This is a genomic window from Streptomyces sp. NPDC058741 (assembly GCF_042746715.1).
Classification (GTDB): Bacteria; Actinomycetota; Actinomycetes; order Streptomycetales; family Streptomycetaceae; genus Streptomyces.
The window spans coordinates 193,881-249,431 of sequence record NZ_JBHYQH010000004.1; the positions used below are offsets into that span (position 1 = coordinate 193,881).

The 55,551-nt window shown below is 73.0% G+C and carries 50 protein-coding genes and 7 pseudogenes (2 of these 57 running past the window's edge); 22 read left to right on the forward strand and 35 right to left on the reverse strand.

Annotated features, from left to right (window positions below):
- Window positions 1–930 (forward strand): annotated as a pseudogene (locus ACFW6P_RS05045) (serine/threonine-protein kinase) (it extends 638 nt beyond the left edge of the window).
- A 4-nt stretch (window positions 931–934) separates the two neighbouring features.
- Here the strand turns inward: ACFW6P_RS05045 and ACFW6P_RS05050 are convergent.
- Window positions 935–1,741: an SGNH/GDSL hydrolase family protein gene (locus ACFW6P_RS05050; protein WP_386422952.1), complete on the reverse strand. Its 807-nt coding sequence runs from the start codon at window positions 1,739–1,741 to the stop codon at window positions 935–937.
- 176 nt (window positions 1,742–1,917) lie between these two features.
- Window positions 1,918–2,520: a tyrosine-type recombinase/integrase gene (locus ACFW6P_RS05055; RefSeq protein ID WP_386422980.1), complete on the reverse strand. Its 603-nt coding sequence runs from the start codon at window positions 2,518–2,520 to the stop codon at window positions 1,918–1,920.
- Between ACFW6P_RS05055 and ACFW6P_RS05060 the strand changes: the two genes are divergently transcribed.
- From ACFW6P_RS05060 to ACFW6P_RS05070, 3 genes are all read left to right on the forward strand, one after another.
- Window positions 2,468–2,626, forward strand: coding sequence for a hypothetical protein (locus ACFW6P_RS05060; protein WP_386422984.1), 159 nt, complete (start codon window positions 2,468–2,470; stop codon window positions 2,624–2,626). The genes ACFW6P_RS05055 and ACFW6P_RS05060 overlap by 53 nt on opposite strands.
- Before the next feature lie 342 nt (window positions 2,627–2,968).
- Window positions 2,969–4,063 (forward strand): DUF5925 domain-containing protein, encoded by a 1,095-nt coding sequence (locus ACFW6P_RS05065; RefSeq protein ID WP_386350525.1) that lies wholly within the window; start codon window positions 2,969–2,971, stop codon window positions 4,061–4,063.
- A gap of 54 nt (window positions 4,064–4,117) precedes the next feature.
- Window positions 4,118–4,918 (forward strand): DUF72 domain-containing protein, encoded by an 801-nt coding sequence (locus ACFW6P_RS05070; RefSeq protein ID WP_386422953.1) that lies wholly within the window; start codon window positions 4,118–4,120, stop codon window positions 4,916–4,918.
- Here the strand turns inward: ACFW6P_RS05070 and ACFW6P_RS05075 are convergent.
- Window positions 4,906–5,274, reverse strand: a complete 369-nt coding sequence (locus tag ACFW6P_RS05075; protein ID WP_386350519.1) for a GntR family transcriptional regulator — start codon at window positions 5,272–5,274, stop codon at window positions 4,906–4,908. The two genes, ACFW6P_RS05070 and ACFW6P_RS05075, sit on opposite strands and share 13 nt — an antisense overlap.
- Window positions 5,275–5,344: 70 nt before the next feature.
- On the opposite strand from ACFW6P_RS05075, the gene ACFW6P_RS05080 reads away from it, so the two are divergent.
- Both ACFW6P_RS05080 and ACFW6P_RS05085 read left to right on the forward strand, forming a co-directional pair.
- Window positions 5,345–6,274: a GNAT family N-acetyltransferase gene (locus ACFW6P_RS05080; protein WP_386350516.1), complete on the forward strand. Its 930-nt coding sequence runs from the start codon at window positions 5,345–5,347 to the stop codon at window positions 6,272–6,274.
- On the forward strand, window positions 6,255–6,755 hold the full coding sequence (locus tag ACFW6P_RS05085; protein ID WP_386350514.1) for a DUF402 domain-containing protein: 501 nt from the start codon (window positions 6,255–6,257) through the stop codon (window positions 6,753–6,755). The genes ACFW6P_RS05080 and ACFW6P_RS05085 overlap by 20 nt, the downstream gene beginning before the upstream one ends.
- Here the strand turns inward: ACFW6P_RS05085 and ACFW6P_RS05090 are convergent.
- Window positions 6,741–7,379 carry a class I SAM-dependent methyltransferase gene (locus tag ACFW6P_RS05090; protein WP_386350511.1) on the reverse strand — a complete coding sequence of 213 codons (639 nt, stop codon included), beginning with the start codon at window positions 7,377–7,379 and terminating at the stop codon, window positions 6,741–6,743. The genes ACFW6P_RS05085 and ACFW6P_RS05090 overlap by 15 nt on opposite strands.
- A 137-nt stretch (window positions 7,380–7,516) precedes the next feature.
- On the opposite strand from ACFW6P_RS05090, the gene ACFW6P_RS05095 reads away from it, so the two are divergent.
- A complete protein-coding gene (locus ACFW6P_RS05095; protein WP_386350508.1) occupies window positions 7,517–7,651 on the forward strand; it encodes a hypothetical protein in 135 nt (44 codons plus the stop codon).
- Between the two features lie 427 nt (window positions 7,652–8,078).
- Here the strand turns inward: ACFW6P_RS05095 and ACFW6P_RS05100 are convergent, their stop codons facing one another.
- On the reverse strand, window positions 8,079–8,219 hold the full coding sequence (locus ACFW6P_RS05100) for a hypothetical protein (RefSeq protein WP_386350779.1): 141 nt from the start codon (window positions 8,217–8,219) through the stop codon (window positions 8,079–8,081).
- Between the two features lie 94 nt (window positions 8,220–8,313).
- Here ACFW6P_RS05100 and ACFW6P_RS05105 point away from each other — a divergent pair.
- Window positions 8,314–8,499: pseudogene (locus tag ACFW6P_RS05105) on the forward strand (RNase J family beta-CASP ribonuclease); the annotation flags it as partial.
- Between the two features lie 3 nt (window positions 8,500–8,502).
- Here ACFW6P_RS05105 and ACFW6P_RS05110 read toward each other — a convergent pair.
- Window positions 8,503–8,662, reverse strand: a pseudogene (locus ACFW6P_RS05110) (MFS transporter); the annotation flags it as partial.
- A 604-nt stretch (window positions 8,663–9,266) separates the two neighbouring features.
- On the opposite strand from ACFW6P_RS05110, the gene ACFW6P_RS05115 reads away from it, so the two are divergent.
- Window positions 9,267–10,316 carry a lytic polysaccharide monooxygenase gene (locus ACFW6P_RS05115; RefSeq protein WP_386350505.1) on the forward strand — a complete coding sequence of 350 codons (1,050 nt, stop codon included), beginning with the start codon at window positions 9,267–9,269 and terminating at the stop codon, window positions 10,314–10,316.
- A 136-nt stretch (window positions 10,317–10,452) separates the two neighbouring features.
- On the opposite strand, the gene ACFW6P_RS05120 is transcribed toward ACFW6P_RS05115, so the two are convergent.
- Window positions 10,453–11,313, reverse strand: a complete 861-nt coding sequence (locus tag ACFW6P_RS05120) for an esterase/lipase family protein (protein ID WP_386350502.1) — start codon at window positions 11,311–11,313, stop codon at window positions 10,453–10,455.
- A 170-nt stretch (window positions 11,314–11,483) separates the two neighbouring features.
- The gene (locus tag ACFW6P_RS05125; RefSeq protein ID WP_386350500.1) at window positions 11,484–11,930 is read right to left on the reverse strand and encodes a MarR family winged helix-turn-helix transcriptional regulator; all 447 of its coding nucleotides are present in this window, start codon (window positions 11,928–11,930) and stop codon (window positions 11,484–11,486) included.
- 81 nt (window positions 11,931–12,011) lie between these two features.
- Between ACFW6P_RS05125 and ACFW6P_RS05130 the strand changes: the two genes are divergently transcribed.
- A complete protein-coding gene (locus tag ACFW6P_RS05130) occupies window positions 12,012–12,386 on the forward strand; it encodes a cupin domain-containing protein (protein WP_386350497.1) in 375 nt (124 codons plus the stop codon).
- 16 nt (window positions 12,387–12,402) lie between these two features.
- Here the strand turns inward: ACFW6P_RS05130 and ACFW6P_RS05135 are convergent, their stop codons facing one another.
- Together ACFW6P_RS05135 and ACFW6P_RS05140 are read right to left on the reverse strand one after the other, a co-directional pair.
- Window positions 12,403–13,386 (reverse strand): hypothetical protein, encoded by a 984-nt coding sequence (locus ACFW6P_RS05135; RefSeq protein ID WP_386350494.1) that lies wholly within the window; start codon window positions 13,384–13,386, stop codon window positions 12,403–12,405.
- Complete coding sequence (locus tag ACFW6P_RS05140; protein ID WP_386350491.1) at window positions 13,383–16,886, reverse strand: DNA polymerase III subunit alpha; 3,504 nt, start codon at window positions 16,884–16,886, stop codon at window positions 13,383–13,385. The genes ACFW6P_RS05135 and ACFW6P_RS05140 overlap by 4 nt, the downstream gene beginning before the upstream one ends.
- Window positions 16,887–17,038: 152 nt before the next feature.
- On the opposite strand from ACFW6P_RS05140, the pseudogene ACFW6P_RS05145 reads away from it, so the two are divergent.
- Window positions 17,039–17,566, forward strand: a pseudogene (locus ACFW6P_RS05145) (DUF3533 domain-containing protein); the annotation flags it as partial.
- A 35-nt stretch (window positions 17,567–17,601) separates the two neighbouring features.
- Here the strand turns inward: ACFW6P_RS05145 and ACFW6P_RS05150 are convergent.
- From ACFW6P_RS05150 to ACFW6P_RS05160, 3 genes and pseudogenes are all read right to left on the reverse strand, one after another.
- Window positions 17,602–17,805 (reverse strand): annotated as a pseudogene (locus ACFW6P_RS05150) (S1 family peptidase); the annotation flags it as partial.
- A gap of 399 nt (window positions 17,806–18,204) precedes the next feature.
- On the reverse strand, window positions 18,205–19,113 hold the full coding sequence (locus ACFW6P_RS05155; RefSeq protein ID WP_386350489.1) for a S1 family peptidase: 909 nt from the start codon (window positions 19,111–19,113) through the stop codon (window positions 18,205–18,207).
- Between the two features lie 407 nt (window positions 19,114–19,520).
- Window positions 19,521–20,738 carry a DUF5685 family protein gene (locus ACFW6P_RS05160; protein WP_386422954.1) on the reverse strand — a complete coding sequence of 406 codons (1,218 nt, stop codon included), beginning with the start codon at window positions 20,736–20,738 and terminating at the stop codon, window positions 19,521–19,523.
- Between the two features lie 290 nt (window positions 20,739–21,028).
- Between ACFW6P_RS05160 and ACFW6P_RS05165 the strand changes: the two genes are divergently transcribed.
- Complete coding sequence (locus ACFW6P_RS05165) at window positions 21,029–21,466, forward strand: cell division protein SepF (protein ID WP_386350486.1); 438 nt, start codon at window positions 21,029–21,031, stop codon at window positions 21,464–21,466.
- A gap of 52 nt (window positions 21,467–21,518) precedes the next feature.
- On the opposite strand, the gene ACFW6P_RS05170 is transcribed toward ACFW6P_RS05165, so the two are convergent.
- A complete protein-coding gene (locus tag ACFW6P_RS05170; RefSeq protein WP_386350483.1) occupies window positions 21,519–22,709 on the reverse strand; it encodes an acyl-CoA dehydrogenase family protein in 1,191 nt (396 codons plus the stop codon).
- A gap of 88 nt (window positions 22,710–22,797) precedes the next feature.
- Complete coding sequence (locus ACFW6P_RS05175) at window positions 22,798–24,399, reverse strand: MFS transporter (RefSeq protein ID WP_386350480.1); 1,602 nt, start codon at window positions 24,397–24,399, stop codon at window positions 22,798–22,800.
- A gap of 265 nt (window positions 24,400–24,664) precedes the next feature.
- Between ACFW6P_RS05175 and ACFW6P_RS05180 the strand changes: the two genes are divergently transcribed.
- Complete coding sequence (locus ACFW6P_RS05180) at window positions 24,665–25,891, forward strand: hypothetical protein (RefSeq protein ID WP_386422955.1); 1,227 nt, start codon at window positions 24,665–24,667, stop codon at window positions 25,889–25,891.
- Between the two features lie 227 nt (window positions 25,892–26,118).
- Window positions 26,119–27,114, forward strand: coding sequence for a phosphatase PAP2 family protein (locus ACFW6P_RS05185; RefSeq protein ID WP_386350475.1), 996 nt, complete (start codon window positions 26,119–26,121; stop codon window positions 27,112–27,114).
- Window positions 27,115–27,188: 74 nt separating this feature from the next.
- Here ACFW6P_RS05185 and ACFW6P_RS05190 read toward each other — a convergent pair whose 3' ends face one another.
- A complete protein-coding gene (locus tag ACFW6P_RS05190) occupies window positions 27,189–27,404 on the reverse strand; it encodes an I78 family peptidase inhibitor (protein ID WP_386350473.1) in 216 nt (71 codons plus the stop codon).
- A 425-nt stretch (window positions 27,405–27,829) separates the two neighbouring features.
- Here ACFW6P_RS05190 and ctaD point away from each other — a divergent pair, with 425 nt between their 5' ends.
- A complete protein-coding gene (gene ctaD, locus ACFW6P_RS05195) occupies window positions 27,830–29,521 on the forward strand; it encodes a cytochrome c oxidase subunit I (protein ID WP_386422957.1) in 1,692 nt (563 codons plus the stop codon).
- Here the strand turns inward: ctaD and ACFW6P_RS05200 are convergent.
- The 3 genes and pseudogenes from ACFW6P_RS05200 to ACFW6P_RS05210 form a co-directional block, all read right to left on the reverse strand.
- Window positions 29,406–30,426: pseudogene (locus tag ACFW6P_RS05200) on the reverse strand (helix-turn-helix transcriptional regulator); the annotation flags it as partial. The gene ctaD and the pseudogene ACFW6P_RS05200 overlap by 116 nt on opposite strands.
- Before the next feature lie 38 nt (window positions 30,427–30,464).
- A complete protein-coding gene (locus ACFW6P_RS05205; protein WP_386350467.1) occupies window positions 30,465–31,754 on the reverse strand; it encodes an ABC transporter substrate-binding protein in 1,290 nt (429 codons plus the stop codon).
- On the reverse strand, window positions 31,729–32,274 hold the full coding sequence (locus ACFW6P_RS05210) for a hypothetical protein (protein WP_386350464.1): 546 nt from the start codon (window positions 32,272–32,274) through the stop codon (window positions 31,729–31,731). The genes ACFW6P_RS05205 and ACFW6P_RS05210 overlap by 26 nt, the downstream gene beginning before the upstream one ends.
- A 145-nt stretch (window positions 32,275–32,419) precedes the next feature.
- Here ACFW6P_RS05210 and ACFW6P_RS05215 point away from each other — a divergent pair, with 145 nt between their 5' ends.
- The 3 genes from ACFW6P_RS05215 to ACFW6P_RS05225 are packed head-to-tail and all read left to right on the forward strand — an operon-like array spanning window position 32,420 to window position 36,581.
- Window positions 32,420–32,896, forward strand: a complete 477-nt coding sequence (locus tag ACFW6P_RS05215) for a hypothetical protein (protein WP_386350762.1) — start codon at window positions 32,420–32,422, stop codon at window positions 32,894–32,896.
- Entirely contained in the window at window positions 32,896–35,946 is a 3,051-nt protein-coding gene (locus tag ACFW6P_RS05220; RefSeq protein WP_386422959.1) for an ATP-binding cassette domain-containing protein, read from the forward strand. The genes ACFW6P_RS05215 and ACFW6P_RS05220 overlap by 1 nt, the downstream gene beginning before the upstream one ends.
- Entirely contained in the window at window positions 35,943–36,581 is a 639-nt protein-coding gene (locus ACFW6P_RS05225) for an ABC transporter ATP-binding protein (protein ID WP_386422961.1), read from the forward strand. The genes ACFW6P_RS05220 and ACFW6P_RS05225 overlap by 4 nt, the downstream gene beginning before the upstream one ends.
- A gap of 71 nt (window positions 36,582–36,652) precedes the next feature.
- Here ACFW6P_RS05225 and ACFW6P_RS05230 read toward each other — a convergent pair.
- Window positions 36,653–37,281 (reverse strand): annotated as a pseudogene (locus ACFW6P_RS05230) (transglycosylase family protein).
- Between the two features lie 550 nt (window positions 37,282–37,831).
- Between ACFW6P_RS05230 and ACFW6P_RS05235 the strand changes: the two are divergent.
- Both ACFW6P_RS05235 and ACFW6P_RS05240 read left to right on the forward strand, forming a co-directional pair.
- Entirely contained in the window at window positions 37,832–38,614 is a 783-nt protein-coding gene (locus ACFW6P_RS05235) for a hypothetical protein (protein ID WP_386422963.1), read from the forward strand.
- Window positions 38,615–38,700: 86 nt separating this feature from the next.
- The gene (locus tag ACFW6P_RS05240; protein ID WP_386422964.1) at window positions 38,701–39,081 is read left to right on the forward strand and encodes a hypothetical protein; all 381 of its coding nucleotides are present in this window, start codon (window positions 38,701–38,703) and stop codon (window positions 39,079–39,081) included.
- A gap of 62 nt (window positions 39,082–39,143) precedes the next feature.
- On the opposite strand, the gene der is transcribed toward ACFW6P_RS05240, so the two are convergent.
- The 5 genes from der to aroH all read right to left on the reverse strand — a co-directional run bounded on the left by der (window position 39,144) and on the right by aroH (window position 43,611).
- Window positions 39,144–40,637: a ribosome biogenesis GTPase Der gene (gene der, locus ACFW6P_RS05245; RefSeq protein ID WP_386422965.1), complete on the reverse strand. Its 1,494-nt coding sequence runs from the start codon at window positions 40,635–40,637 to the stop codon at window positions 39,144–39,146.
- 80 nt (window positions 40,638–40,717) lie between these two features.
- Entirely contained in the window at window positions 40,718–41,365 is a 648-nt protein-coding gene (locus tag ACFW6P_RS05250; protein WP_386350448.1) for a lysophospholipid acyltransferase family protein, read from the reverse strand.
- Window positions 41,362–42,024: a (d)CMP kinase gene (gene cmk, locus ACFW6P_RS05255; protein WP_386350445.1), complete on the reverse strand. Its 663-nt coding sequence runs from the start codon at window positions 42,022–42,024 to the stop codon at window positions 41,362–41,364. The genes ACFW6P_RS05250 and cmk overlap by 4 nt, the downstream gene beginning before the upstream one ends.
- A gap of 136 nt (window positions 42,025–42,160) precedes the next feature.
- Window positions 42,161–43,246, reverse strand: a complete 1,086-nt coding sequence (locus ACFW6P_RS05260) for a prephenate dehydrogenase (RefSeq protein ID WP_386350442.1) — start codon at window positions 43,244–43,246, stop codon at window positions 42,161–42,163.
- Entirely contained in the window at window positions 43,243–43,611 is a 369-nt protein-coding gene (aroH, locus tag ACFW6P_RS05265; RefSeq protein WP_386350439.1) for a chorismate mutase, read from the reverse strand. The genes ACFW6P_RS05260 and aroH overlap by 4 nt, the downstream gene beginning before the upstream one ends.
- Before the next feature lie 178 nt (window positions 43,612–43,789).
- On the opposite strand from aroH, the gene ACFW6P_RS05270 reads away from it, so the two are divergent.
- Both ACFW6P_RS05270 and ACFW6P_RS05275 read left to right on the forward strand, forming a co-directional pair.
- A complete protein-coding gene (locus tag ACFW6P_RS05270) occupies window positions 43,790–44,191 on the forward strand; it encodes a Rieske (2Fe-2S) protein (protein ID WP_386350436.1) in 402 nt (133 codons plus the stop codon).
- 23 nt (window positions 44,192–44,214) lie between these two features.
- Entirely contained in the window at window positions 44,215–44,958 is a 744-nt protein-coding gene (locus tag ACFW6P_RS05275; protein WP_386422967.1) for a DNA polymerase beta superfamily protein, read from the forward strand.
- Here ACFW6P_RS05275 and ACFW6P_RS05280 read toward each other — a convergent pair.
- From ACFW6P_RS05280 to ACFW6P_RS05325, 10 genes are all read right to left on the reverse strand, one after another.
- Window positions 44,884–45,636 (reverse strand): DNA polymerase beta superfamily protein, encoded by a 753-nt coding sequence (locus ACFW6P_RS05280; RefSeq protein ID WP_386422969.1) that lies wholly within the window; start codon window positions 45,634–45,636, stop codon window positions 44,884–44,886. The genes ACFW6P_RS05275 and ACFW6P_RS05280 overlap by 75 nt on opposite strands.
- A gap of 3 nt (window positions 45,637–45,639) precedes the next feature.
- On the reverse strand, window positions 45,640–46,659 hold the full coding sequence (locus tag ACFW6P_RS05285) for an ADP-ribosylglycohydrolase family protein (protein WP_386350427.1): 1,020 nt from the start codon (window positions 46,657–46,659) through the stop codon (window positions 45,640–45,642).
- Complete coding sequence (locus ACFW6P_RS05290; RefSeq protein WP_386350425.1) at window positions 46,656–47,375, reverse strand: NUDIX domain-containing protein; 720 nt, start codon at window positions 47,373–47,375, stop codon at window positions 46,656–46,658. Before ACFW6P_RS05290 ends, ACFW6P_RS05285 begins: the two co-directional genes overlap by 4 nt.
- Before the next feature lie 80 nt (window positions 47,376–47,455).
- Window positions 47,456–48,517 carry a pseudouridine synthase gene (locus ACFW6P_RS05295; RefSeq protein WP_386350422.1) on the reverse strand — a complete coding sequence of 354 codons (1,062 nt, stop codon included), beginning with the start codon at window positions 48,515–48,517 and terminating at the stop codon, window positions 47,456–47,458.
- Window positions 48,517–49,203 carry an SMC-Scp complex subunit ScpB gene (gene scpB / locus ACFW6P_RS05300; protein WP_386422970.1) on the reverse strand — a complete coding sequence of 229 codons (687 nt, stop codon included), beginning with the start codon at window positions 49,201–49,203 and terminating at the stop codon, window positions 48,517–48,519. Before scpB ends, ACFW6P_RS05295 begins: the two co-directional genes overlap by 1 nt.
- Window positions 49,200–50,393, reverse strand: a complete 1,194-nt coding sequence (locus ACFW6P_RS05305) for a segregation and condensation protein A (RefSeq protein ID WP_386350416.1) — start codon at window positions 50,391–50,393, stop codon at window positions 49,200–49,202. The genes scpB and ACFW6P_RS05305 overlap by 4 nt, the downstream gene beginning before the upstream one ends.
- Window positions 50,394–50,411: 18 nt before the next feature.
- Window positions 50,412–50,981, reverse strand: a complete 570-nt coding sequence (locus tag ACFW6P_RS05310) for a hypothetical protein (protein WP_386350413.1) — start codon at window positions 50,979–50,981, stop codon at window positions 50,412–50,414.
- A complete protein-coding gene (locus ACFW6P_RS05315) occupies window positions 50,966–52,093 on the reverse strand; it encodes a ParA family protein (RefSeq protein ID WP_386350411.1) in 1,128 nt (375 codons plus the stop codon). The genes ACFW6P_RS05310 and ACFW6P_RS05315 overlap by 16 nt, the downstream gene beginning before the upstream one ends.
- A gap of 387 nt (window positions 52,094–52,480) precedes the next feature.
- Entirely contained in the window at window positions 52,481–53,605 is a 1,125-nt protein-coding gene (gene ald / locus ACFW6P_RS05320; protein ID WP_386350409.1) for an alanine dehydrogenase, read from the reverse strand.
- Between the two features lie 139 nt (window positions 53,606–53,744).
- Window positions 53,745–55,551: the 3' portion of a tetratricopeptide repeat protein gene (locus ACFW6P_RS05325; RefSeq protein ID WP_386422971.1), read on the reverse strand. It continues 233 nt past the right edge of the window; only the last 1,807 of its 2,040 coding nucleotides appear in the window; the start codon falls outside the window, past its right edge; it ends in the stop codon at window positions 53,745–53,747.

The following is a 55,551-nucleotide window of genomic DNA, read 5'->3' on the forward strand; positions in this document are numbered from 1 at the left end:
TGCCGCCGCCGCGCCGGGCCGGTCCGCTCGCCCCGGTCATCGAGGGGCTGCTGCGCAAGGACCCGGAGCAGCGGCTGCCGGCCGAACGGGCCGAGCGGGAGCTGCGGGTCGTGGCCGCCGGCGGCTCGCCGCGCAGGGACACCGTACGGGCGGTGCCGTTCGCGCCGGCGACGGCGGGCCGCGCGGAGCCCGCGCCGAGGTCCCCAAATGCCCTTCCCGGGGCGGACGGCCGCGTCCGGTGCGACGGCCGGGACCCCGGAGGCTCGCGAGGGCGACCGCCGGACCGGCGGGGTGCTGGTCGCGGGCGTGGTGGTACTGGCGCTCGCGGTGGGCGGGCTGACGTACGCGCTGCTGGACGAGGGGGGCGGCGACGCGGGCGACCGGGGCGCGGGGGCGAGTACGCCGGCCGGGACCGGGGACCCGACGCGGAACACGGGGAGCGGCAGGGCCAGTCCGTCGCCGACGCCGAGCGAGAGCAAGAGCGAGGAGAGCAGCCCGCCGCCGCAGTCGGTGCGGGTGGCGCTGGAGGCTACGCGCACCGACTACTCGGGTCCGTGTCCGCCGCCGGCCCGGGAGGCGCCACGGTTCACGGCGACGATCACGCTGGGACGGCTGCCGGCCGAGGTGCGCCACCGCTGGGTGACCGAGGACGGCTCGGTGCTGGACGGGGGCTGGAAGACGCTGTCGTTCCCGGCAGGGGGCGGCCACTCGAAGCAGGACGCGGTCGGTGTGACGGCCCGTGAGGGCTCCGGGACCGTCGCGAACGAGATCAGCTTCGAGGTGCGGGAGCCGGTGCGCGCCTCGTCGGAGTCGGTGCCGTTCTCGCTGAGCTGTGAGACGGAGACCCCGACGGGCGGGGCCTCCCCTTCTCCTTCGCGCACGGACGGGAACCCCGACTCCGGGTCGGACTCCGGGTCGGGGTCGGGCTGAGCCGTCAGTCGTTGGCGTTGAACACGGGCAGGTAGCCGCCGGACTGGCCGGGGGCCTTCGGGTGGTACGACTCGCCGATGTTGAGCCAGTTGACGCTGTGCAGCCAGGAGGAGCCGGAGCAGATCTCGTGGCCGGTGAAGGCTCCGCGCACGTCACCGAAGGCGAAGCCGTGGTTCGCGGCGCGTTTGCCGATGGTGCTGTTCAGCTGGTCGGAGGCGTCGTTGATGGCCTTGCGCTTGGTCTCGGACAGGCCGAGGCAGGTCGTGCCGAGCTTGTAGAAGCGGGGGTAGCCGAGCACGACGACCCGGGCGTTGGGGGCCTTGGAGCGGATGGCCGAGTAGACGCTGTCGAGCTTGCCGGGGAGCGTGGAGTCGACGTAGGCGCGGGCGGTGTTGACGCGGGACAGGCAGGTGCTGTCGGACTGGGTCACACAGGTCGTCATGACGTCGGCGAACCCGGCGTCGTTGCCTCCGACGCTGATGGAGACGAGGGTGGTGGCGCTGCTCAGCGGGCCGAGCTGTCCGGACAGAACATCACCCGTTCGGGCGCCGGAACAGGCCGTGAAGTCGAACCTCGAGGGTGAGTTGGCGGCGGCCCAGAGGTAGGGGTACGCCTTCGTGCTGCGCTTGCAGTCGCCGCTGGATCCGATGTAGCTGCCCGCGCCGACTCCCGAGGAGTAGGAGTCACCGAGCGCTGCGTACGGGCCGGTTGCGGCGAGGCCGGACGCCTGTGCCGTGGCCGCGCCGGTGAGGGCGGTGCCAACGGCGAGGAGCAGCGAGCTCACCAAGACGACGAGCGGGGAACGTCTCATGGAACCTCCCTTTAGCAGGATCTCTGCGACAACCGTGGTATCAGCTACGCGTGTTGATTGGGAAGTGTTCATGACAGGCCTTTTCGGCCCTCTTCACGGCAAGTGGCGCGTTCACAGCGCCTCGCGGGACCTTTCCGGCCTCATTTGTCGCGCGTTCATGTCAAATTTGTCGACTGTCACTCAGATCTCTTGCTCCACGCCCGTGGAGGGCCGACCCTCCACTCCGGCCGGAAGCGGAACGCGACGCTCGCGGTCCGTGTGCGCGAGCACGCGCACACCCCCGTTATGTTCTTCGCGGTCCTGCAAGAGGGCCGCTGGCCTCCGGGCCCGGCATGGCTGTTGCCCCCTGTCGAACGGATGACCGGGGGGTTGGTGTCACCGGGCCCGGGAGGTGCCGTCGGAGACGCTGATGAGAGGTCCGGCCACCGCCCGGTCCGGCGCAATGCCGGACAGCTCGTGGACCTGCTGTTCCAGCTCGGTGACCCGGCGGGTGAGCGTTTCGACGTCTGCCGGGGCGCCGAGGCCAGAGGCTTCCCAGGCCGCCTGTGGTAGACCTGCGAGCTGGACGGGTTGGCATGGCCGAGCAGGTCGGCGATCTCGTCCAGGACGGCGCCGGCATCGGCGGCATTGCTGGTGAATGCGTGTCGCAGGGCGTGGGGGTGGACGCCCTCGGGCAGCCACGCGCGACGCGACAACCGGCCGAACAGGCGTACCCCGGCGAGCACGGTGTTGATCCGGCGCGGCCCGCGGACCGGCTCGCTGCCGGGCCCGGCCACCACCTCGCTGTCGTCCCCGGGCGAGCGCCGCAGCCAGAACATGAAGCTGCCCAGGCGGCCCGCGGCCGTCGTCCAGTCCCGTCCGGTGCACCGGCACCAGGTCAGGTAGAGCGCGACCGCCCCGGCGTACGTCCGCGTCGTCGACTCCGCCTGATCGCGGCCGAACCGCACGTGCCGCAAGAACTCATCCGCCGCCGGTACGGGCTCCAGGCAGTCCTCGTCCAGCACGGTCCAGTACCGCTGACCCGACGGCATGACCACACGAAAGGGCCGGAGACTTCCGGAGAGCTCATGAGTCACGTGCCTTCAACGACAACAACGACGTGCACGACGCGGCGACGTGAAGCGTCGTACACGGCGTCCCGCCTACAGGTGATGCGACAGTGCTCGGCGCTGTCACGAACCAGAGAGAACGCGTGCGCGCGGCGGTCTCGTGCCGGATCATGGCGGCATGTCTGGAAACCCGCACGAGGCGCTGCCGATCCGGCTCAACGTCGACGACTCCGACTCCCCGTCAGACGTCGTCGACGCGCTGTTCCTCGGCCGTTTCGCGACGGGCGAGCAGCCGTGCTCCCACGCGGCGAACATCGACCGCGTCCGCTCCGGGGCGACGCTGATGCCGCCGGGCGCGCGGGTGCTGCGCGTCGCCCGCGACGACGACCGCAGCGCGACGCTCGCCGAGGGCGACGGCTGGACGGTGCTGATCTCCCGCTGGAACCGGGGCGCCGACGTCACGGTCACGGCGACCAGCGCCGAGCTGGCGCGGAAGGTCCTCGACCAGGCCACGGACGGCGCGGCGGACGAACCCGAACCGCAGCCGGAGAACGTCACGATGGGCTTCTGGTACGTCTCCCCCCGTCGCGGCCCGCACCGCACGACCCGCCAGATCGCGGCGGGCACGTGGGAGGAGGTCCGGCCCAACTACACCGCGCCCGTGGCGGACGCCATGGACCGGCTGATGAAGACGACCCCGGAGGACATCGCGGGCCGTCTCCTGCTGCTGCACGGCCCGCCCGGCACGGGAAAGACGTCGGCGCTGCGCACCCTGGCCCGGTCCTGGCGCGACTGGTGCCAGGTGGACTGCGTGCTGGACCCGGAGCGCCTCTTCGGCGACGTCGGCTACCTGATGGACATCGCGATCGGCGAGGAGGACGCCGCGGGCAAGGGCCGCTGGCGGCTGCTGCTCCTGGAGGACTGCGACGAGCTGATCCGCGGCGAGGCCAAGCACACGGCGGGCCAGGCGCTGTCGCGGCTGCTGAACCTGACGGACGGACTGCTCGGCCAGGGCCGGAACGTGCTGGTCGGCGTCACCACCAACGAGGACCTGGAGCGCCTGCACCCCGCCGTCGTCCGCCCCGGCCGCTGCCTGGCCCGTATCGAGGTGGGGCCGCTGACCCGCGCGGAGGCGGTGGGCTGGCTGGGCCGCGAGGACGGCGTCGGCCGCGAGGGCGCGACCCTGGCGGAGCTGTACGCGCTGCGGCGGGGCACGTCCCCGACGGCGCTGCCGGAGCCGCGCGGCGGGGTCGACGCGGGGCTGTACCTGTAGAGACCGGCGGGAGATCGGTGGGAGCTCCCGGCCCGGCGGTGTTTTGATGGGTCTATGGCCCTGTTCGTCGGCACGTCCGGATGGCAGTACAAGGACTGGCGTGACGTCCTGTATCCGTCGGGGCTGCCGGTGCGGCTCTGGCTGGAGGAGTACGCCCGGCACTTCGCGACCGTCGAGATCAACAACGCCTTCTACCGGCTGCCGGCCCGGGAGACCTTCGAGGGCTGGCGCGGACGCGTGCCCGAGGGCTTCGTCGTCGCGGTCAAGGCGAGCCGGTACCTGACCCACATCAAGCGGCTCAAGGACCCCCAGGAGCCGGTGCACCGGCTGATGAGCCACGCCGCGGGCCTCGGCGACCGCCTCGGCCCGGTCCTCCTCCAGCTCCCGCCCACACTGCGCGCCGACGCCGCCCTGCTGGACGCCTGCCTGACCTGCTTCCCGGCCTCGGTCAGGGTCGCCGTCGAGCCCCGCCACACCTCCTGGTGGACGCCGGAGGTCCGCGGCGTCCTGGAGGCGCGGCGCGCCGCCCTGTGCTGGGCCGACGTCCTGGGCCGCCCGGCGACACCGCTGTGGCGCACCGCCGACTGGGGCTACGTCCGCTTCCACCAGGGCCGCGCGCAGCCGTGGCCCCGCTACGGCCGCCGCTCCCTGACCACCTGGCTCGACCGCATCGCCACGACCTGGCCGCAGGGGGAGGACGTGTACGCGTACTTCAACAACGACGCCGGGGGCGCGGCGGTGGAGGACGCGCGGGTGTTCGCACGGGTGGGGCGGACGGCCGGCCTGGACATCACCCGCACACCGGAGCACCTGGTCCGGGACATGGCGGCCCGTCCCGGCGCCTACTCCCCGTAGGCCGCCCGCAGGGCGTCCCGGACCGCCGCCAGCGCGTCCGCCTCGGTGAGCCCGAGCCGCCGCGCCCGCTCCGCGTAGGCCGCTGCCGCGGACGCCGCCTCCCGTTCCGCCGCCGAGCCCGCGGCGGCCACGAAGGTGCCGTTGCGTCCGCGCGTCTCGATCACGCCGTCGGCCTCCAGTGCCCGGTACGCCTTCGCCACCGTGTTCGCCGCGAGCCCCAGCGACTCGGCCAGTCCCCGCACGGTCGGCAGCCGATAGCCCACCGGCAGCTCCCCCGACCGCGCCTGCTCGGAGATCCGCGCCCGCACCTGCTCGTACGGCGGAGCACTGTCGTCGATGTCGATCTTCAAGGTCACCGCCCGATTGTCGCGCACCGGACGGAAAAGGGGAGGCACCCGGAGCGCGCCCCGCGTAACCTGCGCCCCCATGACCGTGATCGTGCGCGACCTGCGCCCCGGCGTCCGGGCCGACGCCGAGGGGTTGTCCCGGACCCGCCGCCTGGCCCTGCCCTCCCTGCTGTCCACTCCCGAGTCCGTGGTGCACACCCTGACCCACGCCCACCCGGAGGCCCGCTTCTCCCAGCTGGTGGCCGAGGAGGACGGCGAGATCATCGGCACGGCCCAGGTGAGTGTCGCCCACGACAGCCCGGAGCCCGGCCAGGGCTCGGCCAACGTCTACGTACGCCCAGGCCGCAGGAACCGCGGCGCCGGTTCGCTGCTGCTGCGCACCGCGGAGGAGCGCCTGGCCGTCCTGGGCGTCACCCGGCTGTTCTCCTGGGTGCTGGACGAGCCGGAGAACCGCTCCTTCGCCGAGCGGAGGGGCTTCACGCCCGGCCGTTCCGCGTACTTCCTGCGCCTGGACCTCGCGGCAGGCCCACTGCCGCCCCGCCAGGACCCGCCGCCGGGTGTCGAGCTCCGCACGGCGGCCGACTTCGCGGACGACCCGCGTCCGCTGTTCGAACTGGACGCGGCGACGACGTCGGACGAACCGGGCGACATCGACGTCGAGTTCACGGACTACGGGGCCTGGGTGGAGGAGAGCTGGAAGCACCCACTGCTCAACCGGGAGCTGACCACGGTCGCCGTCGTCGACGGCCGTCCCGCCGCCTTCACCGTGGCCCACACCGACGACGACCGCCGCTACGGCACCGCCATGACCGGCACGGCCCGCGCGTTCCGCGGCCGGGGTCTGGCGAAGCTGGCCAAGAACGCCTCCCTGCACCGCGCCCGCGCGGCGGGGTACACGGAGGCGTTCACCGGCAACGACACGGGCAACGAACCGATGATCGCCGTCAACAGGTGGTTCGGCTACGAGATCTGCGCGACGGAGGTGCGCCATGTCCGCGAACTCGGCTGACGGACCGGAGCGGCTGGACGTCGTCCTCGTCAAGGCGGGCCGTACGAAGATCCGTTACCCCGCGGAGCTCCTGGCGGACGACGGCACGCGCATCGCGGTCCGGGCCCCCTGGGCCGGCTCGGGGGTGCGGGACTTCGGCTTCGTGCGCTTCGAGGCCGGGGACGTGTTCACCGAGTACTACTGGCGCGACCGCTGGTACGCGGTCAAGGAGGTCCGCTCCGCCGCGGGCGCGCTCAAGGGCTGGTACTGCGACGTCACGCGCCCGGCGGTCCGCTCGGGTTCCGACCTGACCGTCGAGGACCTCGACCTGGACCTGTGGGTCTCCGGGGACGGCTCGGACGTGCGGCGCCTGGACGAGGACGAGTTCGCGGCCAGTGGCCTCGCGGACACCGACCCGGAGGCGGCGTCGGCCGCGCTGTCGGCCCTCGACGACCTGGAGACCCTCGCCCGCGGGGGCGCCCTGCCCTCACTCCTGACCTGATGCTCCCCGGGTCGCGACCACCGCGTACCGCTCGTCCGTCACCTCCCTGCCCCACAGCAGCGGATCGCCGGAGAGCCGCTCCACACGCGACGGCCCGGCGATCGGGACGCGCAGGGCGGTCACCCGCGCCGCCGGTATCCCGACCGGCTCGGGCCCGCCCCACATCCCCTCGACGAGCACGAGCCGTCCTGAGGGCCGCAGCAGCCCGTACCAGTGGCGCAGGGCGCGGCCGGGGTCGGGCAGGGCCCACAGCACGTGCCGGACGAGCACGGCGTCGAAGCGCTGCTCGCCGACGGGGGGTGCCGCGGCGTCACCGAGGAGGAACACGGCGTCACGCCCGGCCAGCTTCTCCCGGGCGCGCGTCACCATCGCGGGCGAGAGGTCCACGCCGGTCACCCGGTGCCCCTGCTCGGACGCGAGGAGCGACAGGCTGCCGGTGCCGCAGCCGGGGTCCAGGACGTCGCCCGGACGCCCGGGCAGCCAGTCGCGCAGCCGGCCGGACCAGGCCCGCCGCACCGCGGGGTCGCGCAGACCGTGGTCCGGTTCCTCGTCGAAGGAGGCCGCCAGGGCGTCCCAGTCCACGTCCGGGCGGGCCGGGGCGGCGCCGTCGCTGTGATCCGTCACGGGCCCAGCGTGACACCCGCCACTGACAGTCGAAGGTGACCGCCGCCACAGACAAACCAGGAGCGATGAGGAACTCTCCCCCGAAAGGTCTACCTCCGCGAGAACGCGGAACCCGGTGGACCCTGAAGGAGGCAGCGATGCGCCGTACGACCGTGCAGAAGCCCCTCAAGAAGCCTGGCCTCCGCCGGATCCGCGAGGAGGCCGACGAGCGCCCCGGCAGGCGCCCGGAGGTCCGCAAGGACATCGCCCGCATCTGGTGGCCCGAGGTCTGAGCGGCTGGATCCCTCCGGCTCTCCCCCCCATCAGCGCGTGCGTGATCCCGGCCTCGGCCGGCCCCGGGGCGCGCCGGCCGAGGTCGCGCAGGTCCTCGGGTCGACCCCGGTCGATGCGCGGGAGTGGTGGCGGATGACCAGGGACAGCGGGGCTGCGACCGCGCGGTCGGCACCCGGTCAGAGCCAGACCGGGTCGTGGCTGCCGAAGGTGTCGCGGGCCACGCCTCCGAGGAAGGAGGCCGACACGGCACCATCTGGTGTGCCGCGTCGGTCCAGCCGCAGACGATGGCGCTGCCGTCTCCGTGGAAGGTCCGGCACAGGGCGGTGACCGGTGGCAGGGTCGCCAGGTCGAGCAGGCCGAAGGCGACCACGAGGGCCGGCACGGGCGCGCTGACGGTGGCGGTCATCATCAGTGGCAGGCTCACCATCAGCACGCCCCGCAGGATAGGCAGCCGGCCAGGAGCCGCCGGGCGTCCATGCGGCCGGTGAGCCGTCCGGAGGCGATCGTGCCCACCACGTTGAAGACGCCGATGAACGCCGGCAAGGCCGAGGCCGTGGTGACCGGCATGCCGGGGTCATTGGGCGGCCGGGGTGAAGTGGGTCCACATGACGCCGTTGGTGGATGCGCCGCAGATGGCGAACGCACCGGCGAACGGCCAGAACGGACGGCCAACCGCGACCACATGATCCGCATCGGCAAGGACGACACCGTCCTGCTGGCCAGCTCCCTGATTCCCGGCAACGAGAACGCCGTCTACCGGGTGATCAACGGGCTCACCCGGTGGGGCGCCCACGTGGTCCACAAGGGCAACTCCAAGGTGCGCGTCTCCGGGCACGCCAGCGCCGGAAGGGGACGGTCCGTGTGGCGTGGCGCAGCACGGTCAGGGTGCGGCGGGCAGCGCCCCGGACGGGTTCGGGCCGCGGGACGAAGGTGTCGCTGCCGTAGGGGCGCCGGCCCGGGTCGGCGGGGTGGTCGCGCAGTACCAGGCAGACCAGTGGCGTGATCGCCAGGCGGTCTCGGGCTCGTCGGGGCGGCGGTAGCCGGTGAGGAAGCCGACGATCTCGCCGTCCACGGTCGCGATCAGCGAACCGTCGGCGAGATCGCGGAACCACAGCGTGTAGTGGCAGATGCTGTTGGAGTCCAGGCCGGGGGTGTTCTCGACCGGTTTCCACACGGCCGGGCCGTCCTCGGGCACCGGCGCACGGAAGAGCGCCTGCTCGTTCGCGACGGTGGTCCGGTCTGCGCAGGCTGCGGGGGCAGCGTTGATCGTCATGGTCAGACCGCCTCGGTCTCCGTCAGCAGCGGGTGGGCCGTCATGGCGGGGATCCCTTCTCCATCGGGGGTACGCGGCACGGTCATGCCGTTTCGAGGACGGCGCCCTGCAGGATGCGACCGGGTCCCGCCCCGCGGCGCCCCGGACCGATCGCCGCGCGTACGGCGAGCACCCCTACCTGATGCCAGTCTGAGCACTCCCTTAACGGGGCCATAAGGATCACCTCCACCCGCCCTCAGCAGGCGATGTCGCGGTGCGCCGGGGTTAGCGTCGGATCACCTCACGGGATTCGGCCCACCGGTCCGGGCCCGGCCCCACGCACCGTTTCGAGGAGTTCCCGCATGCCCGCACGCCGTACGGCAGCCACCGTCGCCACCCTCGGCGCCCTCCCGCTCGCCCTGACCGCGCTGGCCGCCGCGCCCGCTGCCGCGCACGGTTCGATGGGAGGCCCGGTCAGCCGGGTCTCGCGGTGCTACGCCGAGGGCCCCGAGAGCCCGGAGTCGGCCGCCTGCACGGCGGCGGTCGCGGCGGGCGGCACCCAGGCCCTCTACGACTGGAACGGCGTCCGCATCGGTGACGCCGGCGGACACCACCAGCAGCTCATCCCGGACGGCAGGCTCTGCAGCGCGAACAACGCGGAGTTCAAGGGCCTCGACCTGGCCCGCGCCGACTGGCCCGCGACCGCGGTGAGCAGCGGGACCCACACCTTCAAGTACCGCGTGACGGCCCCTCACGAGGGCACTTTCACGGTGTACATCACCAAGCCCGGCTACGACCCTGCCGAGCCGCTCGCCTGGAGCGACCTGGACCTCGCGAACCCGGTCGCGACGGCCACCGACCCGGCCGCCACGGGCGGCTTCTACACCTTCTCCGGCCGGCTGCCCGAGCGTTCCGGCACGCACCTGCTGTACGCGGTCTGGCAGCGGTCGGACAGCTCCGAGGCCTTCTACTCCTGCTCGGACGTCCGCTTCGGCGGCGGCACCGCCCCGACGGGGGGCGGCGCGGCCCCGGCCCCGTCGGCTTCGGCCCCCACCGAGCAGCAGGTCGGGGACGGCAGCGACAAGTCGACGATCGAGCACCACGGGCACGGTGACGACGACCCGAGCACGTCGGCAAAGGCGGTAACCGCAGCGGACGGCGGCACGGACGGCAGTGTGGACGACGGCTCGAAGGAAGCCGCGGCGGACGCCTCGGGCGACCGGCCGAAGGCCGCCGCCGCGCCCGACCGGCCCGCGGCGGCCGGGGCCACCGGCGACCTCGCCGAGACGGGCGGGGACGGCAGCACCCCGTACATCGCGCTCGGCGGCGCGGCGGCCCTGGCGCTCGGCGCCTCGGCCCTGTTCCTCTCGGCGCGGCGCAGGGCGGTGAGCGGCGGCCGGCAGGGTCGCTGACCTCCTCCCACCGCCCCTGGACCGGGGCCTGTCCGGCGGCTCAGGCCGGACAGGCCCCGCAACGCTGCTCCGGCACGAACGCGCACGCGGCCCGTCCGCCGGCCCGCCGGTGGCATGAGTCGGCGGACGATACGTGTCAGCTAAACGCGGACGCGCAGGTGGTCGGTGTGGCGCGCCCCGGGTCGAGGGAGTTGGCCACCTCGTGGAAGACGACCCGGTCGAGCAGCGCGATGGTCACGTGCTCGGACAGGTCGACCGGACACAGGTCCTGCAGCAGGACGTTGCGCACGCCCGGCCCGCTCAGGTACTGGCTGCGCCAGGGCGTGACCACCTCGTCGTAGCGGGTGGCGATGACGGTGTAGCGCACGCCGGGCACGGTGTCGCCGCCCGCGTTCAGCCGCTGGAGGAAGTCGGACCCGACGACCTGGTCGGTGAGGGCGGGGGTGTTCTTCGACAGCAGGTCGGCCGCGCCCGGGAAGTACGGCAGCAGCTTGGTGAAGCCGTTCACGTTGGTGCCGTGGTTGCTGGGGGCGATGCCGACGAGCGCGTTCACCTTGGCGGCGCCGCCGAGGAACCGCAGGTACCAGCGGGGCATCATGCCGCCCTGCGAGTGCCCGACGATATCGGTCTCGGCGGCTCCGGTGGCGGCGAGCACCTTGTCGACGAAGTCCCGCAGCTGCGCGGCCGACTTCTCGACGGGTCCGAGGCCGTGGAAGAAGGGGACGCCTTGGATCTGTCCGTAGTCGAGGGAGAAGACGCAGTAGCCGCGGACCTTCAAGTAGGGGGCGAGACCCAGCCAGTTGTCGACGGAGTTGCCGAGCGTGCCGTGGACGAGGACGACGGGGCGGGGATGGGCGGCGGACGGCTTGCAGGAGTAGTCGTTCCAGCCGGAGCTCGGGGCGCCGGAGGCCTGGGCGGACGCGGCGGGGACAGTGACGGCGGCGGCCGTCAGCAGCAGCGCGGCCAGGGGTCTGAGCACTTTTTTCCAGGGCAGCATCGAGTGAACTCCTCGCGATGGTGGGGGAATGCGGCGTCACGATGCCCTGTGATCCGGATCACGGGATGCTGTTCACTCGTCAAGTTACGGGTGAGTAGCCGAAGTGGGAAGTTACGCGTCGGTAAAAACTTTTTACGTTCACCGGCGACGGCGGTGAAGGTGACGCCGCCTCACCAAACGGGCCGGATCGGCCCCTGCGGCGCGATCCGCAGCAACCGTGCGCTCAGCGCACGCAGTTCCCCCTCACCAAGGACCGCTTCCCACTCCCGTACGACCTCCGCGGCCGCCTCTTCCGCGGCCCGGGTGCACTCCCACCCCCGCCCGGTCAGCACGATCAGACGGGCCCGCGCGTCCCCGGGGTGCGGCCGGCGCTCGGCGTACCCCTTGCGGACGATCTCGTCGACGAGCTGACTGGCGGCCTGCTTGGTCACCCCGAGGTGGACGGCGAGGTCGGTGACCGTCGCGCCGTCCGGAGCGAGCCGGGCGAAGGCGAAGCCGTGCGCGGGCCGCATCCCCTCGAAGCCGCGGGCGAGCACCCCCTCGTTGATGCGCTGCGTGAGCCCGCCGGCGACGGCGAGCAGGGCGGCGGACAGGGCCATGGCCTCGGAGTTCTGCACGCATGCATTGAAACACCCTTGACATACAGGTCAAGCTGCTTGACTATGTAGTCAAGGAGATTGACCATATGGAGGTACACCATGCCCGTCGTCCGTTCGTCCGAGGCCGTCACCCACGAGATCCACGGCGCACGTTTCGTCTCGTACGCCACCCCGCGCAGCGGCAGCGAGGAGCTGTGCGCGTGGCGCGGGGAGATGCCGCCCGGTCTCAAGGCACCGGCGCACACCGTCAGCCGGGAGGAGATCCTCCATCTGCTCGACGGCGAACTGCTGATCACCCTCGACGGCCGCACCGAGCGGATCGCGGCGGGCGACACCGTGATCATCCACTCCGGCGCCACGCTGGCCGTCGAGAACCCCACCGACCGGACGGCGTACTCCTGGGTCACCACGTCCGTCGGCCTGGAGGCGGAGCTGGCCGACGGCACCCGCCTCGTGCCGCCGTGGGCCAACTGACGTCAGGCGGGCGGGTCTACGCCACCGCGCCTCCCAGTCCCCCCGGCATCACCGCCCGCGGCCCGAACTTCGCTCGCGCGCGGTCAGCGACCTCCTCGACGCGGCGGACCTTCTCGTCCACGGGGTCGAAGGTCAGCTGGTGGGAGGCCTGGTCGGCGGGGTCGAGCCCCTCGACGCGCAGAGCGATCGCCCGCACCCGGGCGCGCTGCAGCCCGAGTGCCTCGTACATGCCGTAGGCGGCCCTGGTCAGTTCCGGTGAGTGCGCGGTCGGTTCGGTCAGGGTGCGGCTGCGGACGGTGGCGGACCGGTCGGCGTAGCGCACGGTGAGGGTGAGCGTGCGGCAGACCTTCTCCAGGGCGCGCAGCCGGGCGCCGATCTCCTCGGCGGCCGACAGCAGCGCCCGGCGGTGCCGGCCGGGGTCCAGTTCGTCGCGGCCGAAGGGGCGTTCCGCGGCGAGGGACCGGGAGACGGCGTTCGGCACCACCCGGCCGCGGTCGACGCCGTTCGCCTTCTCGTGCAGCTCGCGCCCGGCCTTGGCGCCGACCAGCCGCTGCAGCGTGGGCAGGGGCGCGGCGGCGACCCGGCCGAGGGTGTCGAGGCCGTAGTCGGCCAGGATGCGGGAGGTCGCGGCGCCGACGCCGGGCAGCACCCCGACGGGCTTGTCGGCGAGGAACTCCGCGACGGCGTCCCGCCGCTCGGGCACCGCGCAGGTCACTCCGGGCCCCGCGTAGCGCAGCGCCACGCGGGCGGTCATCGGCCCGGGCCCGGCGCCGATCACGCAGGCGACGCCGTACAGCGCGAGCGCGCGTACCCGGATCACCGAGGCCAGTTCGACGGCGTCCCGCCCGAAGTACCGCTCGGCGCCCCGCAGGTCGGCCAGCGCCCCGTCGGGTGGCAGGGCCTGGACGACGGGGGTGAACTCCTCGAGCATCCCGAGCAGCTGGGGCAGGTCGGCCTCGCGGGCCGGTGGCAGCTGGAAACGTACGCAGAGGATGGTCATCCCGCACTCCCCGGACTCCGGTGCCACAACTTCCTTCCCACCGCGGGTCCTTCACCCGCGGGACGCAGATCGGCCCAGGGGTGCATCTCGTACCCCGTGGCCATGCGGATCCTCCGCCGCTCCATAGGGTTCCGGGCCGCCGAGCCGGCCGGCGCGGGCGCCCTCTCGGAGCCGGCGAGCCTGCGGCGCGCGGCCCCCTCGGCGTCGTCGCCGGAACCGTCCGGCTCACCGGGACCGCCGGCACCGGCCAGCCGGGCCGCGACGCCCTCCAGGCCCTCCTCCCGGCGCACCTCCAGCAGGTCCGCGAGGTTCCAGGCGGCGGCGCCCACCACGCTGAGGCTGCGCGGGCCGCGCCGCTGCACCACCCCGCGCACCAGCAGCAGCCAGGAGTGGAAGACGGTGTGGGCGCAGGCGTCGTGGGAGTCGTCGAAGAAGGCGAGGTCGACCAGGCCCGTGCCGTCGTCCAGGGTGGAGAAGATGACGCGCCTGCCGGACCGGATGGGCGGGGTCTGGGTGGCCGCCTTGGCGCCCGCGACCAGCACCGTCTCCCCGTGCCGGGCCTCGCGCAGCCGCCGCGCCGACATCACGCCCAGCTCGTCGAGGAACTGCCGGTGGTCGTCCATGAGGTTCCGTGAGGCGTCCATGGACAGCACGCCCAGCTCGGCGCTGAGCCGCTCCGAGGAGGTGAGGTCGGGCAGTCCGGCCGGTGCGGTCTTCCGCCCGCCGGCCAGCGGCAGCTGGCCGCCGCCCGCGCCCCGGGCGCCCCGGTGCAGCTCGGTCAGGTGCAGCTGCAGATCACGGCGGTTGGCGCCGAACGCGTCGAGCGCGCCCACCTGCGCGAGCCGCTGGGCCACGGGACGGCTGGGCCGGGCCCGTTCCCAGAAGTCGACCAGCGAGGTGTACGGCTGTCCCTCGGCGATCCGCGCCGCCTCGGCCTCGCCGATGCCGTGCACATCGGCAAGGGCCAGCCGCAACCCCTCTTTACCGGACACCAGTTCGATACGGTGGGCGACGCCCGACTTGTTCACGTCCAGCGGCAGCACGGGCACCCCGCGCCGCCGGGCGTCCGCGAGCAGCAGCCGCTTGGGGTACATGCCGGGGTCGTGCGTGAGCAACCCCGCGTAGAAGGCGGCCGGGTGATGCGCCTTCAGCCACGCCGACTGGTACGTCGGCACGGCGAAGGCGACCGCGTGCGCCTTGCAGAAGCCGTAGCTGCCGAAGGCCTCGACGATCTCCCAGGTCCGCTGAATCGTTTCCGCGTCGTAGCCCTTCGCCGCCGCGTGCTGTGCGAACCACACCTTGATCCGCGCCTGCGACTCCGGGTCCGACAGCCCGCGCCGCACCCGGTCGGCCTCGCCGCGCCCGCACCCGGTCATGATGTCGACGATGTCGATGATCTGCTCGTGGAAGACGACGACCCCGTACGTCTCCTTCAGCGGTCCCTCCAGGTCCGGGTGCGGGTACCGGATCGGCGCCCGCCCGTGCCGCGCCTCGATGAACGGCCGCACCATGTCGGCGGCGACCGGCCCGGGCCGGAACAGCGAGATGTCGACGACGAGATCATGGAAGGTCGCCGGCTGGAGCCGCCCGACCAGGTCCCGCTGCCCCGGGGACTCGATCTGGAAGCAGCCGAGCGTCTCAGTGGACCGGATCAGCCGGTACGTCTGCGGATCCCCCTCCGGCAGGGCGTCCAGATCGATCCGGGTCCCCGTCGCCCGCTCCACCTCCCCCACGGCGTGCGCCATCGCCGACTGCATCCGCACACCGAGCACGTCCAGCTTGAGCAGCCCGAGGTCCTCGACGTCGTCCTTGTCGAACTGCGCCATCGGGAAGCCCTCGCCGCTGGTCGGCATCACCGGCGTGCGCGCGAGCAGTGAGGCGTCGGACAGCAGCACCCCGCACGGGTGCATGGCCACCCCGCGCGGCAGGGCGTCCAGTGCCTCCACCAGCTCCCACAGCCTGCCGTACCTCTCCTTCTCTCCCGCCAGCGCGCGCAGCTCGGGCAGTTCCTCCAGCGCGGCGCGGGCGTCCCGGGCCCGGATGTGCGGGAAGGACTTGGCGATGCGGTCGATCTCGGCCGGATCCATGGACAGGGCGGCGCCCACGTCCCGGATGGCGTGCCGGACGCGGTACGTCTCCGGCATCGCGACCGTGGCCACCCGCCCGGTGCCGAACCGGCCGATGATCGCGCGGTAGACCTCCAGCCGGCGCGCGGACTCCACGTCGATGTCGATGTCGGGCAGCACGACCCGCTCCTTCGACAGGAACCGTTCCATCAGCAGCCGGTGCTCGATCGGATCGGCGTGCGCGATCCCGAGCAGGTGGTTGACGAGCGACCCGGCCCCCGAGCCCCGCGCAGCGACCCGGATGCCCAAGTTCCTTACGTCGTCGACCACTTGGGCGACGGTCAGGAAGTAGGATGCGAACCCGTGGTGGGCGATGATGTCCAGCTCGTGGTGCATCCGCTCCCAGTACGCGCGCCGCCGGCCGTATCCGCGCCGCACCATCCCGGCCGCCGCCCGAGAGGCCAGCGTCCGCTGGGCGGTACGGCGCCCGGCGCCGACGAGATGCGGCTCGGGGAAGTGGACGGTGCCCATTCCGAGATCGTCCTGGGGGTCGACCCGGCAGGCGGCGGCCGTGGCCTCGGTCTGCTCCACCAGCCGGCGGGCGGCCTCCCGCCGGAAGCCCGCCGCCTCGACGATCCGCCCGGCGGCGTGCGCCATGGCCTCGGGCCCCTTGAGCCAGGCCTCGCCGGAGTCGAGCTCCTTGGCCGGGTCGACGGGCACCAGCCGCCGCGCGGCGTCCAGCACGTCGGCGACGGGGCCCAGCCCGGGGTCGGCGTAGCGCACGGCGTTGGTGAGCACGGGGCGGATCCTCTGCTCGGCGGCGAATCCGACGGTACGGGCGGCCAGCCGCAGCGACCCGGGCCCGGTACCCGTCCGGCCGTGCCAGACGGCCTCCAGCCGCAGATCGTCGCCGTAGACCTCACGCCAGGGCAGCAGCAGCCTCGCGGCCCGGTCGGGACGCCCGGCGGCCAGGGCGCGCCCCACATCGGACGCGGGCCCGAGCAGTACGGTCAGCCCTTCCGCGCCGTCCTGGCGCTCCCAGGGCAGCAGCGGCGCCCTCTCCCCTTCATGGGCGGCCGAGACGAGCCGGCACAGCGCTCCCCAGCCCCGGGCACCGTCCCGGGCGAGGAAGACGGCGCGGGGAGCCGATTCGTCGACGAAGGCGCCGCCCCGCACCGGAGTGCGCCGCCGGACCCGCCTCCCGGAGTCCGGTTCGCCCGCCGCCACGGCGAGATCGACTCCGAACAGCGGCCGGACCCCGGCCTTGGCGCAGGCCTTCGCGAACCGGACGGCACCGGCGACCGTGTCGCGGTCGGTCAGGGCCAGGGCCTCCATGCCCCGCTCGGCGGCACGCTCGGCCAGCCGCTCCGGGTGCGAGGCGCCGTGGCGCAACGAGAATCCGGAGACGGTGTGCAGATGCGTGAATCCCGGCACACGCACCTCCCGCACTCGTGAGCGAACCCGCTCTCGAACATCTGTTCCCAGCTCCCCATCCCACCATAAACCAATTATCGAATAGACGTACGACATCCGTTCGGCCCCGTCCCACCTGCGGAAACACCCTTCCGCCCCCGACCGTGGAGGCGGGCGGCTACCTGGGTGCGGCGGCCCTGGCGATCAGCGCCGGGGCCAAGCCCTCCAACCCCGGCCGCGCGGCGATCCGCCTGGCGGTCATGGTCGTGGTCGCCCTTCTCGGCGGTCTCGGCGGAGCGCTCATCGTGGGCCCGGTCCTGGACGCCCTGCCCGGCAGCACGGCGGCCCTCTGGGGCCTGGGCACCCTGATCATCTTCGCCGTGGGCGCGGCCACCCTCGCCCTCCAGGGCGTCTTCGGCACGATCGGCATCGGCCTGGTCATCCTGCTGGTGGTCGTTCTCGGCAACCCGAGCGCGGGCGGCGCGCTGCCCCCGCCCCTGCTCCCGCCCTTCTGGAAGGCGATCGGCCCGGCGCTGCCCCCGGGCGCCGGCACCTGGTCGGCCCGCTCGATCGCCTACTTCGACGACAACGCGATGACCGGGCCCCTGCTGGTGCTGGCGGCCTGGGCGGTGGCGGGCACCGCGATCACCCTGGCGGCGGCCGCGCTCCGAGGTCGGGCGAACGCGACCGGGACGCCGTGATCACGACGGGCCCGCACCCGCCCCACGGCGATCCGGGTCCCGGCCGCGTCGCCGCCCAGGTCCTGGGCCAGCGTCGAGGCGAGCTTTCCGGCCGTCGCGACCGACAGGGTCCTGGGCGCGGAGACCTCGGGAGACTCGCTCGCGTTCGCGGACTGCAAGGTCACTCCCGCGGCGACCAGCGCGGTGGTGCCCGCGCCCGCCACGGCTGCACGCCGCCTCGGTATGCGTCGGTGCTTCAACTTCTGTCCTCCTGCGGGGGGACGGTCCGGGAGGTTGTGGGGACCTCGCGGACCGGAAGGCCTCGTTGACGAGGATCAACTATTCCGACGCCAACAGGAAGCACACAACGGTGAGTTCGAGACGCGCGTAGACAGCGCTTCGTGTGCGCACCCTTCTCACCGTCCATGGTCACATCGGATGCGGCCAACTCCCTTTCCCGCTGCAAACATTACGGGTGAGTAATGTGTCGGCACCCTGCGAGGTCCGCCCCTGGCTTGTTCTGATTCCTCCGGCGTCCGGTTCCGACGGTGCGTCAGGAAGGGCGATTGCGACAGAAGAAGCCCCCGCACGCCGGAGCGTACGGGGGCGAAGGTGGTGCGAGGTGAGGACCGGCAGACAGACCGGCAGACCGTTGAGGCCTAGTAGACGCTGACGCCGTAGGCGCTCAGGGCCTCCGTCACCGGCTGGAAGAACGTCGTGCCGCCGGAGGTGCAGTTGCCGCTGCCGCCGGAGGTCAGACCGTACGCGGTGCCGTTGCTGCCGTACAGCGCACCGCCGGAGTCGCCGGGCTCGGCGCAGACGGTGGTCTGGATCAGGCCGTAGACGATGTCGCCGCCGCCGTAGTTGACGGTCGCGTTGAGGGCGGTGACCCGGCCGCTGTGCGTACCGGTCGTGGAGCCGTCGCGGATGACGGTGGTGCCCACGCTCGGGGTGGCCGCGCGCGTGATGTCCACGCCGTTGGCCGTACCGGGCTTGCTGACCGAGGAGTTCGTGTACCGGACGATGCCGTAGTCGTTGCCCGGGAAGCTGGACCCGGCGGTCGAACCGAGCACCGTGGTACGGCCCGAGTTGGAGTACCAGGTGCCCGCGCCGTCGGTGCAGTGACCGGCGGTCAGGAAGTACTGGGTGCCGTTGCTGGCACGGACGTTGAAGCCGAGGGAGCAGCGCCCGACATTCGAGTAGATGGCGTCGCCGCCCTGGATGAGCTTGTTGAACTTGCCGGGGGTGCGCTTGATCGTGAGCGCGTCGGCGTTGGCGCCGGCCTGCTGCTTGATCTTCGCGATCTCGGCCCGGGTGACCGTGCTGTCGACGGTGACGAGCACCCGGTTGGTCTTGCTGTCGACGGCCCAGGCGGTGCCCGGGATGTCGGCCTTCAGCACGGAGCCGCTGGCGCTCTTGAGCTCGGTCGAGCTGAAGGCGGTGGGGGCGTCGGACGCGTTCGCGCTGGGGACCGCGATCGCGGCAGCGGCGACGAGGCCGGTGGAAACGGCGATCAGCCGGGTCCGTCTCGAGATGCCGCTACGAGGGGTGGTGCGCTTGATCCTCACTTTTCGTTCCTCCACAAAGGAAGTCGGGGGCCCTCGTGGGGTTGCGGGCCCGTGAGGCGCAGTCAGGTGACAGGCCGTCCGCATTCCGAACATGCCGTGCCCCTGACAAGCGCTGAACGGGAGTATTCGGCCGAACGACCGGTCGGCGCAAGGGTGCCTTTCGGCCTTCAACCTTTGACGATCTTCACGGCGGATTACCGAACGGACCCGCGGCGCGAGGACGCGGAAGAAGGGGCCGGCAAAGGACCGAGGCCGTGGCAGTACGCGCTTGCGGGCTCGGACGCGGCACCCCCGGCACACCGGGTGCCGGTCGCGGGGCGGACCCCGCGACCACCGAGAGATGGCCGGAATTCGATCCTCCGGATAGCCCTCGGCAGCGAGGGCTCCCCGGTCGCGCCGTCACAGCGTCAGCAGTCGCAGGGGCAGCAGCAGTCGCACCCGCCGCAGTCGCATTCCCGGCAGCACCCCTCGCGCTTCTTCCGGGACCAGGGTCCCTCGTACTCCTTGGCGCAGCACAGCTTGCAGGTGCAGCACAGCAGCCAGAACATGCCGCAGCCGGCCCAGAACCCGCGCGGCTGCGGCGGCTGGGGCACCGGCGCGCCCCCACCGAACCCACCGCCGCCGTACGCCCCTCCCCCGCCGGCGTACGGATGCCCGCCACCGCCCGCGTACGGGTTCTGCTGCGAGCCGTACGACCCCTGCCGCCCGTACGGCCCTTGCGGGGGGCGCTGCCCGTACGGACCGCCGCCCTGGTGGGAGGCGCACACCGGCACGGTGCCGAACGCCCGGTCCACCGAGCGCCGTACTTCGTGCACGAGCAGCAGGTGCACGAGCTTGGCGTCGGTGAACTCGACGTCGTTCAGCGCGAGGCGCACGCCGTGCACCGCGTCGTCGGCGAGCCGGCGCACCTCCGGCAGGGGCGTGCCCGTCGCGGCGATCGGGTTCCAGGCGCCTGACGCGGCGTCGGCGTGCAGGTCCTCCACGGCGTCCAGCAGGTGCGCGAGGCGGCCGAAGAGCCGTCCGGCCTCGGCGAGCGGACGCGCGTTGTGCGGCCGGCCGGCCAGGACCGCCGTGTGCGCGAAGGCGGCGGCGGTCGCGCTCTCGGTCGGTTCGGTGACCGTCAGGAGCGGCGTCCCGGGTCCGGCGAGCGCCTCGATGCCGGTCTGCCGGTCCACGGCGTCGACCAGGAGGGCGGTGTCGAACCCCACGGCGGTACCGGTCCGGGCCGCAGCCGCGTCCCAGCTCGCGGCCACCCGGCGCGCGGCCCGCGCCACCGGCCTGCGGGCCAGCAGCCCGTCGCCGTCGCCGATGTGGTCGCGCACCTTCGCCGAGGCCAGCACCAGGGACACGGCCGCCGCCAGCCGGGCCCCCTCGCCGTGCGCGACGGAGGCGGTGCGCATGCCGCGCAGCGGGCACGGGCCGGCCGTACGCCTCCCGGCGTCACCGGGCTGCGCCTGAGCCTCCGTCAAAGCGGAGACGAGAAGCCCGTCGTAGTTCGTCACCAGGCGGGCGAGCTGCCCGTGATCACCGCGCAGTGCGAGGCACAGCCCGCACAAATGCGCCATCCACTGACCGGCGAGCTTCTCCCCGAGCCGGTGTCTGCACGGCCTGACGATTCCGAACACGACGTTCCCCCGAGCCTGGTTCCGATGCTGAGCCGCGGCATCGTATCGGCCCGCGCATTCACCCGTACGCCCCGGCCGTCACCCGTACGCCGAGAAGAATCATATTTCACTCACAGTCAGCAGCCGTTTGAGAAAGAACCCTTGGGACACACGGACTCTCGACGGATTCGCTGTGCACCAGTACCGTCACAAACCCCCCGCGCGGCGTCTATCCACTTGGCGCGCCATCCGCATCATGGACGACCATAGGGATGCGGAAAGCAGAATGACCGCTGTGAGAGGAGGCGTCCATGGGATCGGTACGCAAGGCAAGTGCCTGGCTTGGCCTCGTCGACGACAAGGAAGACGAGCGTTACTACGACGACGACTACTCCGACGGGCCCGAGACCGGGGAGGCCTGGGTCACCGATCCGAGAGTCAAGGTGGCCTCGGACGTCGCCGAGGAGAAGGGCCGCCGGATCGGCACGGTGACCCCGGACAGCTTCCGGGACGCCCGCGTCATCGGCGAGCTGTTCCGCGACGGCGTGCCGGTCATCATGAACCTCACGGCCATGGAGGCCGCCGACGCCAAGCGCGTGGTCGACTTCGCGGCCGGGCTGATCTTCGGTCTGCGCGGTTCGATCGAGCGGGTGTCGACCCGCGTGTTCCTGCTGACCCCGGCGCACACGGAGATCGTCAACGGCGACCCGGCCGCGCACCGGGCGGACGGCTTCTTCAACCAGAGCTGAGGCAGGGCCGCTCACCGGCCCGCCCCGCGCGCAGGGTGGCGACCGGACAGGACTACCGGAAGGCGTCGAGCCCGGTGAGCGCCTTGCCCAGCACGAGCTGGTGCATCTCGACGGTGCCCTCGTAGGTGAGCACCGACTCGAGGTTGGTGGCGTGCCGCATGACGGGGTACTCGAGGGAGATCCCGTTGGCGCCGAGGACGGTCCGGGCCGTGCGGCAGATCTCGATCGCCTCCCGCACGTTGTTGAGCTTGCCGAAGCTGACCTGCTCGGGACGCAGGCGGCCTGCGTCCATGCGCCGCCCCAGATGGTGGGCGAGCAGGATCCCCTTGTGCAGTTCGACCGCCATGTCGGCGAGTTTGGCCTGGGTGAGCTGGAAGCCGCCGATGGGCCGCCCGAACTGCTCCCGCGACCTGGCGTAGTCGACGGCGGCCTCGAAGGAACTGCGGGCCGCGCCCATGGCTCCCCAGACGATCCCGTACCGGGCGTGCGACAGACAGCTGAGCGGTCCGCGCAGGCCGGTGACCTCCGGCAGTACGGCGTCGGCGGGCAGCCGGACGTCGTCGAGGACGAGTTCGCTGGTGACGGAGGCGCGCAGGGACCACTTGTGCTTGATCTCGGGGGCGGAGAAACCGGCGCTGTCGGTGGGCACGGCGAACCCGCGGATCCCGTCCTCGGTCTGCGCCCACACCACGGCGACACCGGCCACGGACCCGTTGGTGATCCACATCTTGCGGCCGTTGAGGATCCAGTCCGAGCCGTCGCGCCTGGCGTAGGTGCGCATGGATGCGGGGTCGGACCCGTGGTCCGGCTCGGTGAGACCGAAGCATCCGATGACCTCGCCGGCGGCCATACCGGGCAGCCAGCGCCGCTTCTGCTCCTCGCTGCCGAAGCGGTGGACGGCGTACATGGCGAGGGAGCCCTGCACGGAGACGAGGGAGCGGATGCCGGAGTCGGCGGCCTCCAGTTCCAGGCAGGCGAGCCCGTACTGCACGGCGGAGGCGCCGGCGCAGCCGTACCCCTCCAGGGACATGCCGAGGGCCCCGATCCCCCCGAGCTCCCGGGCCAGCTCCCGGACGACCGGCAGCTCGCCCTTCTCGTACCAGTCGGCGACGTACGGCAGGACCCGGTCGGCGGCCCAGGCCCGCACGGTGTCCCGGATCCCCAGGTCCTCCGGCTCCAGCAGGTCGTCGAGGCCGAGGGGGTCAGCCGGGTCGAAGGGGGGCAGCTTGGACGAGGCGGACATGACGGGCACCCTCCGGGACTCTTCAACTAGCACCGCTAACCAAGACGCTACGGGCTCGCCCCGCCCCGCACCACCCCCGGCGGGCGGCTCACACCGAGACGCGCGAGTCCTCGGACCTCCGCTGCGCGGGCATCTCCACCGGCGCCGGCTCGCACTGCATCACCCGCGGCAGCCGCAACGCCATCGCCGCGCCCAGCAGCAGCAGGCCCGCGCTCACCAGCAGGGTCACGTGGAGCCCGTGCACGAAGGCGTCCCCGGCCGCGTGCCGCAGAGCGGCCCCGGCACTCCCGCCCAGCTGCGCGGCGACCCCGTACGCCTCCCCCAGCGAATGCCCCGCCGAGGAGGTCGCCGACTCCGGCACGCCGGGCACGCCCGACAGTCCGGGGGCGTACGCCGCGTTCATCACGCTGCCCAGCAGGGCGATCCCGATGCCCGCGCCCAGTTGGTACGACGTCTCGCCGATCGCCGCCGCTCCGCCGGCCTGTTCCGGCGGCGCCTCGCTCAGCATCGACTCGTAGGCCCCGAAGAGGGTCGTCTCCAGGCCGAAGCCCAGCAGCACGAAGCCGCTCAGCATCAGCGCGCAGTCGTCCGTCCGCCCCAGGGCCGTCAGCAGCACCACCGCGAAGGCGGTCAGACAGAACCCGGCGCACACCGTCCGCCGCGGCCCGAACCGCCGCAGCATGCGCGCCCCGGCCAGCCCGGCGGCCATCGCGGCGAAGGTCAGCGGCAGCAGCCGCAGCCCGGTCTCCAGCGGGGACAGCCCGAGCACCAGCTGCAGGTACTGCGCCGCGATCAGCTCCAGGCCCACGAGGGCGAGCATCGCCAGCACGATGCACCCGACGGATGTGCTGAACGCCGGCCGCGCGAACATCGACAGGTCCACCAGCGGGCGGGCCCGCCGCCGCTGCCGTCGCACGAAGGCGGCCAGCAGGGCCGTGCCCACCACCAGCGGCAGCAGCGTGAGCAGGCTCGCTACCGGCTCTCCGCCGCCGAGGCGCTTGACGCCCAGCACGACACCGAACAGCCCGGCCGCGGCCATCAGCGCCCCGACCACGTCCCACGGCCCGTCGCGCTCCCCCTTCGACTCGGGCAGCAGCAGACGCCCGACCGGAAGGCTGACCAGCATCAACGGGATGTTGACGAGGAAGACCGAGCCCCACCAGAAGTGCTCCAGCAGGAAACCGCCGAGCAGGGGCCCGACCGCGGCGCCCACCGCGGCCACGGCGCTCCAGATACCGATGGCGAGCGCCCGCTCGCGGCGGTCGGGGAAGACCTGCCGCAGGAGGGACAGCGTCGCGGGCATGATCATCGCGCCGCCCACCCCGAGCAGCGCCCGCGCCGCGATGAGCACCGGGGCGTTGTCCGCCAGCGCCGCCAGGCCGGAGGCGACCCCGAACAGCGCGTACCCGAGGAGCAGCACCCTCCTGCGGCCCACCCGGTCACCCAGCGTGCCGAAGAGGATCAGCAGCGAGGCGCAGACCAGCGGGTAGACGTCGACGATCCAGAGCAGTTCCATCCCGCCGGGCCTGAGGTCCTCGGTGACGGCGGGGACCGCCACGTGCAGCACGGTGGCGTCGACGGCGACCAGCAGCAGGCTGACGCAGAGGACGACGAGAACCACCCAGCGGTTGGCACCGGCCCCGGCCGTCCGACGGCGCAACCCGGCGGCGGCCGTGGTCGTCCCGGACATGTACGTACCTCCCAGAAGTTCCCTCGCGATCGGCGGGCTCGCGGGGTGGGGGACGCCCCCGCGACTCGGCCGGGGAGGAGCGGTGGGGTCCCCGGCCCGCGCAAACGAAAAGCGAGTGACACGTCAGAGTACGCGAGTTCACGCCGATGCCCAGTGGCGGACCTCTCACACGTCCGGCCGAAAGGTGTGGCGTACGCCACTGCCTTGTGCGTCGGCCACGCCCCGTCCGGCCGGGCGGTTCCCCGTCCGGCCGATAATCGGGCGCGTGACCGACCTCGAGACGTGCGCGGCCCCGTCCCGCGCCGGGACGCTGCGCCGGGCGGCCCCCGCGCTCCTCGGGTACGCGGCCGTCCGCGCCCTGGGCCTGCTCGTGCTGGTCCTGTGGAGCGCGGCGCGGGACAAGAGCGCGTACACGCTGCTGACCGCCCGCTGGGACGCGCTCTGGTACGTCCGGGTCGCCGAACTCGGCTACGGCTACGAGGTGCGCCTGCCGAACGGGGACGTGCACTCCAACCTGGCGTTCTTCCCGTTGCTGCCCTGGCTGGAGCGCACGGTGGCGGCCGTGACGCCGCTGTCCTACGCGGACGGTGGCTTCCTGGTCGCCCTGGTCGCCTCGCTCGCCGCCGCCTGGGGGATCTTCGCGGTGGCGGACCTGGTGTACGGCCGCCGGGCCGGGGTGTGCGCGGTGCTGCTGTGGGCCGTCCTGCCGGTGGGGATCGTGCAGTCGATGGCCTACAGCGAGTCGCTGTTCACGGCTCTCGCCGCGTGGTCGCTGTACGCGGTGCTGACCGGCCGCTGGGTGACGGCGGGCTCCCTGGCCCTGCTGGCGGGGCTGACCCGTCCGGTGGGGATCGCGGTGGCAGCGGCCGTGTGGGCGGGGGCCGTGTCCTCTTCCGTGCGCACCGGACGCGCGGGAGGTCCGGGCGGCGCGCCCACCCCGGCACGCGCCCTCCCCCGGGCCGGCGCCACCCTCCGCACGCCTCTGGGCACCGTCGGCGCACGCCGCGCCCTCGGCGTCCTCCTCGCCCCGCTGGGCACCGCGGGGTACGTGCTCTGGGTCGGCCGTCGCACCGGCCGGGGCCCGCTCGGTTACCTCGAGGTGCAGGCGGGCTGGCGCAACGGCTTCGACGGCGGGTACGCCTTCGCCCGGTTCGTCGCCGACAAGTTCACGGCGCTCCCGTCGGCCCTGGCCGGTATGGGGCTGATCGTGGGAGTCGCGTCAGTCGTCTGGCTGTACGTGCTCGGAGTACGTCGCCGCCAGCCCCTTCCGCTGCTGGTCTACACCGGCGTCGTCACCGCGCTCGCCCTGTGCGCGTCGAGCTACTTCGGCTCGAAACCGCGCCTGCTGATGCCCGCCTTCCCGCTGCTGCTGCCCCTCGCGACGGCCCTGGCGGAGTGGAGTAGGCGCAGGTCAGCCTGGGCGGTGGGGGCGATGGCGAGCGCCTCGGCGTTGTACGGGGCGTTCTGGCTCAACGGGTCCGGTCCGCCTTGACCGGCTGTGAGCGAGCGGCGAATTCCGCACCATCCCCCGGTGAACGAATTCAAAAGGGGGAGAAAACCCGCCTCCGGAATGATCAAAGGAATTGAAGGCCACAGGGCCCGGTGATTGCAGATTCACTGGAAATAAACCCCCTGTTGAGAGGAATCCCACATCACATCGTCATCACAAAGCCGTTGATTCGCCGGGGATCCGAGCTCACTCGCTGTAACGTCGATTGGGTGCGTACCGAACCGAAGCTCACCCGTCTGGACCGGGTGTTCGCCCGGCTGGACCGTGAGCCGGAACGACCGGCCCACATCGACGTGCCGAAGATGAGCAGGCACCGCGTCGTCCTCTTCGCTGCGACCCTGGCGTTCTACGGCGCGATCGTGTGGGCCGTGGTGATCACGTCCTGGCTGGTGCGGCTCGACTGGCAGGTGATGTTCTTCCGGCCGTACCAGCAGTGGTCCCAGATCCACTGGTTCGTCGACTACTACGTGGTGCTCGGCCAGCGCGGCCCGACCGCCGTGATGGTCGCGGCGTGGCTGGGATGGCGCTCCTGGCGGCAGCACACGCTGCGTCCACTGCTCGCCCTCGGGGTCTCACTGCTCCTGCTGAACGTCACGGTCGGCGCCGCCAAGTACGGCATGGGCCGTCTGGGCCCCCACTACGCGACCGTGATCGGCTCGAACGAGATGTGGCGCGGCGGCGATATATTTCCGAGCGGTCACACCGCCAACGCCGTGGTGACCTGGGGGATCCTGGCCTATCTGGCCTCCACCCCGAGAGCGCGCCGCTGGCTGTCCGCCGTCTCCGCCGTGACCTCGCTCGGCGTGGGGATGGCCACCGTCTACCTCGGTACGCACTGGCTGAGCGACGTCCTGCTCGGCTGGACGGCGGGCCTGCTGATCCTGCTGGCCCTGCCGTGGTTCGAACCCCTGATCGCCCGCGCCGAGGCCCGGATCTTCGCGCTGCGCGACCGCCTGCTGGACCGCGGCGGCCGTACCGCGGTGGCGCCGGCCGGCCCGCCCCCGGTGGTGGTCACGCCGCTGCCCGCCGACCGGGAGGACGTCGCGGCCCGCCCGCCCCGCGCCCCGGCCTACCTGGCGCCGGGCCCGCACACGTCCCGCTCGGAGCGCACCCCGATCACCCCGGTCGGCAGCCGCCGCCCGCCCCAGCCGGAGCGGCACCCACGAGGCTCGGCCTCCTCGGCCCGTTCCGTGGGGGGCGGCTGACCACGTGGCGGCGCGCACCCCGTCCGGACAGCGCGAAGACCCCGGTTCCCAGGAACGGGGGCCTTCGCCGTGTGTCAGCCCTTCCAGGCCCGCGCCACCCGGCCGTCCCTGACCTCGAAGTTCAGCCGGCCCACGCGGTACTCCATCGTGATGATCGCCCCCGGCGGCAGCGCGCGCACCGTCGGCCAGCCACGCTCACGCGCGAGGTGCTCGGCCCGGCCGGCCTCCAGACCGACGTAGGTGTCCGGGCTGTCGTCGGGTTCCGCGGAAGGTGTCGGAGTGGGTGCCATGCCGCCACGCTATGTCCTGCCGGGCGACGGCGGAAGTGCGGGCCGGCTTCGTCACCGTCCGCTTCCGGTCACGCTTCTGTCACAAGATCACGACAGGCGTTTCGGATCGTCGCGGTCACACGGACGAGCGGTTCCCTAGGCCTTCCGCGGGCATTCGATCGTCCTTCCCGCGGGGCACATGAGCTCATGGAAAAGCACGGCGGAATGAGCGGGCGGAAGTGCGTGCCCGGAGCCTCGCCGCATTCCGCGACCGGGCGGCCGGGCGGTTCCGGCGCCGCGCGCGAAATGCGCGGTTCCGGCCCGCGGAGGCCGGTACGCCCCCTGTGGAGCGCACGGTGACGCGAGCATCATGGCGTGAGCTCGCGGGTGCCTGCGGCGGGGGCTTCGGCGCCGGGCCCGGTACGCGAGGAGTGAAGGGGCGAGTGATGGGGACGCAGACCGTACAGCCGCCGGCGCGGCCCGTGCCGCGGAGGAGGCACGGACGCCTGGTGATCGACTGGGTCACGACGACCGACCACAAGAAGATCGGCCACCTGTACCTGATCACGTCGTTCGCGTTCTTCCTGGCCGCCGGTGTGATGGCGCTGCTGATGCGGGCCGAGCTGGCCCGCCCCGGTCTGCAGATCATGACCAACACCGAGTACAACCAGCTGTTCACGCTGCACGGCACGATCATGCTGCTGCTGTTCGCGACGCCGGCCTTCGCGGGCTTCGCCAACGAGCTGATGCCGTTGCAGATCGGCGCCCCGGACGTGGCCTTCCCGCGGCTCAACATGCTCTCGTACTGGCTGTTCCTGTTCGGCGGGCTGATCGTGCTCGGCTCGCTGGTGGTGCCGTCCGGGCCGGCCGACTTCGGCTGGTTCGCCTACGCCCCGCTGAACAGCGCGGAGCGCACGCCCGGCCTCGGTGCCGATCTGTGGATCATGGGCCTGGCGCTGTCCGGCTTCGGCACGATCCTCGGCGCGGTCAACTTCATCACGACGATCATCGGGATGCGTGCCCCCGGCATGACGATGTTCCGGATGCCGATCTTCACCTGGAACACGCTGTTCACGTCGATCCTGATCCTGATGGCGTTCCCGGTGCTGGCGGCGGCGCTGCTGGTGCTGGAGGCCGACCGGCGGTTCGGCGCGCAGGTCTTCGACGCGGCCAACGGCGGGGCGATCCTGTGGCAGCACCTGTTCTGGTTCTTCGGCCATCCCGAGGTGTACATCATCGCGCTGCCGTTCTTCGGGATCGTCACGGAGATCATCCCGGTCTTCAGCCGTAAGCCGATGTTCGGCTACCTGACCCTGGTCGGGGCGACCATGGCGATCACCGGCCTGTCGGTGATCGTGTGGGCGCACCACATGTTCGCCACGGGCGCGGTGCTGCTGCCGTTCTTCTCCTTCATGAGCTTCCTGATCGCCGTGCCCACGGGCGTGAAGTTCTTCAACTGGACCGGAACCATGCTCAAGGGCTCGCTGTCCTTCGAGACGCCGATGCTGTGGGCGACGGGCTTCCTGGTGACCTTCCTGTTCGGCGGGCTGACCGGGGTGATCCTTGCGTCGCCGCCGATGGACTTCCACGTCACGGACTCGTACTTCGTGGTGGCGCACTTCCACTACGTCGTCTTCGGCACCGTCGTCTTCGCGGTCTTCGCCGGCTTCCACTTCTGGTGGCCCAAGTTCACCGGGAAGATGCTCGACGAGCGGCTCGGCAAGATCCAGTTCTGGACGCTCTTCGTCGGCTTCCACACCACGTTCCTGGTGCAGCACTGGCTGGGCGCCGAGGGGATGCCCCGCCGGTACGCCGACTACCTCGCCGCCGACGGCTTCACCGCGCTGAACACGGTGTCGTCGATCGGCGCGTTCCTGCTCGGCATGTCGACGCTGCCGTTCCTCTACAACGTGTGGAAGACGGCCCTGTACGGCGAGAAGGTCGAGGCCGACGACCCCTGGGGCTGGGGCCGCTCCCTGGAGTGGGCGACGTCCTGTCCGCCGCCCCGGCACAACTTCACGACGCTGCCCCGGATCCGCTCCGAGTCCCCGGCGTTCGACCTGCACCATCCGCAGTACGCGGAGGTGACGCCGCAGCCCGAGCCAGGGCCGCATCAAGCCGGTCGCGAGTCCTCCTGACCGCGTCGAGGAGGCCGTCCGGTTCCAGTACCTCGAAGGGGAAGCCCAGCATGACGACGTGGATGACCATCACGTCGAGGCTGGCGGCGCCGCAGCGCAGCAGGCAGGTGTCCGGGCCCTCGGCCTGCAGCACGCCGGCCGAGGGCGAGATGCGGGCGGCGGCGTCCTCCAGGGGCGCCGGGATCCGTACGGTGGCGTGGGTGGCGTAGACACGGGTGGAGACGCCCTGGGAGACGTAGGCGGCCAGGTCCTCGGCGGGCGGGTCGCGCGGGACGAAGCGGGGGCCGTGCGGTGGCCGGGGCGTGACGCGGTCCACGCGGAAGGTGCGCCAGTCCTCGCGGTCGAGGTCCCAGGCGACCGGGTACCAGCGGCGCTCGGTGCACACCAGGCGGTGCGGCTCGACGCTGCGGCGGGTGAGGGTGCCGTCGTGTCCCTGGTAGTCGAAGCGCAGCCGCTCGGCGTCCCGGCACAGGTGGGCCAGTTCGGTCAGCACGACCGGGTCGACCGGGGAGGGCGGCGTGCCGCGCAGCATCGGCACGGTGAAGGCGTTGAGGGCGCCCACCCGGCGGCGCGGCCGGTCCGGCAGCACCTGTTCGAGCGTGGCGAGGGCGCGTACGGAGGTCTCGCCGATGCCCTCGATGCCCTGCCCGGCGGCCGTGCGCAGCCTGACCACGACGGCGACGGCCTCGTCGTCGTCCAGGAGCAGCGGCGGGAGCCGGGCGCCGGCGCCGAGTCGGTAGCCGCCGCCGGTGCCGGGGCTGGCGTTGACCGGGTAGCCGGTCGGCGTCCCGGCGCAGGGTGCGGGCGCTGACCCCGAGCCGGCCGGCCAGGTCGGAGCCGGACCAGTCACGGTGGTCCTGGAGCAGGGACAGCAGACGCAGCAGGCGCGCCGAGGTCTCCACCATGGGACGAGTCTGCCCGTCATCGCGGACAGATTCTGTCCTCAAGGGGTGTAGGCCAGGAGCGGGACGGTGAAGCAGGTGCGGTTCATGTCCCCCTGGCCGACCCAGCCCGTGCCGTCCCGCCAGCGGGCCACCGAGAGGCAGGTCCTGCTGGTCCTGGGCGGTTGGGGCAGGCGGGCGAACTCGACGGGGATCAGCAGCCCGCCGGCGGTGTAGCCCTGGCTCCGGTTCATCCAGGCGTCGACGCACGCGCGGGTGATGCCGGTGGGCGCGCAGGCCCTGGCGGCGTCCGTGAACCACCGGGCGGCCGCCCAGCCCTCCAGCTGCCACTGGGAGTGCGTCCGCAGGTCCTTCGTGGCCTCCCGGAACTCCCGTACGGCCGGGTCGCCAGTGTCGTCGAAGTTGCGGCTGGAACCGGTGGCCCACAGGGCGTTGCGGCAGCGCGGGGCGTCCTTGTAGGCGTCGGGGACGTCGGACGTCCAGTTCTGCACGTTGGTCACCTTGGCGGTGACGTGGGCGCCGACGTCGTCCATGGCCCGGCAGAGCCGGGCGTTGCCGTGCTCGTCGATGGCGTCGAACACCAGGTCGGCACCCTGTTCCTTCAGGTCGGCCGCGGCGGCGCGGAAGTTGGGCAGGGCGAAGTCGACCTGCTCGGTGACGACCTTGTAGCCCTCGGCGCGCAGGCCCCGCTCGACGAGCCGGGCGTAGGCGGCGGAGGCGGACTGGTTGTAGGAGACGACGGCGGCGGTGCGGGCGCCGTGCTCGCGTTTGAAGTAGCGGTAGACCTCGGTGCCGCCGTACAGCTTGCCGTCCCAGCCGGTGGTGCCGTCGCGGGGCGCGGAGCTGCCGTGGATGCCGTAGAGGTGCGGGTAGGTGTCGTAGGCGGCGCCGATGGGCTGGCCTCCGATGTCGGGCACGCCCGCCTGCGAGACCCGCGCGGCACCGGCGTAGTCCAGGGCGGTGGTGGCGACCAGCGCGACGACGTGGTCCCCCTCCACCAGCTTGCGCACGCAGTCGCTGTTGCCCACGCCGCTGCCGCCGTCGTCGCAGGTGCGCACCTCCACCCGGCGGCCGTCGACGCCGCCGCGCGCGTTGAGCCGGTCGAACCAGGCCTTCGCGCCGTCGCGCGGGCCGGTGAAGACGCTGCCGCCGACGGGGCTGGTGGCGCTGCTGATGATGCCGACCCGCAGGGGCGCGGCCCCGGACGGCGGCACGGAGGTGCGGTCGCCGTGCTGGAAGTCGCTCTCCGGGAGCCGGCTGCCGCAGGCCGCGCTCAGGGCGAGCAGCAGCACCGCGGCGACGACTTCAGCAACCCGGGACCTGCGACGCATTGCCGCTCATCTGCACCAGGGCGCACAGCGTCTTGGCGGAGATCTTCCAGGTGCCGTCCTGCTCGACGGAGGTGCCGGAGGCGTTCGGCAGGACGGTGGCGCCCTTCAGGGTGAGCGTGTACGTCACGTTCGCCTCGGTCGCCGAGGTGAACTCGACGTTGGTGACCTGGGACTGGACCTGGTTGGCGCGGGCGTCACCGCTGAAGGCCTCCAGCACCGGGGCCAGCCGGTCGCCGTTCTCCAGCAGGGCCTGCCTCTCCTGCGTCGAGGTGTTCGGGTCGAAGAACTTCTGCCAGTTCTGCTTGATCTCCTTCTCCGCCGCGGCCCGGTCCGCCGGCACGGTGGCCGGGGCGCTCGTGGCCGGGGTGCTCTGACTGCCACCGCCGTAGCCGCCGTCGCTGCAGGCCGCGAGAGCCGGGGCGACGGCCAGGGCCAGGGCGGCCGCGACCGCCGTGCCCCGTCCCGCTGCCCGTCGGCCCCCTGTCGCGTTCCCCCGCCTGAGGTCGCTGCCGAGAACCATCTGGCTCACCACCGAGTGTCGGTCCGGGACTGGGGCGCTTGGTGCTTTCAGGGTCAGCTTCCACAGGGCATCGTGCAAACGATCGGCGGACCGGGACAGGCGGCCAGGCACGTGCACAGCGCCGACCGACGTGTGGGAGCCAATGATGCGGACCAGCCGGCTGCGGACCGTGCATCCCCTTCTCTGGGCGGGCTGGGCGGCGCTGGCGGCGGGCGCGGTGCTGTGCGTCGTCGGCTGGTACGGAATCTCCGGCGAGCGTTACGCCGAACGGCAGCTCCCCTATCTCGCCTCCTGCACGGTCCCGGGCGCCGCGCTGATCATCTCCGGGGCGGTGCTGCTGGCCCACGGCCGCGGTGCCCTCGCCGCCGCGCGCGTGGAGGAGCTGTACGGCCTGCTGGTGGCGGCCGTGCCGGCCGACACGGACGAGACGGGCCAGGCCGCGACCGCGCCGCTCGCGGTCAGCGGCGAGCTGGTGATGGTGCCGGGCGGCACGCTCCGGCACCGCGCCGACTGCCCGCTGGTCGCCGGGAAGGCGGAGGCGGTCCCGGTGGACGCCGCCCTGCCGGCCGGCGGTGAGCTGGGCCCGTGCCCGATCTGCGAACCGGCCGAAGAGTCCGGCTGATGTCCTCGCTGACGTACGACCTCACCCTGGCCGGCCTGTCGGTCGGCAGTGCGGCGGCGCTGACCGGGGTCGGCCTGATCGTGACGTACCGGGCGACCGGGGTGCTGAACTTCGCGCACGGCGCGATCGCGATGGTGTGCGCGTACGCGCTGCGGCAGTGCGTGGTCGCGTGGAGCTGGCCGCTGTGGCTCGGGGCCGCGGTGACGCTGCTGGTGCTGGCGCCCGGGCTGGGCGTCGTACTGGAGCGGTTCGTGTTCCGGCCCCTGTCGGTCCTCGGACTGGGCCCGGCGCAGACGCTGGTGGCGTCGATCGGGGTGTTCGTGCTCCTGGTGGGGGCGGCGGCGCTGCTGTGGGGGCAGGGGGCGCGGGACGACGCGCCGGAGCTGGTGCCGGACGAGCCGTGGGGGCAGCTGGCGGTGGTGCTGGTGCTGGCCACCGGGGTCGCGGCGGTGGTGCGCTGGACGCGGTTCGGGCGGGAGCTGCGGGCCGTGGTCGACGACCGGCAGCTCGCCGTGCTGGGCGGCATCGACGCGGACCGGGTCGCCGCGGCGGGCTGGGCGTTCGGCTCGTTCACGGCGGGGCTGACGGGCGTGCTGCTCGCGCCGTACGTACGGCTCGACCCGTACGGGCTGCCGCTGCTGGTGATGGAGGTGGTGGCCGTCGCGGTGGCCGCGCGGATGCGGAGCCTGACGGTCGCCGTGGTGGTGGCGCTGGGCATCGGGGTGGCGCAGAGCCAGCTGACACGGCTGCACCCCTCGGGCTGGGCCGAGCCGCTGCTCCAGGCGGCCGCGACGAACCTGTTCGTCGTGGCGTTGCTCGTCTCGGCGCTGGTGCTGCCCGGCATCGGGGAGCGGGACGCGCTGCCGCGTACGGCGACGGCCCGGGTGGCGACGTCGCCCGGCGCGTGGATCGTGGCGGGTGTGCTGTTGCTGCTCCCACTGGGCCTGGCGGGCCGGGACCTGCACACCGCGGTCCAGGTGCCGGCCCTGGCCGTGATCCTGCTGTCCCTGGTGGTGGTGACCGGGCGCGGCGGACAGATCTCGCTGGGCCAGGCGGCCTACGCGGGACTGGGCGCGCTGTTCACGGCGCTGCTGGCGGCGGGCCGCTTCCCGGGGCTGCCGCGCCTGCCGGAGCTGGCCGCCCTCGCGGTGGCGGTGGTCCTGGTGGCGCCCCTCGGCCTGCTGACGGGCTGGCCGGCGATCGGCCGCCGGGGGCTGGCGCTGGCGCTGGCGACCTTCGCGGTCGGCGTGGGGGTGAGCCGGTTCGTCTTCGACCAGCCGTACGCCACGGCTGGTCTGACGCTGGGCCGCCCGGCGGGCTTCGACGGGGACCGGGCCTACTACGTCCTGGAGCTGCTCCTGCTGGCGGTCGCGCTGCTGGCGGTGCACGCCCTGCGCCGGGGGCGGACGGGCCGGGCCCTGGCGGCCATGCGCGATCACGAGCGGGGCGCGCAGGCGGCGGGCGTGCGGGTGCCGTCCCTGAAGCTGCTGGCCTTCGTCGCGGGCGCCGCGCTGGGCGCGCTGGGCGGCGGACTGCTGGGCATGGGCCTGCGCGCCTTCGACGCCGCCGCGTACGACCCGGTGCGCGGACTGCTGTGGTTCGCCGCGGTGGTGGTGCTGGGCGCCGACAGCGCCCCCGGCGCCCTCGTCGCGGCGGCCCTCCTGGTCGGCCTGGACGCGGGCGCGCGCGGAGGTGTGGCGGCGGCGCTCATCGGCGTGCTGGCGATCCTCGTGGGCCGCTTCCCCGGCGGCCCGTACGAAGCCCTGCGCACGACGGCGGAACGCCTGCGCCCGCACCGCACCCCGGACCTGACCCCGGCGGGGGCCGGAGCACGCGAACTGCTGCGCCCGGCAAGGCCGCGGGGCCCCCGTCCCACACCGGTGCCGGCCGGGGCGACGGGGGTGGCGGGGGGCGGTGGAGGCGCGAGGGGCGGACCCGGGGGGCGAGGGGGACGAGGGGAGCGCGGGTACGCAGGCGGCGTCGGAGGGGTGGGGACGGGGCGCACGGGGGCAAGGCGGACTGAGGCGGGGCAGGCACGGGCGGGGCAGACTGAGGCGGGGCAGGCACGGGCCGGTGCGACGGGAGCCCGACGCGCGGGGACCGGACCGGCAGCAACCGGACCGACGGAACCCGAACCCGCAACAACCCAGCCGGCGGAGACCGAACCCCCGGAGACCGGCCCCACAACACCCCGACCAGCGGAAACCGAACCCGCAACAACCCAGCCGGCGGAATCCGAACGCCCGGCGGCCGAACCGGCAGCAACCGAACCGACGGAGACCGGACTCCCCACGCCGCACCACCCGGCGACCCCCCGCCCGCGCACCACACCGCCTCCGCCTCCCCCGACCGCAGCCCCCGTCCTGACCGCCCGGCACCTCCACGCCCGCTACGGCGGCTTCACCGCCCTCGACGGTGTCGGCCTCGACCTCTTCCCCGGACGGATCACCGCCGTGGTCGGGCCCAACGGTGCCGGGAAAAGCACTCTGTTCCACTGTCTGGCCGGGACCCTGCGGCCCGCGCGCGGGGTGGTGCGGCTCGACGGGCGGGACATCACCGGACTGCCCGCCCACTCCCGCGCCCGGCTCGGAGTCGCACAGACTTTCCAGCAACTGGCCGTGTTCCCCTCGCTGACCGTGGCCGAGAACGTCCGGGTCGGCGCCGAGCAGGGCCGGGTGGACGATCCGGGCGCCGTGGAGCGGACGCTCAGGCTCCTCGGGCTGGACGGGCCGGTACGCGCGCTGCCCGCAGCCGGACTGCCGACCGGGACGCTGCGCCGCGTCGAACTCGCCCGGGTCCTCGCGGGCGGACCGCGCGTGCTGCTGCTCGACGAGCCCTCGGCGGGTCTGGACACCGCCGAGGTGACCGCCCTGGCCCGCGTCCTGAAGGCCCTGGCCGCCGACGGCACGGCACTGCTGGTCGTCGAGCACGATCTGGATCTCGTCGCCGGTCTCGCCGACGTCGCGCAGGTGATGGCCGCAGGCCGGATCGTCGCCTCGGGCCCGCCCGAGCGCGTCCTGGACGCACCGGAGTCGGCGGCCGGCCGATGACCACCGTCTCCCTTCGCCACGCGCGCGTGCGCTACGGCCCCCTGGAGGCGCTGCACGGCGTCACCCTCGCCGCCGGCCCGGGCGTCACCGTGCTGCTCGGCCGCAACGGCTCCGGACGCACCACCGTCCTGCGCGCCCTCGCCGGGACCGTGCCGCTGTCGGCCGGCGCGGTCGTGTGGGACGGGGCCGACGTGACGGGGGTACCGGCGTACGAACGGGCCCGGCGCGGACTGTGCCTGGTTCCCGAGCGGCAGGCGGTGTTCGGCTCGCTGACCGTGCGCGAGAACCTCGGCCTCGCCGCCCTGGACCCGGAACCGGCCCTCGACGCCTACCCGCAGCTGCGTCCCCTGCTGGAGCGCCGCGCCGGGACCCTGTCCGGCGGGGAGCAGCGCATGCTCGGCCTCTCCCGTGCCCTGCTGGCACGCGCGCGCGTGGTGCTCGTCGACGAACCGGCCCAGGGCATGTCGCCCTCGGTCGCGGCCCGGACGTACGAGCTGCTGGGCGCGCTCGACGCGTGCGTGGTGGTCGCCGAGCAGCGTCTGCCGCCCGCCCTGCGCGACCGGCCCGCCGTCGTCTACGAACTGCGCCGCGGGTCCGTCGTGTTCGCCGGGGAGTCGGGCGAGCTCGCGCGCTGAGGCCGGACGCCGGGGCCCCGCCCGGTCGGAGGACCGGACGGGGCCCGCGACCCGGCAAGGGGAGCAGCGCCTCAGAGTGCGAGGCGCAGGCCGGGAACGAGCATGCCGGGATCACCGCCGATGGTGGCCTCGTTGACGGCGTAGAGGTGCTGCCGGGTGGTCCCGTGCAGGGCGGCGATACGGCTCGGCGTGTCGCCCTCGCGGACGGTGTGGCCGCCGCGCGAGGAGCCGCGGTCCACGTGTTCCGGGGAACGCGGCGGCGCCTCCGAGGGCTTGGCCGGGGCGGACCGGGTGGAGGTCACCGGGTCGGCGGCGGGTGCGCTTCCGCCCGCCCCGGCGCGTGCCGAGCAGACGGGCCAGGCGCCCCATCCCTGGGCCTGCTGGACCGTGGTGGCGACGGCGATCTGCTGGGACCTGCTCGCCCGGTCCGCGGTGGCCGCGTGGGCCGTGCCGCGGTAGGCCAGGTGGAGGCGGCGAACTGGAGTCCGCCGTAGTAGCCGTTGCCGGTGTTGATGTGCCAGTCGCCGCCGCTCTCGCACCGGGCGACGCGGTCCCACACTCCGCTGTCCGCCGCCGCGGCGTTTCCGGTCGCGGCCAGCAGTCCGAGGGGCGCGGGCAGTGCCGCCCCGGCGAGGACCGCCGTCGTACGCACCCGGTTCTTCCGGACGTTGTCGCGAGCGCTATGGGCACATTCGGACATGTGGTTCCCTCTCGAAGCACCCGGGATCCCCCAAGGCGGGACGAGGGCCCGGCACCATGGGGCGCGGGGGCCGTGTCCGCCCCGTCCGCCGGCGGTGGTGGTGCCCCGCCCGGTCCCGAAGGGAGCCGTGCGGCCGGCGGACGTACCCGAGCGGTGCTCGGTGCACACGGCGGAGGAATACAAGGAAGGCGACGGGTCGGCATCGACCAACGGGTCGTCACGGCGGGCCAGTTCACCAGTACCTCAGGTAACGGCGTTTTCCGGACACCCACTTCATTCGTGGATTTCCTGATTTGTCGACCAACCGGACCAGCGCCGCGTGACCCACTCCACCCACCCAACAGTCCTTGCGACAAACACAGTTGACGTTGAGTGTCCGGTTCCGCGCGGAACGTGACCCTGCGCGCCGGTTGGTTCGATTCCGTTCGCTTCGGGGCGTGACTCCCGCCACAGATCACCCGTTGTCTTCTGCATGAGCCGGGACCTACCCGGACCGCGGGCCGGGAGCCACCCGGCTTCGCCCCGCACCGCATCCCCGAGGGAGCCACCCGTGCCGCGCATGCTCGACGTCAGCGACGAGGTACGCGCCGAGATCGGCGACGAAGAAGCCGACCGTCTTCTCACCGGAGAGACGGCCCCGGGCGGTTACGACTGCACGTCCTGCCGCACTCCGGGCGACTCCGAGCAGGAGCGCACCAGCACCGTGCTGTTCATCGGGGACGAGACCGCCGTCCTCGCCTTCGCCCACGCCGGGTGCCTGCCCTCTCAGGTCGTCCAGGTCACCGAGGAGCAGCTCCGGGGCGCCGTGAAGTCCATCACCGGCGACACCGTCGGCCTGGAGCGCGACAAGGTCGTGCCCGAGCAGGCGGTGCTCGGCGTGACCAGCGGCCTGGTGCTGATCGGCGGGGATCTGCATCCGGCCCTGGTGGTGGAGCCGAACGCGCCCATCGCCCGGCCCGGTGCGCTCGGCGCCGGCGACGACTTCCTGCCGCTGCTGATCGAGCAGGGGTTCATGCCGCTGACGGAGCTGTCCGCCGTACCGCCGGTGCTGCACGGCTGGTCGGTGCTGCTCGCGGTGGGCCGGCTGCACGCGGTGCTCCAGCCGGGGAGAGACGGCGGCCGGCCGGTGGCCTGGTGGCAGGCCCACCAGCCGCTGCAGGTGACCGAGGGCTGGCGCGCGGCCGCCAACAAGCACCAGAAGGTGCTGATGCTCGCCACGTCCGTCGGCTCGATCGGCCGGCAGCCCCGTGAGGACCTGCTGCGGGACGCCCTGGACAAGGCGGCGGCGAACGGGAAGCTGGTCGGCGCGGCGCTGCCGCTGGCCGGCACCTGAGCCGCGCGTCACCTTCGCGGACCGTGACCCTGCGAAAGCCGTAATCCGGGCCGCATCCCTTGACCCGCGGGGTCGTTTGGACATACGTGCACGCATACGAAGTTCCCCGCCGCCAGTCCTTCTGGCAGATCCCCTCAGCGCGGTCGGCTCAGGACGCCCAGGGCGGCCCCTCGGCCACGCCGATCTACGACGCGCTCTACTCCGAGTACGTCAAGTCCTTCCGCGCCCTGCCCGGTGACCGCAGCGGCGAGGAGAAACTGGGCTTCACCGCCTTCGGGAACATCCCGCACAGTACGGGCTCGTACGGCAGTGCGCACGGCAGCTCCTACAGCGCGGGGGCCCAGAGCGCCCGTCACAGCACCGGGCAGCAGCCGCAGTGGCAGCGCGTCGGGACCATCGGCTCGCAGGCCACGCAGACGCACCATGTGCCGGCCGCGCTGCCGCCGGGGCGGCGCGGCGACGACTGAGCGGGCACCTCCACGCACGGAGGGGCGGCCCCGAGTCGGGCCGCCCCTCCGTGCGTGTCGGGCTACTTCTTCTTCCCGCGCTTCTCGCGGACCCGCACCGAGATGTGGATCGGCGTGCCCTCGAAGGCGAACTCCTCGCGCAGCCTGCGCTCGATGAAGCGCCGGTAGCCCGCCTCGATGAAGCCGGAGGCGAAGAGCACGAACCGCGGCGGCTTGGTGCCCGCCTGGGTGCCGAACAGGATGCGCGGCTGCTTGCCGCCGCGGACCGGGTGCGGGTGGGCGGCGACCAGCTCACCGAGGAAGGCGTTCAGCCGTCCCGTCGGGACCCGGGTCTCCCAGCCCGCCAGGGCCGTCTCGATCGCCGGGACGAGCTTCTCCATGTGCCGGCCGGTGCGGGCCGACACGTTCACCCGCGGAGCCCAGGCGACCTGGCCGAGCTCGGTCTCGATCTCCCGCTCCAGGTAGTAGCGGCGCTCCTCGTCGAGGGTGTCCCACTTGTTGAAGGCCAGGACGATCGCGCGGCCCGCCTCGACGGCCATGGTGACGATCCGCTGGTCCTGCACCGAGATGTTCTCGGAGGCGTCGATCAGGATGACCGCGACCTCCGCCTTCTCGACGGCGGCGGCGGTGCGCAGCGAGGCGTAGTAGTCGGCGCCCTGCTGGAGGTGGACGCGCTTGCGGATACCGGCGGTGTCGACGAACTTCCAGGTGACGCCGCCGAGCTCGATCAGCTCGTCGACCGGGTCGCGGGTGGTGCCCGCCAGCTCGTTGACGACGACGCGCTCCTCGCCCGCCACCTTGTTCAGCAGGGAGGACTTGCCGACGTTCGGGCGGCCGATCAGGGCGATGCGGCGCGGGCCGCCGATCCCGGTGCCGCCGAAGGTCTGCTCCGGCGCCTCCGGAAGCGCCTCCAGGACGGCGTCCAGCATGTCACCGGTGCCGCGGCCGTGCAGGGCCGAGACCGGGTGCGGCTCGCCGAGGCCGAGGGACCACAGGTAGGCGGCGTCCGCCTCGCCGCTGGGCCCGTCGACCTTGTTGGCGCACAGCACGACCGGCTTGCCGGCCTTGCGCAGCAGCCGGACGACGGCCGCGTCGGTGTCGGTGGCGCCGACCTTGGCGTCCACGACGAACACCACCGCGTCGGAGGCCTCGATCGCGTACTCGGCCTGGGCGGCCACGGAGGCGTCGATCCCGAGGACGTCCTGCTCCCAGCCGCCGGTGTCGACGACCTTGAAGCGGCGGCCCGCCCACTCGGCCTCGTAGGTCACGCGGTCGCGGGTGACGCCGGGCTTGTCCTCGACGACGGCCTCGCGGCGCCCGATGATCCGGTTCACCAGGGTCGACTTGCCGACATTGGGGCGGCCGACGACGGCGAGCACCGGCAGTGGGCCGTGGCCCGCCGCCTCGATCGCGCCCTCGACGTCCTCGAGGTCGAAGCCCTCCTCCGCGGCGAGCTCCATGAACTCCGCGAACTCGGCGTCGCCGAGCGCCCCGTGCTCGTGCTCGGGCGCGCCCCCGTACGCGTCCGAGCCGTCGGGCTGGATGTGGTCGTTCATGAAGTCCGTACCTCGTCGTTCATTCGTGGTGGTCGGTGGACGTGCCGCTGTCGCACGGCTGGTCCACTACTCAGTGTCGCCTAGCGCCCGGTCAGGCGCCGGGCGTTCTCCAGGTGGGCTGCGAGCTGCTTCTGTATGCGCCCGGTCGCCTCGTCCAACGCCTTGCGCGTACGGCGTCCGCTGCCGTCGCCCGCCTCGAAGGGCTCGCCGAAGACGACGTCGACGCGCGAGCGCAGCGGAGGCAGCCCCTTTATCAAGCGTCCGCGCCGCTCGGAACTTCCCAGGACGGCGACCGGAACGATCGGGGCGCCGCCGCGCACCGCGAAGTACGCGAGCCCGGCGCGCAGCGAGGCGAAGTCGCCCTCGCCCCGGCTGCCTTCCGGGAAGATGCCCAGTACGCCGCCGTTGTCCAGGGTGCCGAGCGCCCGGGTGATCGCCGTGCGGTCGGTGGTGTCGCGGTCCACCTTCAGCTGGCCTATCCCGGTCAGGAACGGGTCCAGCGGGCCGACGAACGCCTCCTTCTTGATCAGGAAGTGCGTCGGCCGGGGCGCCACGCCCATGACCATGGGGCCGTCGATGTTGTGCGTGTGGTTGACCGCGAGGATCACCGGGCCGTGCGTGGGCACCCGCCAGGCGCCGAGCACGCGCGGCCTCCACAGCCCGTACATCAGGCCGACGCCGATGCGCCGCCCGACCTCGGCGCCCCGCGCCGAAGGCAGCTCGGTCACTTCCCGGCCCGCTTCTCCTCGACGAGGGTGACGACGCACTCGATGACCTGGGCCAGCGTGAGCTCGGTGGTGTCCACCTCGACGGCGTCGTCCGCCTTGGCGAGCGGAGAGGTCTTGCGGCTGGAGTCGGCGGCGTCCCGCTTGATCAGGGCCTCGCGGGTGGAGTGCACGTCGGCGCCCTTCAGCTCACCGCTGCGGCGGGCGGCGCGGGCCTCCGGGGAGGCGGTGAGGAAGATCTTCAGGTCGGCGTCGGGCAGCACGGTCGTGCCGATGTCGCGGCCCTCGACCACGATGCCCTGCTCCGCGGACGCGGCGATCGAGCGCTGCAGCTCGGTGATCCTGGCCCGCACCTCGGGCACCGCGCTCACGGCGCTGACCTTGGAGGTGACCTCCTGGGTGCGGATCGGGCCGGCCACGTCGACGCCGTCGACGGTGATGGTCGGGCCCTCGGGGTCGGTGCCGGAGACGATCTCGGGCTTGCCCGCGGCGGCGGCGACGGACGACGCGTCGTCGACGTCGATGCCGTTGTTCACCATCCACCAGGTGATCGCCCGGTACTGGGCGCCGGTGTCCAGGTAGCTCAGCCCGAGCTGCGCCGCCACGGCCTTCGAGGTGCTCGACTTGCCCGTGCCGGACGGGCCGTCGATGGCGACAATCACTGGTGTGGCGCTTTCCACAGTGGGGACCTTCCTGAAAACCGGGCCGGCGGGCTGGGGGCGCGACCGCCCCGCACAAGGTTACTGGGTGCGGGTCACTCGTCCGGCCCAGCCCCGGGAGCCCGGCGGCACACGGCCGCTACTGCCGGATGGCCCAGCCCCGCTCCCGCAGCGCGGCCGTCAGCACCGGCACGGCCTTCGGCTCGACCATCAGCTGCACGAGACCGGCCTGCTGCCCGGTCGCGTGCTCGATCCGCACGTCCTCGATGTTGACGCCGGCCGTCCCCGCGTCCGCGAAGATCCGGGCCAGCTGCCCCGGCTGGTCGTCGATGAGCACGGCCACGACCTCGTAGGCGCGGGGCGCGGACCCGTGCTTGCCGGGGACGCGGACCTGCCCGGCGTTGCCGCGCCGCAGGACGTCCTCGATGCCGCCGGCTCCCTCGCGGCGCTTGTGGTCGTCGGAGGACTGCAGGGCGCGCAGGGCCCGTACGGTCTCCTCAAGGTCGGCGGCGACGTCGGTGAGCAGGTCGGCGACCGGCCCCGGGTTCGCGGAGAGGATGTCGATCCACATCCCGGGGTCGGAGGCGGCGATGCGCGTCACGTCCCGGATGCCCTGCCCGCACAGCCGTACGGCGGACTCCTCGGCGTGCTCCAGCCGCGCGGCGACCATGCTGGAGACCAGGTGCGGCATGTGGGAGACGAGGGCGACGGCCCGGTCGTGGGTGTCGGCGTCCATCACCACCGGCACGGCGCGGCAGTGCGAGACCAGTTCCAGGGCGAGGTTCAGCACCTCGGTGTCGGTGTCCCGGGTGGGGGTGAGCACCCAGGGGCGGCCCTCGAAGAGGTCCCCTGTCGCGGCCAGCGGGCCGGACTTCTCGCGGCCCGACATGGGGTGCGTGCCGATGTACGCCGCCAGGTCGAGGCCGCGCGCCTGGAGCTCGCGGCGGGGGCCGCCCTTGACGCTGGCGACGTCGAGGTAGCCGCGGGCCGCGCCGCGGCGCATGGCGTCGGCCAGGACGTCGGCCACGTGGGCCGGCGGGGCGGCGACGATCGCGAGGTCGACGGGCCCGTCCGGCGCCGCGTCCGTGCCGGCGCCGAGCGCGGCCGCGGTACGGGCCTGCTCGGGGTCGTGGTCGGCGAGGTGGACGGTGACACCGCGCTGGGTGAGGGCGAGGGCGGCCGAGGTACCGATGAGGCCGGTGCCGATGACGAGTGCGCTTCTCACTGGGCGATGTCCTTGCGCAGGGCGCCCGCGGCGCCGAGGTAGACGTGCGCGATCTCCGCGCGGGGCTTGTCGGAGTCGATGTGCGCGAGGACCCGGACGACGCGCGGCATGGCGCCCTCGACGTCCAGTTCCCGGGCGCAGATCAGCGGTACGTCGGCGAAACCGCTGCCCAGCTTCCGGGCGGCGGCCGCCGGGAAGTCGCTGTGCAGGTCGGGCGTGGCCGTGAACCAGACACTGATGAGGTCGTCGGCGGTGATGCCGTTGCGCTCCAGGATGGCCGTGAGCAGGGCTCCGACCTGCTCGTCCATGTGCCCGGCCTCGTCCCGTTCGAGTTGGACGGCGCCCCGGACCGCTCGTACCGCCACGGCGATGCTCCCTGCTGCTGTGCGTGTCGCTCTGCGTCCGTCCAGCCTAGTCAGCCCACGCGGACGGGGTGTGCTGCGCCCGCCCGGTGAGATAACGGGAACACGGGCGCTTGGATAATTTCGTGGGGAAGAAGGCGTCCATCCCGTTTCACCCTCTCAGGCACTCCGGAGTGACGACATGACCCACGAGACGACCCGCCGCACGGTTCTCCTGGCCACGGGCGCCACGAGCGCGGCGGCGCTCGTCGCGGCCTGCGGCGGAGGCGGGGACGGCGGTTCCGCGCCGGCGAGCCCCCGGGAGCTGGGCTCCACCGACGGGATCCCGGTCGGCGGCGGCAGGATCTTCGCGGAGCAGAAGGTCGTGGTGACCCAGCCCGAGCGGGGCCAGTTCAAGGCCTTCTCGGCGATCTGCACCCACCAGGGCTGCACGGTGGGCTCCGTCGCCGACGGCACCATCGACTGCCCCTGCCACGGCAGCAGGTTCCGGATCGCCGACGGCTCGGTGGCCAACGGCCCGGCCACGCGGGCGCTGCCCGCCGAGCGGATCGCGGTGGAGGGAAAATCGATCCGCCTCACGTGAGCACCCCGCGTACGCTCCCGGGCATGCAGCCCGAGACCTTGGTGCGCGAGCACACGATCTACGCCTGCGTGATGGGGTCGCGCGCCTTCGGCCTGGCGACGGAGGGCAGCGACACCGACCGCCGCGGTGTGTTCCTGGCGCCCACACCCCTGTTCTGGCGCTTCGACAAGCCGCCGACGCATGTGGAGGGGCCGGGCGAGGAGCGGTTCAGCTGGGAGCTGGAGCGCTTCTGCCGGCTGGCTCTGGGCGCCAACCCGAACATCCTGGAGTGCCTGCACTCCCCGCTCGTGGAGCACGCCGACGACACCGGCCGTGAACTTCTCGCCCTGCGCGAGGCGTTCCTCTCCCGTCAGGCCCACGAGACGTTCGCACGCTACGCCCTCGGCCAGCGCCGCAAACTGGAGGCCGACGTCCGCAACCACCGCTCACCGCGCTGGAAGCACGCGATGCACCTGCTGCGCCTGCTGACGAGCGCCCGCGACCTGCTGCGCGCCGGCACGCTCACGATCGACGTCGGCGAGCACCGCGAGCCGCTGCTCGCGGTGAAGCGCGGCGAGGTCCCCTGGCCGCGGGTCGAGTCCTGGATGAGCGGTCTGGCGGCGGAGGCGGAGGAGGCCGCGCACCGCAGCCCCCTCCCGCCGGAACCGGACCGGCGCCGCGTGGAGGACTTCCTGATCCGCGTGCGGCGCGCCTCAGCGCTCCAGGCGGGTGCGTACGACGAAGGCGTGCAGGGCGTCGTACCCGCCCGGCGCGTCGGGCAGCACTGAGCCGGCCTGCGCCTCGTCCAGCACGCCGTGCAGCCGCTCGATGTCGGCCTGTACGCGCGCGTGGCCGACGTCGGCGGTCCCGTGTTCCCGCTCGGCCTTCGCGGCGACGAGGTCCGGGAGGTAGGGCGGGGCAGCGTCGACGCGCTCCAGCAGCGTGGGCAGATGGGCCTGCACTTCGCCGCTGCGCAGGAGATGGATGCCGGTGAGCAGGACGCGGAAGGTGTAGAGCAGGGGCTTGAGTTCGCCCGTCTTCTCGAACAGCCGCCACTGCGTCACCGCGAATCCCCGGTAGTGGTGCGCGTGGTGGCTGGTCAGGACCCCCGGGGTGAGCGCGGCCAGCTCCCGGTGGGCGTCGGTGGTGTGCACGACGAGCGGCGAGAGCAGCTGCTCCAGCACATAGCCGTTGCGGCGCAGCATCAGCCGTACGAACTTGCGCAGATCGTGCGTCACCAGGTCCATCTCGACGCCGTCCCGGTCCCACATCCGCGACCGCGTCTCCTCCGGCTCCCGCAGCCCGACCAGGTCGGCGGCCGGCAGCAGGTGCATACCGCGCACGTCCACATCGGAGTCGCGGGAGGGGAAGCCGTACAGGTGGGCGCCGGATACGGTCGCGAACAGCAGGGGGTCGGGCTGCTCGGCGACGACCGGGGCGAGGTCGATGTCCAGGGCGTCGATCATCCGTCAAGCGTCCCAGAGCGCACCGAGGGCGAGCAGGTCGCCTCGGTACTCGATCCGGTCCGCCCACTGCGTCGGCCACGCTTCCGCCCCCAGCCACGCGCCCGCGAAGGCCCCGGTCAGGCAGGCGATCGAGTCCGAGTCACCGGCGGTGCAGGCGGCCCGGCGCAGAGCCGTCAGCGGCTCGTCGACGAACCACAGGAAGCACAGCAGGCCGCTCGCCAGGGCCTCCTCGGCGATCCAGCCCTCCCCGGTGGCCAGGCACGGGTCGGTCTCGGGCGACACGGTGCGTACGGCCTCCTGGAGGCGGCCGAGGATCTCCAGGCACTCGTCCCAGCCGCGCGCGATGAACTGCCCGGGGCCCGGGTCCTGGGCCCGCCGCCACAGGTCCCCGAGCCAGCGCTCGTGGTAGCGGCCGCGGTTCTCCAGGGCGTACGACCGCAGCAGCCCGACCAGCCCGGTCGGCTCGGCGCCCTGCGCGAGCAGGCGTACGGCGTGCGCGGTGAGGTCGGAGGCGGCCAGGGCCGTCGGGTGCCCGTGGGTCAGCGCGGCCTGCAACTGGGCGGCGCCCGCGCGCTGTTCGTCGCTGAGCCCGGGCAGGAGGCCCAGGGGGGCGACGCGCATGTTGGCGCCGCAGCCCTTGGAGTGGATCTGGCTGGCGTCCTGCCAGGGGCGGCCCGCGTCCTCCAGCAGGGCGCAGGCCCGCAGGCAGGTGGTGCCGGGGGCGCGGTTGTTCTCCGGGGAGCGGTTCCAGGCGATGAACTCCCGCCGCACGGCCTCGGCCGTCACCTCGGGCCCGAGGACGCCCCGGTTCATCGCCGCGCGCAGGCCCCGTCCGAGGGCCAGTGTCATCTGCGTGTCGTCGGTGACGATCGCCGGCGTCGGCAGGTCCATCTGCCGCCAGGGACCGCACGTGGCGAGGATCGACGGCACGTCGCTGAACTCCGTCGGAAACCCCAGCGCGTCCCCCAGGGCCAGGCCCGTGAGCGCTCCGGTGGCGGCTTGCTTGTGGACGAGGGTGGTCATGCGGGGCGTCCTTCCCGGGTCGGCCTGAGGAGCGGCGGGTGGAGGGCGGCGGCGGTTCCGGCGCGGTAGAGCGCGGCGGGTTTGCCCCGGCCGCCGGTGAGCCGCGCGGCACCGGGGACGGGTTCGACGAAGCCGGGCGTGGCGAGGACCTTGCGCCGGAAGTTGGGCCGGTCCAGCACGGTGCCCCACACGGCCTCGTAGACCTGCCGGAGCTCGCCGAGGGTGAACTCGGGCGGGCAGAAGGCGGTGGCGAGGCCGGTGTACTCGAGCTTGGCTCCGATGCGCCCGTGGGCGTCGGCGAGGATGCGGTCGTGGTCGAAGGCGAGCGGCCCGGCCGTGCCGTACGGCATCCAGCGGGCCTGCGCGGCGTCGCTGCCGCCGCGCACCTCCGGGGCGTGGGGCAGGAGCGCGGCGAAGGCGACCGACACGACCCGCATCCGGGGGTCGCGGCCGGGTTCGCTGTAGGTCCGCAGCTGCTCCAGATGCAGCTCCGAGACGTCCGACAGGCCGGTCTCCTCGGCCAGTTCGCGCCGGGCCGCCGTCTCCGCGGACTCGTCGGGCTGCACGAACCCGCCGGGCAGCGCCCAGTGTCCGGCGTACGGCTCCTGGCCGCGCTCGACGAGCAGTACGTGCAGCGTGCTCGCGCGGAGGGTGAACACGGCGAGGTCGACGGTGACGGCGAAGGGTTCGTAGGCGTACTTGTCGTAGCCGTCCATGACCCGCGCCCCCTTTAATAGTCAGATCGACTATAAAAGGGGGCGTGGATGGCGCACAAGCCCTCAGGGGCCCGCCGGCTCTACAGGTCCACTTCCTGCATCAGCATCCCGACCTCGGTGTTGGACAGGCGCCGCAGCCAGCCCGACTTCTGGTCGCCGAGGGTGATGGGGCCGAAGGCGGTGCGGACCAGCTTGTCGACCGGGAAGCCGGCCTCCGCGAGCATGCGGCGGACGATGTGCTTGCGGCCCTCGTGGAGCGTGACCTCGACGAGGTAGTTCTTGCCGGTCTGCTGGACGACCCGGAAGTGGTCCGCGCGGGCGTAGCCGTCGTCCAGCTGGATGCCGTCCTTGAGCTGCTTGCCCAGGTCGCGCGGGATGGGCCCGACGATGTGCGCGAGGTAGGTCTTCTTCACGCCGTACTTCGGGTGGGTCAGGCGGTGGGCCAGCTCGCCGTGGTTGGTGAGCAGGATGACGCCCTCGGTCTCGGTGTCGAGGCGGCCGACGTGGAAGAGCCGGGTCTCGCGGTTGGTGACGTAGTCACCGAGGCACTGCCGGCCCTCCGGGTCCTCCATCGTCGACACGACACCAGCGGGCTTGTTCAGCGCGAAGAACTGGTAGCTCTGGGTGGCGACGGTCAGCCCGTCGACCTTGATCTCGTCCTTCTCCGGGTCGACGCGCCGGCCCTGCTCCAGCACGATCTCGCCGTTGATCTCGACGCGGGCCTGCTCGATCAGCTCCTCGCAGGCGCGCCGCGAGCCGTAGCCCGCGCGGGCGAGGACCTTCTGCAGCCGCTCGCCCTCCTGCTCGGCGCCGGGGAAGGTCTTGGGGAGCTTGACCTCCTTCTTCCCGGCGTACCGGTCGCGGTTGCGCTCCTCGACCTGCGTCTCGTACTCACGCGGGCGGGCCGGTGCGGTGCGCCCGCTCGTGCGGGCCTGCTTGGGTCCGCCCTTCGCGCCACCGCGCGCGGCGCCGCCACGCCCGGCCTTGGGGCCGTCCTTCGTCGCCCCGGGGCCCACGTCGTAGCGGCGCTCCTCGGGGCGGGGCTTGCGGGGGCGGCCCTGCCCCTGCTTCTGGTCCCTGTCGTTGCCGGCGCCGCGGTGGTTACCGCGCCCGCCGCTCTTGCCGCTGCCGCTGCTTCGCATCAAAGTTCCGTCTGGTCGTCTTCGTCGTCGGTCCCCGGGCTCACCGGGCGGCCCGGCGCGTCGTCGTCGGGCGCGTCCGGGTCGAACGACGGTACGCCTTCCTGGGTCTCGGCCTCGATCGCCTCCGCCTCCGGGAGGAAGGGCGCGAGCTCCGGGAGCTCGTCCAGACCGCGCAGGCCCATCCGCTCCAGGAAGTAGTTCGTCGTCACGTACAGGATCGCACCTGTTTCGGGTTCCGTGCCCGCCTCCGCCACCAGCCCGCGCTGGAGGAGGGTGCGCATGACGCCGTCGCAGTTGACTCCGCGCACGGCCGAGACCCGGCTGCGGCTGACCGGCTGGCGGTAGGCGACGACGGCCAGGGTCTCCAGGGCGGCCTGGGTGAGACGGGCCTGCTGGCCGTCCAGGACGAAGCGCTCGACGGCCGGGGCGTAGGCGGGGCGCGTGCAGAAGCGCCAGCCGTTCGCGACGAACCGCAGCTCGAAGCCGCGGTTCTGGACGGTGTACTCGTCGGCCAGTTCGCGCAGCGCGTCCGCGATCTGGCGCTTCGGCCGCTCCAGGATCCTCGCGAGGTGCTCCTCGGTCGCGGGCTCGTCGACGACCATGAGGACGGCTTCCAGGGCGGGCTTGAGGTCGAGGCCGGCGACGGTGTCCGGCCCGGCCTGAGCTCCGGTGGTCTCCTGGCTCATGCCTTCTTCTCCTCCTTCGGCGGCTCGGGCGGCCGGTCGAACTCGTCGGTGACGGTCGGGGTCTCGTCCCCGTCCCCGCCGGTCCAGCGCACGAGCAGCTCCCCGAGCGCGGCCTCCTGCTCCAGCGCCACGGCCTTCTCCCGGTACAGCTCCAGCAGGGCGAGGAAGCGGGCCACGACCGTCAGGGTGTCGTCCGTGTCCTCCACCAGCGCCCGGAAGCTTGCCTCGCCGAGCTCCCGCAGCCGGGCCACCACGATCCCGGCCTGCTCCTGCACGCTGACCAGCGGGGCGTGGATGTGGTCGACGTAGACCTGCGGCCTGGGCTTGGGCTGCATGGCCTTGACGGCGAGCCGGGCGAACCCCTCGGCGCCGATGCTGATGACCACCTCGGGCAACAGCTCGGCGTGCTGCGGTTCGAGCCCGACGGTGCGGGGGTGGCGCCGGGCCTCGTCGTCCAGCCGCCCGCTGAAGATGTCGGCGATCCGCTTGTACGCGCGGTACTGCAGGAGCCGGGCGAACAGCAGGTCGCGGGCCTCCAGCAGCGCGAGATCGGCCTCGTCCTCCACCTCGGCGGCGGGCAGCAGCCGGGCGGCCTTCAGGTCGAGCAGGGTCGCGGCGACGACGAGGAACTCGGTCGTCTCGTCCAGGTCCCAGTCCGGCCCCAGCGTCCGGATGTACGCCATGAACTCGTCGGTCACCTTCGAGAGCGCGACCTCGGTTACGTCCAGCCTGTGCCTGGAGATCAACTGCAGCAGCAGATCGAAGGGCCCTTCGAAGTTCGCGAGCCGCACCGTGAAGACGCCCTCGTCGGCGCCGGTGCCGACGCCCTCGGGCTCAGGGCCGGACGCGGCCCGCGGCTCCTCGGCACCCGAAGGCTCCGCGACCGGCGGCGCCACGGCGGCCGGCCGCTCCCGCGCGTCCGTCGGCCGCACCATGACCGGCGCCTCGAAGCCGTCCCCCGCCTCCGCAGCGGCCGGTGCCTCGGCCGCGGACGGATCCGCGGCCGCCTCCACGGGCTCGCCCGGGGAAGGGGCCGGTTCGCCCTCGGAAGCGTCGCGCACCGCCCGCGGGGCCGCAGCCTCCACCGGCGCAGCCGCCGGCTCGGCAGGAGCCGTCCCCGGTCCCCTCCCCAGGGCACGTCGGCGCCCGGCGGGGCCGCCGGAGGGGGGTGGGGAGGCGTTCGAGGTCATCGCCCCCGCAGGCTACCGCTACCGCCCGCGCAGACGTCGTACGAGGATGCTGGCGTCCCCGCGGGTCTCCAGGTCGGCGAGGACGACGGCGACCGCCTCGCGGACGATGCGCCCGCGGTCCACGGCCAGGCCGTGCTCGCCGCGGAGCACGAGACGGGCGTGCTCCAGGTCCATGAGCTCCTCGGCCGAGACGTACACGGTGATCTTCTCGTCGTGCCGCTCACGGCCGCTGGGACGGCGTGCGGCCGCCCGGCCGCGCTTGCGCGGTGCCGCCGCGGCGGCACCCGCCGCACCGGCGGCAGAACCTTCCTGCGCCGCCGGCCTGCGGCCGGACCGGCTGCGGGACTCGCCGGCCTCGCCCTGCTCCGCGTCCGCCGCGGCGTGCTCGGCGCCCTCGCCGTCACCGCCCTGCGCGGGCACCGACAGCGATGCGTCCTCAGCGGCGGCGGCCGCGTCGCCCTCCGCCGCCGGAGCGGGCACCCGGGCGTCGCCGTTGGCCTGGCGCCTGGGTGTGGACGACTGCAGCCCCATCCCCCCTGTCGTACGGAAGAGTTCGTCGGCCCCCGGCAGACTCACTCGGCGTGACACCGGGCGAGCACCTCCCTGGCGAGCTGGCGGTAGGCGGCGGCACCGACGGAGTTGGAGGCGTACGTGGTGATCGGCTCACCGGCGACCGTGGTCTCCGGGAAGCGGACCGTGCGGCCGATGACCGTGTGGTAGACGTGGTCGTCGAACGCCTCGACGACCCGTGCGAGCACCTCACGGCTGTGCACCGTGCGCGAGTCGTACATCGTGGCGAGGATCCCGTCGAGCTCCAGGTCCGGGTTGAGCCGTTCCTGGACCTTCTCGATGGTCTCCGTCAGCAGGGCCACGCCGCGCAGGGCGAAGAACTCGCACTCCAGCGGCACGATCACCTTGTGCGCGGCCGTCAGGGCGTTGACCGTGAGCAGACCGAGCGAGGGCTGGCAGTCGATGACGACGAAGTCGTAGTCGTCCAGCAGCGGCTTCAGGGCGCGCTGCAGCGTCGACTCGCGGGCGACCTCGGAGACGAGCTGGACCTCGGCCGCCGACAGGTCGATGTTGCTGGGCAGCAGGTCCATGTTGGGGACCGCCGTCTTCAGCAGCACCTCGTCGGCCGCCATCCCCCGCTCCATGAGCAGGTTGTAGACGGTCAGGTCGAGTTCCATCGGGTTGACGCCGAGTCCGACCGACAGCGCGCCCTGCGGGTCGAAGTCCACGAGCAGCACCCGGCGCCCGTACTCCGCGAGCGCGGCACCGAGGTTGATGGTCGACGTGGTCTTGCCGACGCCGCCCTTCTGGTTGCACATCGCGATGATCTTCGCGGGTCCGTGGTCGGTCAGCGGACCCGGGATCGGGAAGTACGGCAGCGGGCGCCCGGTGGGGCCGACGCGCTCCCGGCGCTGTCTGGCCGCGTCGGGCGCGAGGGTGGCCGCGTACTCGGGGTCGGGCTCGTACTCCGCGTCGGGGTCGTAGAAGTGCCCCTCGGGCAGTTCGTCGTAGTCGGCGAGGTGGTTGTGGGGCGCGCCACTTCCGTCGCCGGCCATGGCGTTCACGTGATGGCCATCCATCTTCTGGTGTGCTGTGTGAGTCGCGTGCTGACTCTGGTGGGCTGCGAAGGTGCGCACGGCGACGGAGCCGACAGCCGCGAACCCCGCGGGCTCCTGGTCCCGTGCAGGCATTCCTGGTTGACCACCCCCGGGAGTAAATGTCGACTCATTCACAAGTCGTCTTACCTCCTTGGGGACCAGGAAACTTCTAGACAGGTCAGCGTGGCACCATGCCGACGGTTGGCGACTCTATGGCGTGTCGGGCGTCCGCAGCAACACAATCCGCCGGACCCGGCCCGATGTGTCGGCAATGAAACATCCCGCTGTCAAGGGCGTACGGCCGTCGCACGGCAGGTTTCACCGGTGTGCGAATCGGTTCAAGGGTTACGTTCGAGGCGAGTTGCCCGAGAATCGCGAAGTGACCATACACACATCGGGCCGGACCTTGTCGGGCAAGGTCCGGCCCGGTGCGCGGCGTTGACGACCTGTATTGACGTATCGCCTTTGAGTTGAGGTGACTTAGCCGAGCAGCGAGGAGAGCTCGACGTGCTCCACGCCGTGCGCCTCCGCGACCTCGCGGTACACGACCTTGCCGTCGTGGGTGTTGAGGCCCTTGGCCAGCGCGGGGTCGCGGCGCAGCGCGTCGACCCAGCCGTGGTCGGCGAGTTCGACGATGTACGGCAGCGTGGCGTTGGTGAGCGCGTAGGTGGAGGTGTTGGGCACCGCGCCGGGCATGTTGGCGACGCAGTAGAAGACCGACCCGTGGACCGGGAAGGTCGGCTCGGCGTGGGTGGTCGGGCGGGAGTCCTCGAAGCAGCCGCCCTGGTCGATCGCGATGTCGACAAGGACACTTCCCGGCTTCATCCGGGAGACGAGCTCGTTGGTCACCAGCTTCGGCGCCTTGGCACCCGGGATGAGCACCGCGCCGATGACGAGGTCGGCCTCCAGGCAGGCCTTCTCCAGTTCGAAGGCGTTGGAGACGACGGTCTGGATCTTCGTGCCGAAGATCTTGTCGGCCTCGCGGAGCTTGTTGATGTCCTTGTCGAGCAGGGTCACGTGGAAGCCCATGCCGATGGCGATCTGCGCGGCGTTCCAGCCGGAGACGCCGCCGCCGATGACGACGGCCCGCCCGGCCAGTACACCGGGGACGCCGCCGGGCAGCACGCCCCGGCCGCCGTTGGCGCGCATCAGGTGGTAGGCGCCGACCTGCGGGGCCAGCCGGCCCGCGACCTCGGACATCGGGGCCAGCAGCGGCAGCGCGCGGCTGGGCAGCTCGACCGTCTCGTAGGCGATGGCCGTGGTGCCGGACTCCAGCAGGGCGTCCGTGCACTCCTTGGAGGCGGCCAGGTGCAGGTAGGTGAAGAGCGTCTGGTCCTTGCGGAGCCGGTGGTACTCCTCGGCGATGGGCTCCTTGACCTTCAGCAGCAGGTCGGCGGCGGCCCAGACCTCGTCGGCGGTGTCCAGGATCTGCGCACCGGCGGCGACGTACTCCTCGTTCGCGATGGAGGAGCCGGCACCGGCGTCGCGCTCGACGACGACCTGGTGGCCGTGGCGCACCAGCTCGTGCACGCCGGCGGGGGTGATGGCCACCCGGAACTCGTTGTTCTTGACCTCGCGGGGAATGCCGACCTTCACGTCGATCACGGTCCTTGGCTCAGAGGGCATGGAGGGGTACTTCCTAGACATACCCGGGCACGCACGGGCACACCGGGAGAGACCGCAGGAGAACGTGCGGCAGAGCCAGTCTAATGAAGGCTTTCCCGCTGTCTAGCCTTCCATTGCATCAATCTTCAGCTGATGCGGTACGGATTTCGCAGGCGTCGGGTTCATTTTGAAGGTTTGACTCCCCCAGGATCCGCTCGGCGGTGCCGCGGTGCAGCCCGGCCGAGGCCAGGTCGCCGAGGGACTCGAGGGTGTCGGCGGTGCGCAGGTGCAGGGCGGCCTGAAGGGGCGGGTCCTCCGCGCGCCGCGCCCACTCCACGGCCTCCCGGCAGCTGCGCAGCGCCTCCTCGGGCCGGCCCAGGCCCTCCTGGACCCGGGCCAGCTCGCCCAACGCCCGTGCCTGGGCGGCCGGGTCGCCGTTCTTGCGGTGCCCGGCGACCGCCGAGCGCCAGTTCCGCAGGGCCTCGCCGTGGCGGCCCGCGCAGGTGTGGGCGGCGGCGATACGCCCGTAGAGCCGGGCGGCGTCGGCACGCTCGCCCCGGGCGAGCCGCTCGGTCAGGGCACGGCCGAACCAGTCCGCCGCCCGGTCGAAGTCCCCGAGCTCCTGGTGTGCGCTCCCTACGGATTCCATCGCGCGGCCGGTCGCGTACGTGTCGTTCACCTCACGGCCTGCGTCCAGCGCGGCCCGGTAGCGGGCCAGGGCGTCGGCCGTGCGGCCGGTCCGGGCGTCGAGGTCGCCGAGGTTCAGCAGGGCGGCGGCCCGCTCCCGGGGCAGGTCGCGGCGCTCGGCGACGTCGAGGACCAGGCCGTGGATCTCGTACAGATCGGGCGCCGCGGCCCGGGTGCCGATGTGGGCGGCCATGGCGCGCACCAGCTGGGCCATCAGCCGCCGGGCCAGGGTGTCCAGCTCCCCGTCCGCGACGGCGAGGCGGGCCGAGGCCAGCAGGGCGGGCCGGGTCAGCTCCAGCCACTCGGCGGCCGCCCGCGGGGTGGGGAAGCGCAGGGCGCGCGGCATGTCGAGGAGCTTCTGCCGTGCCCGGGGGCTGTCGGTCTCGGTGATCGCCCGGCACGCCTGGAGCAGGCGCACGGTCCGCTCCAGCATGCGGGCGCGGGCCAGCTGGAGCTCGGCCGGGCGCTCGTGGTGCCCGGCGAGGAGCCGGAGGTGGGGGTGCAGACAGCCGGGCACCTCGTACTGCGGCAGCGGCGAGTCCACGGCGTGCAGGAAGCCGAGGGCGACGAAGTCGTCGAGGGCCTTGCGGGCGGTGGGGACCGAGCAGCCGGCGAGCGCGGAGGCGGACTGCGGGTCCACCAGCCCGGCCGGGGCGAGGGCGAGCAGGCGCAGCATCCGGGCGGCGCCGGCGGGCAGGGCGGCGTGGGCGAGCCGGAAGACCCGGCTCAGGGCGGTGCCGTCGGGTTCCCCGGAGCGCAGCTGCTTGGCGAGGTCGGAGACCGCCGCCTTGGGACGGGCCGCGAGCCAGCCGCCCGCCAGCGTCAGCGCGGCGGGCTGCCCCTGGCACTCCTCGGCGAGCCCCTCGGCGGCCCGGGGGTCGACGGTGATGCGCACGGCGCCGGTGTGCCGGGAGAGCAGCTCCACCCCGGACTTGGCGTCGAGGCCGCCCAGGGTGCAGGGGCGGACGTCGGAGATGCCGGTCAGCGGGCCGCCGGAGACCGCGACGACCAGGCATTCCGGGCTGTCGGGCAGCAGGGCGTCGACCTGCTCGGCGTCGGCGGCGTCGTCCAGCAGGAGCAGGACCCGGCGGCCGGCGAGGGCCGCGCGCAGGGCCTCGCCGAGGTCGTCCTCGCCGGCACCGGCCGGGGCCTCCCGGCCGAGGGCGGTGAGCAGCTCCCGGGCGGCGCGTTCGACGGGGACGGGGGTGCCGTCGGGGTCGGTCAGCCGGGCGCGCAGCACTCCGTCCGGGTAACGCTCC

Excerpts from the sequence above, each read along its gene's own strand:
- ACFW6P_RS05050 (WP_386422952.1), bottom strand. The coding sequence starts at position 1,741 with ATGAGACGTTCCCCGCTCGTCGTCTTGGTGAGCTCGCTGCTCCTCGCC.
- ACFW6P_RS05065 (WP_386350525.1), top strand. The coding sequence starts at position 2,969 with ATGTCTGGAAACCCGCACGAGGCGCTGCCGATCCGGCTCAACGTCGAC.
- ACFW6P_RS05070 (WP_386422953.1), top strand. The coding sequence starts at position 4,118 with ATGGCCCTGTTCGTCGGCACGTCCGGATGGCAGTACAAGGACTGGCGT.
- ACFW6P_RS05080 (WP_386350516.1), top strand. The coding sequence starts at position 5,345 with ATGACCGTGATCGTGCGCGACCTGCGCCCCGGCGTCCGGGCCGACGCC.
- ACFW6P_RS05085 (WP_386350514.1), top strand. The coding sequence starts at position 6,255 with ATGTCCGCGAACTCGGCTGACGGACCGGAGCGGCTGGACGTCGTCCTC.
- ACFW6P_RS05095 (WP_386350508.1), top strand. The coding sequence starts at position 7,517 with ATGCGCCGTACGACCGTGCAGAAGCCCCTCAAGAAGCCTGGCCTCCGC.
- ACFW6P_RS05100 (WP_386350779.1), bottom strand. The coding sequence starts at position 8,219 with ATGCCGGTCACCACGGCCTCGGCCTTGCCGGCGTTCATCGGCGTCTTC.
- ACFW6P_RS05115 (WP_386350505.1), top strand. The coding sequence starts at position 9,267 with ATGCCCGCACGCCGTACGGCAGCCACCGTCGCCACCCTCGGCGCCCTC.
- ACFW6P_RS05120 (WP_386350502.1), bottom strand. The coding sequence starts at position 11,313 with ATGCTGCCCTGGAAAAAAGTGCTCAGACCCCTGGCCGCGCTGCTGCTG.
- ACFW6P_RS05130 (WP_386350497.1), top strand. The coding sequence starts at position 12,012 with ATGCCCGTCGTCCGTTCGTCCGAGGCCGTCACCCACGAGATCCACGGC.
- ACFW6P_RS05135 (WP_386350494.1), bottom strand. The coding sequence starts at position 13,386 with ATGACCATCCTCTGCGTACGTTTCCAGCTGCCACCGGCCCGCGAGGCC.
- ACFW6P_RS05165 (WP_386350486.1), top strand. The coding sequence starts at position 21,029 with ATGGGATCGGTACGCAAGGCAAGTGCCTGGCTTGGCCTCGTCGACGAC.
- ACFW6P_RS05170 (WP_386350483.1), bottom strand. The coding sequence starts at position 22,709 with ATGTCCGCCTCGTCCAAGCTGCCCCCCTTCGACCCGGCTGACCCCCTC.
- ACFW6P_RS05175 (WP_386350480.1), bottom strand. The coding sequence starts at position 24,399 with ATGTCCGGGACGACCACGGCCGCCGCCGGGTTGCGCCGTCGGACGGCC.
- ACFW6P_RS05190 (WP_386350473.1), bottom strand. The coding sequence starts at position 27,404 with ATGGCACCCACTCCGACACCTTCCGCGGAACCCGACGACAGCCCGGAC.
- ctaD (WP_386422957.1), top strand. The coding sequence starts at position 27,830 with ATGGGGACGCAGACCGTACAGCCGCCGGCGCGGCCCGTGCCGCGGAGG.
- ACFW6P_RS05205 (WP_386350467.1), bottom strand. The coding sequence starts at position 31,754 with ATGCGTCGCAGGTCCCGGGTTGCTGAAGTCGTCGCCGCGGTGCTGCTG.
- ACFW6P_RS05210 (WP_386350464.1), bottom strand. The coding sequence starts at position 32,274 with ATGGTTCTCGGCAGCGACCTCAGGCGGGGGAACGCGACAGGGGGCCGA.
- ACFW6P_RS05215 (WP_386350762.1), top strand. The coding sequence starts at position 32,420 with ATGCGGACCAGCCGGCTGCGGACCGTGCATCCCCTTCTCTGGGCGGGC.
- ACFW6P_RS05220 (WP_386422959.1), top strand. The coding sequence starts at position 32,896 with ATGTCCTCGCTGACGTACGACCTCACCCTGGCCGGCCTGTCGGTCGGC.
- ACFW6P_RS05225 (WP_386422961.1), top strand. The coding sequence starts at position 35,943 with ATGACCACCGTCTCCCTTCGCCACGCGCGCGTGCGCTACGGCCCCCTG.
- der (WP_386422965.1), bottom strand. The coding sequence starts at position 40,637 with ATGAACGACCACATCCAGCCCGACGGCTCGGACGCGTACGGGGGCGCG.
- ACFW6P_RS05270 (WP_386350436.1), top strand. The coding sequence starts at position 43,790 with ATGACCCACGAGACGACCCGCCGCACGGTTCTCCTGGCCACGGGCGCC.
- ACFW6P_RS05275 (WP_386422967.1), top strand. The coding sequence starts at position 44,215 with ATGCAGCCCGAGACCTTGGTGCGCGAGCACACGATCTACGCCTGCGTG.
- ACFW6P_RS05280 (WP_386422969.1), bottom strand. The coding sequence starts at position 45,636 with ATGATCGACGCCCTGGACATCGACCTCGCCCCGGTCGTCGCCGAGCAG.
- ACFW6P_RS05285 (WP_386350427.1), bottom strand. The coding sequence starts at position 46,659 with ATGACCACCCTCGTCCACAAGCAAGCCGCCACCGGAGCGCTCACGGGC.
- ACFW6P_RS05290 (WP_386350425.1), bottom strand. The coding sequence starts at position 47,375 with ATGGACGGCTACGACAAGTACGCCTACGAACCCTTCGCCGTCACCGTC.
- ACFW6P_RS05295 (WP_386350422.1), bottom strand. The coding sequence starts at position 48,517 with ATGCGAAGCAGCGGCAGCGGCAAGAGCGGCGGGCGCGGTAACCACCGC.
- scpB (WP_386422970.1), bottom strand. The coding sequence starts at position 49,203 with ATGAGCCAGGAGACCACCGGAGCTCAGGCCGGGCCGGACACCGTCGCC.
- ACFW6P_RS05305 (WP_386350416.1), bottom strand. The coding sequence starts at position 50,393 with ATGACCTCGAACGCCTCCCCACCCCCCTCCGGCGGCCCCGCCGGGCGC.
- ACFW6P_RS05315 (WP_386350411.1), bottom strand. The coding sequence starts at position 52,093 with ATGCCTGCACGGGACCAGGAGCCCGCGGGGTTCGCGGCTGTCGGCTCC.